This window comes from Streptomyces sp. HUAS TT7, assembly GCF_051550175.1.
In the GTDB taxonomy this organism is placed as follows: Bacteria; Actinomycetota; Actinomycetes; order Streptomycetales; family Streptomycetaceae; genus Streptomyces.
The window spans coordinates 5,149,617-5,206,989 of record NZ_CP196175.1; the positions used below are offsets into that span (position 1 = coordinate 5,149,617).

At 71.2% G+C, this 57,373-nt stretch carries 48 protein-coding genes, 1 tRNA gene and 1 riboswitch (2 of these 50 only partly in view); of the genes, 33 read left to right on the top strand and 16 right to left on the bottom strand.

All coding sequences use genetic code 11. The annotated features are described in order from the left end of the window. From ACSHXC_RS23305 to ACSHXC_RS23340, 8 genes are all read left to right on the top strand, one after another. Positions 1-217: the 3' end of a transglycosylase family protein gene (locus tag ACSHXC_RS23305; RefSeq protein ID WP_438293465.1), read on the top strand. It extends 815 nt beyond the left edge of the window; 217 of the gene's 1,032 nt are visible here — the last part of the coding sequence; its start codon lies beyond the left edge, outside the window; its stop codon occupies positions 215-217. Between the two features lie 257 nt (positions 218-474). Beyond that, positions 475-643, top strand: a riboswitch (cyclic di-AMP (ydaO/yuaA leader). Between the two features lie 3 nt (positions 644-646). After that, on the top strand, positions 647-1,357 hold the full coding sequence (locus ACSHXC_RS23310; RefSeq protein WP_438293466.1) for a transglycosylase family protein: 711 nt from the start codon (positions 647-649) through the stop codon (positions 1,355-1,357). A gap of 258 nt (positions 1,358-1,615) precedes the next feature. Continuing rightward, positions 1,616-2,902 carry a phosphopyruvate hydratase gene (gene eno, locus ACSHXC_RS23315; protein ID WP_189961500.1) on the top strand — a complete coding sequence of 429 codons (1,287 nt, stop codon included), beginning with the start codon at positions 1,616-1,618 and terminating at the stop codon, positions 2,900-2,902. 101 nt (positions 2,903-3,003) lie between these two features. Beyond that, entirely contained in the window at positions 3,004-3,492 is a 489-nt protein-coding gene (locus ACSHXC_RS23320) for an FtsB family cell division protein (RefSeq protein WP_438293467.1), read from the top strand. Positions 3,493-3,523: 31 nt separating this feature from the next. Then, on the top strand, positions 3,524-4,057 hold the full coding sequence (locus tag ACSHXC_RS23325) for a DUF501 domain-containing protein (protein ID WP_438293468.1): 534 nt from the start codon (positions 3,524-3,526) through the stop codon (positions 4,055-4,057). After that, positions 4,054-5,019 carry a Ppx/GppA phosphatase family protein gene (locus tag ACSHXC_RS23330; protein ID WP_438293469.1) on the top strand — a complete coding sequence of 322 codons (966 nt, stop codon included), beginning with the start codon at positions 4,054-4,056 and terminating at the stop codon, positions 5,017-5,019. The genes ACSHXC_RS23325 and ACSHXC_RS23330 overlap by 4 nt, the downstream gene beginning before the upstream one ends. A 369-nt stretch (positions 5,020-5,388) precedes the next feature. Next, a complete protein-coding gene (locus ACSHXC_RS23335) occupies positions 5,389-6,786 on the top strand; it encodes an NAD(P)/FAD-dependent oxidoreductase (protein ID WP_438293470.1) in 1,398 nt (465 codons plus the stop codon). 223 nt (positions 6,787-7,009) lie between these two features. Beyond that, complete coding sequence (locus ACSHXC_RS23340; RefSeq protein ID WP_438293471.1) at positions 7,010-8,302, top strand: class I SAM-dependent methyltransferase; 1,293 nt, start codon at positions 7,010-7,012, stop codon at positions 8,300-8,302. An 87-nt stretch (positions 8,303-8,389) separates the two neighbouring features. Here the strand turns inward: ACSHXC_RS23340 and ACSHXC_RS23345 are convergent, their stop codons facing one another. After that, complete coding sequence (locus ACSHXC_RS23345; RefSeq protein ID WP_438293472.1) at positions 8,390-10,921, bottom strand: ABC transporter permease; 2,532 nt, start codon at positions 10,919-10,921, stop codon at positions 8,390-8,392. 210 nt (positions 10,922-11,131) lie between these two features. Then, on the bottom strand, positions 11,132-11,902 hold the full coding sequence (locus tag ACSHXC_RS23350) for an ABC transporter ATP-binding protein (RefSeq protein WP_189961493.1): 771 nt from the start codon (positions 11,900-11,902) through the stop codon (positions 11,132-11,134). Between the two features lie 443 nt (positions 11,903-12,345). Between ACSHXC_RS23350 and ACSHXC_RS23355 the strand changes: the two genes are divergently transcribed. Both ACSHXC_RS23355 and ACSHXC_RS23360 read left to right on the top strand, forming a co-directional pair. Further along, a tRNA-Leu gene (locus ACSHXC_RS23355) sits at positions 12,346-12,427 on the top strand. A gap of 155 nt (positions 12,428-12,582) precedes the next feature. After that, positions 12,583-13,458, top strand: coding sequence for a Bax inhibitor-1/YccA family protein (locus ACSHXC_RS23360; protein WP_438293474.1), 876 nt, complete (start codon positions 12,583-12,585; stop codon positions 13,456-13,458). A 327-nt stretch (positions 13,459-13,785) separates the two neighbouring features. Here the strand turns inward: ACSHXC_RS23360 and ACSHXC_RS23365 are convergent, their stop codons facing one another. Further along, positions 13,786-15,174 (bottom strand): glycoside hydrolase family 16 protein, encoded by a 1,389-nt coding sequence (locus tag ACSHXC_RS23365; protein WP_438293475.1) that lies wholly within the window; start codon positions 15,172-15,174, stop codon positions 13,786-13,788. Between the two features lie 286 nt (positions 15,175-15,460). Beyond that, positions 15,461-15,691 (bottom strand): DUF4287 domain-containing protein, encoded by a 231-nt coding sequence (locus ACSHXC_RS23370; RefSeq protein WP_053725101.1) that lies wholly within the window; start codon positions 15,689-15,691, stop codon positions 15,461-15,463. A gap of 100 nt (positions 15,692-15,791) precedes the next feature. Here ACSHXC_RS23370 and ACSHXC_RS23375 point away from each other — a divergent pair, with 100 nt between their 5' ends. After that, positions 15,792-16,118, top strand: coding sequence for a hypothetical protein (locus ACSHXC_RS23375; protein ID WP_438293476.1), 327 nt, complete (start codon positions 15,792-15,794; stop codon positions 16,116-16,118). A gap of 20 nt (positions 16,119-16,138) precedes the next feature. Here ACSHXC_RS23375 and ACSHXC_RS23380 read toward each other — a convergent pair whose 3' ends face one another. The 3 genes from ACSHXC_RS23380 to ACSHXC_RS23390 form a co-directional block, all read right to left on the bottom strand. After that, complete coding sequence (locus ACSHXC_RS23380) at positions 16,139-16,957, bottom strand: hypothetical protein (protein ID WP_438296766.1); 819 nt, start codon at positions 16,955-16,957, stop codon at positions 16,139-16,141. A 398-nt stretch (positions 16,958-17,355) separates the two neighbouring features. After that, positions 17,356-18,576, bottom strand: a complete 1,221-nt coding sequence (locus ACSHXC_RS23385; protein WP_438293477.1) for an acetyl-CoA C-acetyltransferase — start codon at positions 18,574-18,576, stop codon at positions 17,356-17,358. A gap of 219 nt (positions 18,577-18,795) precedes the next feature. Then, positions 18,796-19,782 carry an SGNH/GDSL hydrolase family protein gene (locus ACSHXC_RS23390; protein ID WP_438296768.1) on the bottom strand — a complete coding sequence of 329 codons (987 nt, stop codon included), beginning with the start codon at positions 19,780-19,782 and terminating at the stop codon, positions 18,796-18,798. 164 nt (positions 19,783-19,946) lie between these two features. Here ACSHXC_RS23390 and ACSHXC_RS23395 point away from each other — a divergent pair, with 164 nt between their 5' ends. After that, a complete protein-coding gene (locus ACSHXC_RS23395) occupies positions 19,947-21,335 on the top strand; it encodes a cystathionine beta-synthase (protein WP_438293478.1) in 1,389 nt (462 codons plus the stop codon). A 401-nt stretch (positions 21,336-21,736) separates the two neighbouring features. Here ACSHXC_RS23395 and ACSHXC_RS23400 read toward each other — a convergent pair whose 3' ends face one another. Together ACSHXC_RS23400 and ACSHXC_RS23405 are read right to left on the bottom strand one after the other, a co-directional pair. Beyond that, complete coding sequence (locus ACSHXC_RS23400; protein WP_438293479.1) at positions 21,737-22,180, bottom strand: hypothetical protein; 444 nt, start codon at positions 22,178-22,180, stop codon at positions 21,737-21,739. Beyond that, positions 22,167-23,612, bottom strand: a complete 1,446-nt coding sequence (locus ACSHXC_RS23405) for a purine-cytosine permease family protein (RefSeq protein WP_438293480.1) — start codon at positions 23,610-23,612, stop codon at positions 22,167-22,169. The genes ACSHXC_RS23400 and ACSHXC_RS23405 overlap by 14 nt, the downstream gene beginning before the upstream one ends. Before the next feature lie 141 nt (positions 23,613-23,753). On the opposite strand from ACSHXC_RS23405, the gene ACSHXC_RS23410 reads away from it, so the two are divergent. From ACSHXC_RS23410 to ACSHXC_RS23420, 3 genes are all read left to right on the top strand, one after another. Continuing rightward, complete coding sequence (locus tag ACSHXC_RS23410) at positions 23,754-25,250, top strand: aromatic amino acid ammonia-lyase (protein WP_438293481.1); 1,497 nt, start codon at positions 23,754-23,756, stop codon at positions 25,248-25,250. Positions 25,251-25,261: 11 nt separating this feature from the next. Next, positions 25,262-26,101 (top strand): MurR/RpiR family transcriptional regulator, encoded by an 840-nt coding sequence (locus ACSHXC_RS23415; protein ID WP_438293482.1) that lies wholly within the window; start codon positions 25,262-25,264, stop codon positions 26,099-26,101. Positions 26,102-26,177: 76 nt separating this feature from the next. Then, positions 26,178-26,744, top strand: a complete 567-nt coding sequence (locus ACSHXC_RS23420) for a hypothetical protein (protein WP_438293483.1) — start codon at positions 26,178-26,180, stop codon at positions 26,742-26,744. Between the two features lie 18 nt (positions 26,745-26,762). Here ACSHXC_RS23420 and ACSHXC_RS23425 read toward each other — a convergent pair whose 3' ends face one another. Further along, positions 26,763-28,109, bottom strand: coding sequence for a diaminopimelate decarboxylase (locus ACSHXC_RS23425; RefSeq protein WP_438293484.1), 1,347 nt, complete (start codon positions 28,107-28,109; stop codon positions 26,763-26,765). A gap of 115 nt (positions 28,110-28,224) precedes the next feature. Here ACSHXC_RS23425 and hutU point away from each other — a divergent pair, with 115 nt between their 5' ends. From hutU to hutI, 4 genes are all read left to right on the top strand, one after another. Further along, entirely contained in the window at positions 28,225-29,901 is a 1,677-nt protein-coding gene (gene hutU, locus ACSHXC_RS23430) for a urocanate hydratase (protein WP_438293485.1), read from the top strand. A gap of 236 nt (positions 29,902-30,137) precedes the next feature. Then, on the top strand, positions 30,138-31,328 hold the full coding sequence (locus tag ACSHXC_RS23435; RefSeq protein WP_438293486.1) for an allantoate amidohydrolase: 1,191 nt from the start codon (positions 30,138-30,140) through the stop codon (positions 31,326-31,328). After that, positions 31,319-32,656 carry a formimidoylglutamate deiminase gene (locus ACSHXC_RS23440; protein ID WP_438293487.1) on the top strand — a complete coding sequence of 446 codons (1,338 nt, stop codon included), beginning with the start codon at positions 31,319-31,321 and terminating at the stop codon, positions 32,654-32,656. Before ACSHXC_RS23435 ends, ACSHXC_RS23440 begins: the two co-directional genes overlap by 10 nt. Before the next feature lie 451 nt (positions 32,657-33,107). Next, positions 33,108-34,274, top strand: a complete 1,167-nt coding sequence (gene hutI, locus ACSHXC_RS23445; RefSeq protein ID WP_438293488.1) for an imidazolonepropionase — start codon at positions 33,108-33,110, stop codon at positions 34,272-34,274. A 12-nt stretch (positions 34,275-34,286) separates the two neighbouring features. Here the strand turns inward: hutI and ACSHXC_RS23450 are convergent, their stop codons facing one another. Both ACSHXC_RS23450 and ACSHXC_RS23455 read right to left on the bottom strand, forming a co-directional pair. After that, the gene (locus tag ACSHXC_RS23450) at positions 34,287-36,470 is read right to left on the bottom strand and encodes an FGLLP motif-containing membrane protein (protein ID WP_438293489.1); all 2,184 of its coding nucleotides are present in this window, start codon (positions 36,468-36,470) and stop codon (positions 34,287-34,289) included. 178 nt (positions 36,471-36,648) lie between these two features. Beyond that, entirely contained in the window at positions 36,649-36,960 is a 312-nt protein-coding gene (locus ACSHXC_RS23455; protein WP_438293491.1) for a hypothetical protein, read from the bottom strand. 265 nt (positions 36,961-37,225) lie between these two features. Between ACSHXC_RS23455 and ACSHXC_RS23460 the strand changes: the two genes are divergently transcribed. The 6 genes from ACSHXC_RS23460 (at position 37,226) to ACSHXC_RS23485 (ending at position 44,298) form a co-directional block, all read left to right on the top strand. After that, the gene (locus ACSHXC_RS23460; protein WP_438296770.1) at positions 37,226-38,296 is read left to right on the top strand and encodes a GNAT family N-acetyltransferase; all 1,071 of its coding nucleotides are present in this window, start codon (positions 37,226-37,228) and stop codon (positions 38,294-38,296) included. 132 nt (positions 38,297-38,428) lie between these two features. Further along, complete coding sequence (locus ACSHXC_RS23465; RefSeq protein ID WP_438296772.1) at positions 38,429-39,682, top strand: glycosyltransferase; 1,254 nt, start codon at positions 38,429-38,431, stop codon at positions 39,680-39,682. Then, positions 39,679-40,482, top strand: a complete 804-nt coding sequence (locus ACSHXC_RS23470) for a polysaccharide deacetylase family protein (protein ID WP_438293493.1) — start codon at positions 39,679-39,681, stop codon at positions 40,480-40,482. The genes ACSHXC_RS23465 and ACSHXC_RS23470 overlap by 4 nt, the downstream gene beginning before the upstream one ends. Before the next feature lie 138 nt (positions 40,483-40,620). Beyond that, positions 40,621-42,534 carry a hypothetical protein gene (locus ACSHXC_RS23475; protein ID WP_438293495.1) on the top strand — a complete coding sequence of 638 codons (1,914 nt, stop codon included), beginning with the start codon at positions 40,621-40,623 and terminating at the stop codon, positions 42,532-42,534. A gap of 283 nt (positions 42,535-42,817) precedes the next feature. After that, complete coding sequence (locus tag ACSHXC_RS23480; RefSeq protein WP_438293496.1) at positions 42,818-43,219, top strand: hypothetical protein; 402 nt, start codon at positions 42,818-42,820, stop codon at positions 43,217-43,219. Further along, positions 43,216-44,298, top strand: a complete 1,083-nt coding sequence (locus tag ACSHXC_RS23485; RefSeq protein WP_438293497.1) for a glycoside hydrolase family 26 protein — start codon at positions 43,216-43,218, stop codon at positions 44,296-44,298. Before ACSHXC_RS23480 ends, ACSHXC_RS23485 begins: the two co-directional genes overlap by 4 nt. On the opposite strand, the gene ACSHXC_RS23490 is transcribed toward ACSHXC_RS23485, so the two are convergent. The 3 genes from ACSHXC_RS23490 to ACSHXC_RS23500 all read right to left on the bottom strand — a co-directional run bounded on the left by ACSHXC_RS23490 (position 44,273) and on the right by ACSHXC_RS23500 (position 48,663). After that, positions 44,273-46,456 carry a lipopolysaccharide biosynthesis protein gene (locus ACSHXC_RS23490; RefSeq protein ID WP_438293498.1) on the bottom strand — a complete coding sequence of 728 codons (2,184 nt, stop codon included), beginning with the start codon at positions 46,454-46,456 and terminating at the stop codon, positions 44,273-44,275. The genes ACSHXC_RS23485 and ACSHXC_RS23490 overlap by 26 nt on opposite strands. Then, positions 46,449-47,621 carry a DegT/DnrJ/EryC1/StrS family aminotransferase gene (locus tag ACSHXC_RS23495; protein WP_438293499.1) on the bottom strand — a complete coding sequence of 391 codons (1,173 nt, stop codon included), beginning with the start codon at positions 47,619-47,621 and terminating at the stop codon, positions 46,449-46,451. Before ACSHXC_RS23495 ends, ACSHXC_RS23490 begins: the two co-directional genes overlap by 8 nt. Positions 47,622-47,760: 139 nt before the next feature. Continuing rightward, positions 47,761-48,663, bottom strand: a complete 903-nt coding sequence (locus tag ACSHXC_RS23500) for an RNA polymerase sigma factor SigF (protein ID WP_438293501.1) — start codon at positions 48,661-48,663, stop codon at positions 47,761-47,763. 245 nt (positions 48,664-48,908) lie between these two features. Between ACSHXC_RS23500 and ACSHXC_RS23505 the strand changes: the two genes are divergently transcribed. The 6 genes from ACSHXC_RS23505 (at position 48,909) to ACSHXC_RS23530 (ending at position 54,259) form a co-directional block, all read left to right on the top strand. Then, positions 48,909-49,277: an STAS domain-containing protein gene (locus ACSHXC_RS23505; protein ID WP_438296774.1), complete on the top strand. Its 369-nt coding sequence runs from the start codon at positions 48,909-48,911 to the stop codon at positions 49,275-49,277. 64 nt (positions 49,278-49,341) lie between these two features. Beyond that, on the top strand, positions 49,342-49,851 hold the full coding sequence (locus tag ACSHXC_RS23510) for an ATP-binding protein (protein WP_438293502.1): 510 nt from the start codon (positions 49,342-49,344) through the stop codon (positions 49,849-49,851). A gap of 178 nt (positions 49,852-50,029) precedes the next feature. Beyond that, positions 50,030-50,707 carry a peptidase gene (locus ACSHXC_RS23515; protein WP_438293503.1) on the top strand — a complete coding sequence of 226 codons (678 nt, stop codon included), beginning with the start codon at positions 50,030-50,032 and terminating at the stop codon, positions 50,705-50,707. A gap of 56 nt (positions 50,708-50,763) precedes the next feature. Next, entirely contained in the window at positions 50,764-51,702 is a 939-nt protein-coding gene (locus ACSHXC_RS23520) for a COG1470 family protein (protein WP_438293504.1), read from the top strand. Continuing rightward, entirely contained in the window at positions 51,699-52,775 is a 1,077-nt protein-coding gene (locus ACSHXC_RS23525) for a hypothetical protein (RefSeq protein ID WP_438293505.1), read from the top strand. Before ACSHXC_RS23520 ends, ACSHXC_RS23525 begins: the two co-directional genes overlap by 4 nt. Before the next feature lie 41 nt (positions 52,776-52,816). Continuing rightward, positions 52,817-54,259 carry a hypothetical protein gene (locus ACSHXC_RS23530; RefSeq protein ID WP_438296776.1) on the top strand — a complete coding sequence of 481 codons (1,443 nt, stop codon included), beginning with the start codon at positions 52,817-52,819 and terminating at the stop codon, positions 54,257-54,259. Between the two features lie 70 nt (positions 54,260-54,329). Here the strand turns inward: ACSHXC_RS23530 and ACSHXC_RS23535 are convergent, their stop codons facing one another. Further along, on the bottom strand, positions 54,330-55,829 hold the full coding sequence (locus ACSHXC_RS23535) for a peptide MFS transporter (protein WP_438293506.1): 1,500 nt from the start codon (positions 55,827-55,829) through the stop codon (positions 54,330-54,332). A gap of 469 nt (positions 55,830-56,298) precedes the next feature. Here ACSHXC_RS23535 and ACSHXC_RS23540 point away from each other — a divergent pair, with 469 nt between their 5' ends. Then, a complete protein-coding gene (locus tag ACSHXC_RS23540; RefSeq protein WP_053725082.1) occupies positions 56,299-56,976 on the top strand; it encodes a response regulator transcription factor in 678 nt (225 codons plus the stop codon). 13 nt (positions 56,977-56,989) lie between these two features. Further along, positions 56,990-57,373, top strand: partial view of an ATP-binding protein gene (locus tag ACSHXC_RS23545; RefSeq protein WP_438293507.1) — the beginning only. Its footprint extends 888 nt past the window's final position; 384 of the gene's 1,272 nt are visible here — the first part of the coding sequence; its start codon is at positions 56,990-56,992; its stop codon lies beyond the right edge, outside the window.

A 57,373-nucleotide genomic window follows, 5' to 3' on the forward strand; every position in this document is an offset into this window, starting at 1 on the left:
CCCTGCCGCGAACGGCGACTACACCGTCCGCCCCGGCGACAATCTGTCGGCCATCGCCGAGGCGAACAAGATCCAGGGCGGCTGGCCCGCGCTGTACCACGCCAACGAGAAGCTGATCGGCACCGACCCCAACCTCATCCTGCCTGGCCAGAGCCTGGACCTGAAGGATGCGGCAGCGGCTGTGGCGAACCCGAAGTCGGCGCCGAAGCAGGGTTAGTTCGCAGCCCTATGTCCGGTTCGTGCAAGTGAGACATGGGTCTCTTCGCCTCAACTGGCGTGTCCCGTCTGCCCGGTCCGTCCGCCCCGCCCCTCACCTGCGGAAACGCCCCTTCTGTGGCGGCAAGTAGGGGGGATTTCTCCCCGATGTGCGTCTTTGAACATTGGCGGGGCGTGTGTTTTCGTCGGACTCGCTCGTCACCACGAGCCCCGTCGACCGAGCACGCCGAATCCTGCCGTCGGCCGACGGGAACAGCCGACGCTTATGCGCCGTAGGCAGGAGCGGGGGACCCAAGGTAAGTGCCGGGCCCGGCAGTTCACGTAACTGCCGCAACGGCTTGGGGTGAAGACGGGCGCATCGACGCTCGGCCGGGCAGCTCACGCCCGAACCCGACAGCTCACCTCGCAGGCGTCGGTGAGGAGAACCTCCATGCTGCTTTCCGGCAAGGGCAAGCACCGTCGCCCGTCCAAGGCCGTCCGTGTCGCCACGCTGGCCGGTGTCACCGGCGCCGCCGTGGCCGCCCCGCTGATGGCGGCGGGCAACGCCTCCGCCGCATCCGTCCAGACCTGGGACGCCGTCGCCCAGTGCGAGTCCGGCGGCAACTGGTCCATCAACACCGGCAACGGCTACTACGGCGGCCTGCAGTTCTCGCAGTCCTCCTGGGCCGCCGCCGGCGGCACCCAGTACGCCTCGCGCGCCGACCTCGCCACCAAGGGCCAGCAGATAGCCACCGCCGAGAAGCTGCTCGCGATGCAGGGCCCGGGTGCCTGGGGCTGCGCGAGCGCCGGCAACCTGACGTCCGGCGGCAGCAAGGCCGACGTGGACACCTCCGGTTCGTCCTCGAAGCCGAAGTCCTCGAAGTCTTCGGAGTCCTCGAAGCCGAAGCAGCAGGCCCAGCCGCAGCCGAAGGCGAAGAAGTCCGAGCGCACCGAGTCCGCGCCGGCCGCCCGCGACGAGCAGCGCACCGAGCCGGTCAAGCAGGGCAACGGCGAATACACCGTCAAGTCCGGCGACACCCTCGGCGGCATCGCCGCCGCCAACGGAGTCAAGGGCGGCTGGCAGAAGCTGTTCGAGCTGAACAAGGACATCGTCAAGGACGCGAACCTGATCTTCCCGGGCCAGAAGCTGCACCTCGGCTGAGACCGACCCGCCCCCAGATCGCCCCGGCCCGGCGCGCATTCCCCCGTACGCGCCGGGCCGGGGTTTTCGCTGTTACCCGGCAGTAGTGTTGTGGTCCTTTGCCCGGAATCAGGGCCTTTGGGCCCTTTTTCGTCCCAGGAGGCGGGCACTCGGCTGGCCGGAGCTCCAGAGCCGGTTAGGCTCTTGTCGCAAGGCGAACGCGACCCCGCACGACCTTGCACTGCTTGCGTCACATCTAGCGTCACATCCCAGAAGGAGATGCTCGTGCCGTCCATCGACGTCGTCGTAGCCCGGGAAATCCTGGACTCCCGAGGCAACCCCACGGTCGAGGTCGAGGTCGGCCTCGACGACGGCAGCACCGGTCGTGCTGCAGTTCCGTCCGGCGCCTCCACCGGTGCCTTCGAGGCCATCGAGCTTCGTGACGGTGACCCGAACCGCTACGGCGGCAAGGGTGTCGAGAAGGCCGTCCTCGCCGTCATCGAGCAGATCGGCCCGGAGCTCGTCGGCTACGACGCCACCGAGCAGCGCCTGATCGACCAGGCCATGTTCGACCTGGATGCCACGGACAACAAGGGCTCGCTCGGCGCCAACGCCATCCTCGGCGTCTCCCTCGCCGTCGCGCACGCCGCCTCCGAGGCCAGCGACCTGCCGCTGTTCCGCTACCTGGGCGGCCCGAACGCGCACCTGCTGCCCGTCCCGATGATGAACATCCTCAACGGTGGGTCGCACGCCGACTCCAACGTCGACATCCAGGAGTTCATGATCGCCCCGATCGGCGCGGAGTCCTTCTCCGAGGCCCTTCGCTGGGGTGCCGAGGTCTACCACACGCTCAAGGGCGTCCTGAAGCGCAAGGGCCTGTCCACCGGCCTCGGCGACGAGGGCGGCTTCGCGCCGAACCTGGAGTCCAACCGCGCCGCCCTGGACCTCATCCTCGAGGCCATCAAGGAAGCCGGCTACGCCCCGGGCAAGGACATCGCGCTCGCGCTCGACGTCGCCGCGTCCGAGTTCTACAAGGACGGCAAGTACGAGTTCGAGGGCAAGTCCCGCTCGGCCGCCGAGATGACCGAGTACTACGAGGAGCTCGTCTCCGCGTACCCGCTGGTCTCCATCGAGGACCCGCTGTTCGAGGACGACTGGGCCGGCTGGAACACCATCACCTCGCGCCTCGGCTCCAAGGTCCAGATCGTCGGCGACGACCTGTTCGTCACCAACCCCGAGCGTCTCTCGCGCGGCATCGAGGAGGGCTCCGCCAACGCCCTGCTCGTCAAGGTCAACCAGATCGGTTCGCTGACCGAGACCCTGGACGCCGTCGAGATGGCCCAACGCAACGGCTTCAAGTGCATGATGTCCCACCGCTCCGGCGAGACCGAGGACGTCACCATCGCCGACCTCGCCGTCGCGGTGAACTGCGGCCAGATCAAGACCGGCGCCCCGGCCCGCTCGGACCGCGTCGCCAAGTACAACCAGCTGCTGCGCATCGAGGAGATCCTCGACGACGCCGCGGTCTACGCGGGCCGCTCCGCCTTCCCGCGTTTCAAGGGCTGACATTTGATGGGCTAAAGCCCTAGCCAGTCGTACGTACGTCCCCGGCCGCGGTCCCGTACCGTGTCCGGGGACGTACGTGTGTAAGGGGAGGCGGGAGAGCGATGGGCAAGAACGCCAAGACCGCGGACCGTGACCGGTTCTCCACCGCGGCCCGGCTCAAGGTGCTCGGCGAGCAGACCGCTGCCCGCGTCTACCGATCGCAGACCAAACGGCAGGCCCGCCGCTCCCGGCTCACCGGCCGGGCGGCGCTGCTCGCCCTGGTCCTCTGCTCGCTGATCGTGGCGCTCGCCTACCCGATGCGGCAGTACGTCTCGCAGCGCGCCGACATCTCAGACCAGAAGCGCAGGGCCGTCGAGGCCCAGAAGGCGGTCGAGAAGCTGCGCGACGAGAAGGCACGCCTCCAGGACGACGCGTACATCGAGAAACTGGCCCGCGAGCATCTGCACATGCAGTTCCCGGGGGAGACCAGCTTCACCGTCGTCGACCCGGGCGCGGCGAACAAGCACCACGAGGACAAGGCCGCGACCAGCCGCGCCTGGCACTACAACCTCTGGGACGGCGTCGACAACGCCGACCGCCCCGCCAACTGACCACCTGCTAGCGATAGAGACTGACCCAGGCATGGAAACGCCCCCGCCCCAGACCGAACGCACCGAGCCCACCGACGCGGACATCGCCGCCTTCAAGCAGCAGCTGGGCCGCCCGCCGCGCGGGCTGCGCGCGATCGCGCACCGCTGCCCCTGCGGCAACCCGGACGTCGTCGAGACGGCCCCGCGCCTGGAGGACGGCACGCCCTTCCCGACGACGTACTACCTGACGTGCCCGCGCGCGGCCTCCGCGATCGGCACCCTGGAGGCGAACGGCGTCATGAAGGAGATGACGGAGCGCCTCGCGAGCGACCCGGAGCTCGCCGCCGCCTACCGCGCCGCGCACGAGGACTACATCGCGCGCCGCGACGCCATCGAGGTCCTGGAGGGCTTCCCGAGCGCGGGCGGCATGCCGGACCGGGTCAAGTGCCTGCACGTGCTCGTCGGCCACTCGCTGGCCGCGGGCCCGGGTGTGAACCCGCTCGGCGACGAGGCGATCGCCATGCTGCCCGAGTGGTGGGCCAAGGGCCCGTGCGTGACGCCGTGCGGCGGGGAGGACACCAAGTGACGCGCGTCGCCGCGATCGACTGCGGTACGAACTCGATCCGCCTGCTGGTCGCGGACGCCGACCCGGCCACCGGGGAGATCACCGATCTGGACCGGCGCATGACGATCGTCCGGCTCGGCCAGGGCGTCGACCGCACCGGGCGGCTCGCCCCCGAGGCCCTGGAGCGGACGTTCGCGGCGTGCCGCGAGTACGCCGCGGTGATCAAGGAGCTGGGCGCCGAGCGCATCCGGTTCGTCGCGACCTCCGCCTCGCGCGACGCCGAGAACCGGGACGACTTCGTACGCGGCGTCCTCGACATCCTGGGCGTCGAGCCCGAGGTGATCTCCGGCGACCAGGAGGCCGAGTTTTCCTTCACCGGCGCCACCAAGGAACTGCACGCCGATAAAGAGGGGGCGGAGCCCCTTCCTTGGAAGGGTGGTGGCGGGCGACGGACGGGCGACTACCTGGTCGTCGACATCGGCGGCGGCTCCACCGAGTTCGTGGTCGGCTCGCGGACCGTGGAGGCCGCCCGCTCGGTCGACATCGGCTGTGTGCGGATGACCGAGCGCCACCACCCCGGCGACCCGGCCACGCCCGAACAGATCGCCGCGATCCGCGCCGACATCGAGGCCGCCCTCGACCTCGCCGAGCAGACCGTGCCGCTGCGCGAGCCGCGCACCCTGGTCGGCCTCGCGGGCTCGGTCACCACCGTCGCCGCGATCGCGCTCGGCCTCACCGCGTACGACTCGGCAGCCATCCATCATTCACGTATCTCTCACGACGAGGTCGCCGCGGTCACCGAGCGCCTGCTCGCCTCCACCCACGAGGAGCGCACCCGCATCCCCGTGCTGCACCCGGGCCGGATCGACGTCATCGCGGCCGGTGCGCTGGTGCTGCTCGCCGTCATGGAGCGGACCGGGGCCCGTGAGGTCGTGGTCAGCGAGCACGACATTCTGGACGGAATCGCCTGGTCGGTCGCCTGATCGCGGTCCCGGGAGGGCCGTTGGGCCCGGCCGCGCGAGAAAGTTCGTGAAGTTCTTCACAAGGAATTGGGGCTCCCGGGCCGAGGTTTGTGGTGCCAAGACCGCTTTCCGAGGCTCAGGGGCCCCTTCCGCGCGCATTCCAGACGGTGGTTGCCGTGTTACGCCTGCGTTTCCTACGGCAGTGGTCCAGCGGGCCCGGGGCCGTGCAGGCCAGTTCAGGAGGGGTGAACAACGTTCTCCCCTATACGGTGGTTCCCTCATCGCGCCATGACCTCGGTCACGTGGGCCGCGCAGTGTAGCAGAGCCCCTGTCAGACCTTGTGAAGGGGCGCACGAGCGGGGGCCCATCGGCGGGTGGATACTCGATGGCATGAGCACCACGGAGCGTCCCAGGATCCTCGTAGTAGGTGGCGGGTACGTAGGCCTGTACGCAGCGCGACGCATTCTGAAGAAGATGCGTTACGCGGAAGCGACCGTCACGGTCGTCGACCCGCGCTCGTACATGACGTACCAGCCCTTCCTCCCCGAAGCCGCCGCAGGCAGCATCTCGCCGCGTCACGTCGTCGTCCCGCTGCGACGCGTCGTGCGCGGAGCCGAGGTGCTCACCGGCCGGGTCACCAGCATCGACCAGGACCGCAAGGTCGCCACGGTCGCGCCGCTCGTCGGCGAGGCCTACGAGCTGCCCTTCGACTACCTGGTCATCGCGATGGGTGCGGTCTCCCGCACCTTCCCGATCCCCGGTCTCGCCGAGCAGGGCATCGGCATGAAGGGCGTGGAAGAGGCCATCGGCCTGCGCAACCACGTTCTGGAGCAGCTCGACAAGGCCGACTCCACCACCGACGAGGACGTCCGCCGCAAGGCGCTGACCTTCGTCTTCGTGGGCGGCGGCTTCGCCGGCGCGGAGACCATCGGCGAGGTGGAGGACATGGCCCGCGACGCGGCCAAGTACTACACCAACGTCAAGCGCGAGGACATGCGCTTCATCCTGGTCGACGCCGCCGACAAGATCCTTCCCGAGGTCGGCCCGCAGCTCGGCACCTGGGGCAAGGAGCACCTTGAGGGCCGTGGCATCGAGATCTACCTCTCGACCTCCATGGACTCCTGCGTGGACGGCCACGTCGTGCTGAAGAACGGTCTGGAGGTCGACTCCAACACCATCGTGTGGACCGCCGGCGTCAAGCCCAACCCGGCGCTGTCCCGCTTCGGCCTCCCGCTCGGCCCGCGCGGCCACGTGGACGCCCAGCCGACCCTCCAGGTCACCGGCACCGACTACATCTGGGCCGCGGGCGACAACGCCCAGGTCCCGGACCTCGCCGCGATCAAGGCTGGCGTCCCGGCCGAGCGCGCCTGGTGCCCGCCGAACGCCCAGCACGCGCTGCGTCAGGCCAAGGTCCTCGGTGACAACGTGGTCTCCGGCATGCGGGGCTTCCCGCAGAAGGAGTACTCGCACTCCAACAAGGGTGCGGTGGCAGGCCTCGGCCTCCACAAGGGCGTCGCGATGATCGTCATGGGCAAGATGAAGATCAAGCTCAAGGGCCGTCTCGCCTGGTACATGCACCGTGGCTACCACGGTCTGGCCGTGCCGACCTGGAACCGCAAGATCCGTGTCTTCGCCGACTGGACGCTCGCGATGTTCCTCAAGCGCGAGGTCGTCTCCCTCGGTGCGATGGAGACCCCGCGCGAGGAGTTCTACGAGGCGGCCAAGCCCGCCCCGGCCCCCGCGGCCAAGGCCGAGGACAAGGCCGGCGCGAAGGCCAAGGCCTCCTAGCCTCAGCAGCGTTACCCCGAAGGGGCCGTCCGCCATCCGTGGTGCGGACGGCCCCTTCGGCGTACCCGGCCCTGCGCGATCCCGTTCATGATCGGTTTCCGGCCAGGAAGATGGTGTATGCAGACATCCTGTCACTCCCCTGCGTGCTAGCGGGATTGCTCCGTGCCCGGGCACTGTTGACCGGGGTGCTGAGACATTTCTGCGAGGTACGGAGGTGTGCACCATGGCCGACGCGGCGCTGCGGCTGACCGCTCTTGCCGAGGAATTGCTGGGGGAGGCCCTCCCGGTACGAATCCGGGCGTGGGACGGCAGTGAGGCGGGCCCGCCCGGTGCTCCGGTTCTCGTCGTACGCCACCGGCGCGCGCTGCGCCGGCTGCTGTGGAAGCCGGGCGAACTGGGCCTGGCCCGCGCCTGGGTGGCGGGCGAGATCGACGTCGAGGGCGACCTGTACGCGGCGCTCGGCCTGCTGGCGGGGCTGATCTGGGAGCGCGGCGGCGAGCCCAAGGACACCCTCCACCCGGTGCGCGACCCGAGGCTGCGGGCCGCCGCCAAGGCCCTGGTGAAGCTGGGCGGCGCGCTGCCCCCGCCGGCCCCGCCCGCCGAGGAGATGCGCCGCCGTACCGGCCCGCTGCACACCAAGCGCCGCGACAAAGAGGCGATCAGCCACCACTACGACGTCGGCAACGACTTCTACGGGCTGGTGCTCGGCCCGTCGATGGTCTACTCGTGCGCCTACTGGGAGAGCCCCGAGGCCACCCTCGAAGACGCCCAGCGCGACAAACTCGACCTGATCTGCCGCAAGTTGGCCCTGAAGGAGGGTGACCGGCTGCTCGACGTCGGCTGCGGCTGGGGCTCCATGGCCATCCACGCGGCCCGCGAGTACGGGGCCCACGTCGTCGGCATCACGCTGTCGCGCGAACAGGCCGCGTTCGCCCGCAAGCGGATCGCCGAGGAGGGGCTCACCGACCGGATAGAGATCCGCGTCCAGGACTACCGCGACGTCAAGGACGGCCCGTTCGACGCGATCTCCTCCATCGGCATGGCCGAGCACGTCGGCTCGGTGCGGTACGCGGAGTACGCCGACATCCTGTACGCGCTGCTCAAGGACGGCGGGCGGCTGCTCAACCACCAGATCGCCCGGCGCCCCGAGCGGGACGAATCGGCGTACCGGGTGGACGAGTTCATCGACAAGTACGTCTTCCCCGACGGCGAGCTCGCCCCGGTCGGCCGCACCCTGGCCACCCTGGAGGAGGCCGGGTTCGAGGCCCGCGACGTCGAACCGATAAGGGAGCACTACGCCCTGACGCTGCGTCACTGGGTGGCGAACCTGGAGTCCGACTGGGCCCGCGCCGTGCGGTGCACGAGCCCCGGCCGGGCCAGGATCTGGCGGCTCTACATGGCCGCCTCGGCGATCTCCTTCGAGCGCAACCGGATCGGCGTCAACCAGATCCTCGCGGTGAAGACTCCGGTGAGCGGCACCTCGGGAATGCCGCTGAGGGCCCGCACGTGGAACTGAGCGGCCTGTGACATGACGGCGAAGGGGCCCGGGAGCAAAAACTCCCGGGCCCCTTCAACTCCCGTAAATCTACCGGCAGTTGACGATCTACTCGGTCTTGATGGCGGTCAGCATGTTGAGCTTCGCGGCGCTGCGGGCCGGCCACATGGCGGCGAGCACGCCCACCAGGCCGGCGAGCAGCAGGAAGATGCCGATCCGGTCCCACGGGATGACCAGCGCGTAGTTCGGGATGGACTTCTTGATGGTCTGGCCGATGGCCCAGGCGAGGAAGGAGCCGAGGCCGATGCCGATCACCGCGCCGAACATCGAGATGACGATGGCTTCCAGGCGGATCATGCGCTTGACCTTGCGGCGGTCCAGGCCGATCGCCCGCAGCATGCCGATCTCCTGCTGACGCTCGAACACCGACATCGCGAGGGTGTTGACGACACCGAGGACGGCGATGATCAGGGCCATCGCGAGCAGGCCGTACATGATGTTGAGCAGCGTGTTGATCATGCCGCCGAACTCGTTGCGGATGTCCTGCTGGTCCATGATGCTGATCGCCGGGTTGTCACCGAGCGCGCTGACCAGGGCCTTCTCGTTGGCGCTGGTGGCGCCGCCGTCCGTCTTGACGAAGATCTGCGGGATGTAGGGCTTGGTCTCGTGCGGGTCGAGCACGGAGGTCGGGGCGAGCACCGGGTCCAGGAACTCGTTCTCCTTGTACGTCGCCCCGATCGTGAGCTGGCCCTTCTTCTTGTCCGCGAACTCGACGGCGACCTTGGAGCCGGGCTTCCAGTTGTGCTTGGCGGCGGTCTTGTCGTCGACGGCTATCTGGCCCTGGCCGAGGGTGGCCAGCGAGCCGGACACCGGCTCGACGTTGATGACCTTTTCGATGTCGCCGGGGGTGACGCCGGCCACCGACTGGTCGTGGCCGTCGAGCTGGAGGTACGAGGACTCCTTGGGGGAGACCGCCGTGACGCCCGGGGCCTTGCGCAGCGCGGACAGGACGTCCTTGTCGAGGCCGGAGCCGTTGGCCGCCATCTGGACCATGTAGTCGGCCTTGATGTTGTCGGTCGTCATCTTGTCGATGGCGGTGCCGAGCGTGACGCCGAGCACGGACAGGCCGGTGACCAGGGTGAGGCCGATGGCGAGCGCGGAGGCGGTGGCGCCGGTGCGGCGCGGGTTGCGCACCGCGTTCTGGCTGGCGAGCTTGCCGGAGACGCCGAACACCTTGCTGAGCGCGGGGCGTACGAGGGCGATGATCGGGCGGGACAGGAGCGGGATCAGGATGATGATGCCGACCAGGGCGAGGAAGGCGCCGAGGCTGATGAGCATCTTGCCGTCCTTGCCGGCGGCGGCACCGGCCATGACCGCGCCCGCACCGGCGAGGGTGATCACGCCGCCGATGGAGTTCCGTACGACCAGGGACTTGGTGGTGGCCACGCCGTGCACGCTGTTCATGGCGGCGACCGGCGGGATCTTGGCTGCGCGCCAGGCGGGCAGCAGGGCGGCGATCAGGGTGACGAAGACGCCGACGGCGAGGGCGGCGATCACGGGGGTCGCCGAGACGATCAGCGGGCCGTCCGGCAGCTTGGCGCCGAAGGCGCCCATCGCGGACCGCAGCCCGGTCGCGAGGCCGAGACCGAGCGCGAAGCCGATGGCGGAGGCGATGGTGCCGACCACGAGTGCCTCGGCGAGCACCGAGCGGCGGACCTGGCCGCGCGAGGCGCCGACGGCACGCATCAGGGCGAGCTCACGGGTGCGCTGGGCGACCAGCATGGTGAAGGTGTTGGAGATCAGGAAGATGCCGACGAACAGCGCGATCGCGGCGAAGGCGAGGAGTGTCTGGTTGAGGCCGCTGAGGCCCTGCTCGATGTCCTTGGCCTCCTGGTCGGCGAGCTCCTGGCCGGTCTTGGCGTTCGCGTCCTTGGGGAGCAGCGGCTTGACCTCGGTGAGGATCTTCTGGGCGTCGGCGCCGGGGGTGGCGGCCACGCTCACGTTCTGGAAGTAGCCCGGCTTGAGGTAGAGCTGCTGCGCGACGGCGGTGTCGAACAGGACGAGGCTGCCGCCCGCGTTGACCGCGCCGTCCTCGGTGGTGAAGACGCCGGTGAGCTTGTACTGCTTGACCGGCCCGTTGGTGGCGACCCGTACGGTGTCGCCGACCGCGTACTTGCCCTTGTCGGCGGTGTCCTTGTCGAGGGCGATCTGGTCGTCCTTCACCGGGCCCGAGCCCTGCGCGAAGGTGTACGCCGGGTCCTTGCCGTCCTTGCCGGGGGCGAAGTTGCCGCCCTTGTTGGCCCAGCCCTGGCCGATCAGCTTGCCGTCGGTGCCGGCCACACCGGCGAAGCCGTCCACCCGGCCGGTGGCCGAGGCGACCCCGTCGAGCTTCTCGATCTTCTGCAGGGTCTGCTTGCTGACACCGGGCTCCCGCTCGGCGTCGTCACGGCTGCCGTACGAGGTGACGGCGACGGCCACCTTGTCGTAGCTCTTGGACGACTGGTTGCGGAAGGCGTTGCCGAGAGTGTCGGTGAAGACGAGCGTGCCGGAGACGAAGGCGACGCCGAGCATGACGGCAAGCACCGTCATCAACAGCCGGGCCTTGTGCGCGAGCACGTTGCGCAGGGCGGTACGGAACATGGGTTTCTTCTCAGTCCTGGGTGATCGAGGGCCGGTCGGCAAGCATCGGGCGGCCAGCCCCTCCAACTCCGGACGCCGGAAAACTAGCCCCTCCGGCGTTTGAGGAGCGGGGGTCTGGGGGCGGAGCCCCCAGCGGTGCCGGGCGAGGGCGCAGGGGCCCGGCGACAAGGGGCTGGGGGGCCTGGGGGCAAAGCCCCCAGCGGCTCGGGGTCAGCTGGTGCGGCCCTTCGCATCGAAGGCCTTCATCCGGTCGAGCACCCCGTCCGCGCTGGGCCGGAGCATCTCGTCGACGATCCGCCCGTCGGCGAGGAATATGACCCGGTCCGCGTAGGACGCGGCGACGGGGTCGTGGGTCACCATGACGACGGTCTGCCCGAGCTCGCGCACCGAGTTGCGCAGGAAGCCGAGGACCTCGGCGCCGGAGCGCGAGTCCAGGTTTCCGGTCGGCTCGTCACCGAAGATGATCTCCGGCTGGGAGGCGAGCGCGCGGGCGACGGCGACGCGCTGCTGCTGGCCGCCGGAGAGCTGGGTGGGGCGGTGGCCGAGCCGGTCGGAGAGGCCGACCATGGCGATGACCTGGTCGAGCCACTGCTTGTTGGGCTTGCGGCCCGCGATGTCCATGGGGAGCGTGATGTTCTCCAGGGCGGTCAGCGTGGGCAGCAGGTTGAACGCCTGGAAGATGAAGCCGATCTTGTCGCGGCGCAGCTGCGTGAGCTGCTTGTCCTTGAGCGAGCCGAGCTCGGTCTCGCCGATGCGGACGGAGCCGGAGCTGAAGGAGTCGAGGCCGGCGACGCAGTGCATCAGGGTGGACTTGCCGGAGCCCGACGGGCCCATGATCGCGGTGAACTCGCCCTGCCGGAAGTCGACCGTGACCTGGTCCAGGGCGACCACCTGGGTCTCGCCCGTGCCGTAGACCTTCGACAGCTCGATGGCGCGGGCAGCCACCGCGGTCGCGCGGTGTGCGGTGGGGATGGTGGTCACGGAGGTACTCCTGTCGAACGGCTTTCGGGGACTTCTCCATCCTCGCGGCCGTGCGGCGCCGGATCGTCAGTCCCTGTGCCCGTTCACTGGCCCTCTTGAGTCGGACGGAAGAACCCCCTCCGTCCTCCTGAGGTATGACGGCACCCCTGAGAAGCGCGCGGGGCCGAGGCGGGCTCCGCCACCGCTCCAGCCGCGCTCCGGCGAGCTGTGCCAGCGTCGGGTGAGAGGCCGAACCGGGCATCGACTTTCCGTCATTCCGGACCCGTATTTCGGGCACCCCGGACGCCCCTGCCAACCGCCTCCGGCATGTGCCAACACCGCCCGAGCTGTGCTGACACACCCTCAGGCGTCAATAAAATAAGACAACATCGGGTGGTTGTTCCGCTGTTCGGGGGATGCGTCGGGCTAGGCTCGTCCCGCGAAACGCGGAGCCGCGCGCCCTTGCCCGGATGGTGGAACGCAGACACGGCGAGCTTAAACCTCGCTGGCCTTCGGGCCGTGCCGGTTCGAGTCCGGCTCCGGGCACTCATGCAGGTTCCGGCTTCCCGCGCGTCGGGTCGTCGGACCCTTGCACCCCTCTCCTTCACGCGTGAAGATCCTCCCTAGGCATTACGTCGGTTTCTTTGCGAGCCCATTACTCTTGACGACAAGGCCGCGCACGGTGGCCATGGAGGAGTGAGATGAGGAGCAGCAACCCGGTCTTCTCGCGACGGGGCTTCAGCCGCGACAACGGCTACGCCGGTTTCAACACCGCGCAGCAGCCGCAGGCCGGGGGCAACCCGTACGCGCAGGCGCCCACGAACCCGTACGCGACGAATCCGTACGCCCAGCAGGACACGCAGTACGGCGCCCCGCAGGCGCCGGCCCGCTCCGGTGTGATGACGATCGACGATGTGGTCACGCGTACCGCGATGACGCTCGGCACGGTCGTCGCCGGTGCGGTCGTGGCGTGGCTGGCGCTGCCGGTCGACGCGGCGAACATCGGCAAGTCGTACGGCATCGCGTTCGGCGCCGCGCTGATCGCGTTCGTCCTCGCCATGGTGCAGTCCTTCAAGCGCAGGCCGACGCCGGCGCTGATCCTCGGGTACGCGGCCTTCGAGGGCGTCTTCCTCGGCGTGATCAGCTCGGCCGTCACGACGCACGTGTCGGCGGGCGCGGTCCCGCAGGCGGTGCTCGGCACGATGGCGGTTTTCGCCGGTGTGCTCATCGCGTACAAGACCCGGCTGATCCGGGTCAACCGCCGCTTCACCGGCTTCGTCATGGCCGCGGCCATCGGCTTCATGCTGTTGATGCTGGTCAACCTGCTGTTCTCGGCGATCGGCGGGGGTGACGGTCTCGGCTTCCGCAGCGGTGGCCTCGGCATCCTCTTCGGGATCATCGGGATCGTGCTCGGCGCGTGCTTCCTGGCCATCGACTTCAAGCAGGTCGAGGACGGGATCACGTACGGCGCTCCGCGCGAGGAGTCCTGGCTGGCGGCCTTCGGTCTCACCATGACGCTGGTGTGGATCTACCTGGAGGCGCTGCGGCTGATCTCCATCCTGCAGGGCAACGACTGACGCCTGCGCCGCGGAACACCACGAGGGGCCCCGCCCCGGGCATCGCCCCGGGACGGGGCCCCTCGCCTTTTGCTTTCCCCACCCCGCCCCTTCCCGAGACCCTCCGGGGGTGGGTGGGTTCGGCTGCGGGCCGTGGGTGGCTGGTCGCGCCCGCGCGGCGGAGCCGCAAATGTCACAGCCCCGCGCCCCTGGCAGCACCGGGTACAGGCATACCCAGCCCGTTATGGGGCCCTTGGCCCTTAAGGCCTTGGGGGAGTTTGAGGACGAGCGCCCTTCAGGCGCGAACGGGGTCTGGGGCGGAGCCCCAGCGCATCCTGCTGGGCCTCTTCAGTGGCCGAAGGTGAACCAGTTCACGTTGACGAAGTCCGCGGGCTGACCGCTGCTGAAGGTCACATACACGTCATGCGTGCCCGTCACCCCGCTGATATTCGCCGGCACCGTACGCCAGCTCTGCCAGCCCCCCGTGTTGGCCACGGCGAAGCTGCCCACGGGTGTGGCGGCCGGGCTGTCGAGGCGTACCTCCACCAGGCCGCTGACCCCGCCCGCCGCCCCGCTGGCCACCCTCGCGGAGAACTGTCTGGCCGCCGTCGTACCGAAGTTCACACCCTTGTAGAGCGCCCAGTCGCCGTTCGCGGCCGAGCCGAGGTCCTGGCCGCCGCCGCTGTCGGTGGTGGTCTCCTTCGTCAGGCCGGACTGCTGGTCGTACGACTCGGCCTGGACGGTGCCGTACGCGTCCCGGCCTCCGGCGGGCGGCGTGGTGGAGCCGGAGCCCGCCGACTGCTGCACGGTGACGTAGTCGACGACCAGGGAGTGGCCCGGCTGGGTGCCCGCGTCGGGGCCGCCGCCGAACGCGTCGGGGAAGCCGCCGCCCATGGCGACGTTCAGGATGACGAAATAGCCGTGGTTCGTGGCATTCGCCCAGGTTGTCGCGTCCACCTGGTTCTGGTTCACGGTGTGGAAGTTGACGCCGTCCAGGGAGAAGCGCATCTGCTCGATGGGGCCCGAGCGGTCCCATTCGACGGCGTACGTGTGGAAGCCGCCCTGGCAGGTCGTGCCGTCGCAGGCCTTCTGGCCGCCGATGCCGGTGGTCTCGTTGCAGGGGCCGCCGGGGCTGGTGCCGCAGTGCATGGTGGACCAGTTGTTGTTGAGGCCCTGGACGTTCTCCATGACGTCGAGCTCACCGATGCCGGGCCAGTTCCACCAGTTGCCGCGGAAGGGTGCGCCCAGGGCCCAGAAGGCCGGCCAGTAGCCCTTGGCGGCGGGGCCGGTCACGTCCGGCATTTGCAGGCGCGCCTCGACGCGGAGCCTGCCGCCGGCCGGGGGCTGGAAGTCGGAGCGTCTGGTCTCGATGCGGCCGGACGTCCAATGGCCCGCGGCGTCGCGCTGCGGGGTGATGCGCAGGTTCCCGGCGCCGTCGAGCGAGACGTTGCTGGTGGACGAGGTCATGGTCTCTACCTCGCCGGTGCCGAAGTTGGCGGGGCCGCCGGGGTAGCCGGTGCCGGTCGTGTACTGCCAGTTCGCGGTGTTCACGCCGGACCCGGCCGGGCCGTCGAAGTCGTCGGTGAACACGGTGGACCAGCCCGCCGGGGGCGGCGGGGCGGAGGCGTCGGCGGGCAGGGCGGCCAGCGCGGCGGATGCCGCGGCGAGGCCGAGGGTGGAGAGCACGGCGATCACGGCTCGCCTGGCAGGGCTGCGTCTGTGGGACGTCGGGCGCATGTGGGGGGTGCCTCTCTCGGAAAGAGAGCGCTCTGAGAGCGCTCTCAGCGACGGGCTGCGCGGTCACTGTGCTCCCCGTCGTCCGGAGCGTCAAGAGGTAAAGCGGTGAAAGCCCTTGCAGGGATGGGGAGTTCACCTACTGAAGGCGCGCGTGGTGCCGTGCGCGTCCGGGCAGCACTTCGCCCCGTCGACCGGTCGTCGGCGGGGCGAAGGAGCGGTGCGCTTCCCCTCGGGAAGCCTGGAAGCCGAGTGGATCGTCTCGGCGGCGGAACATATCCTCCCGGAGCTAGAGCAGGCGGCGCGCGGCCCGCCTCAGGTCGTACTCATGGATGATCGCCTTGGCGTGCCCATAGGCGAGATCGTGCTCGCTCCGGAGCCAGCTGACCTTCTCCTCGAAACGGAAGAGGGAGGGGCCTTCCTCGACGGTGCGGAGCCAGTCGGACACTTCACGACCGGTGCAATGGGGGATGCGGGAGAGCAGGTTGCGATGGGTCTCTTCGGAGAAGACTTGGGACATCGGCGCCTCCGGAGGCATTGCGCTTACTGGTCCTTCACTGCACCGTGCCTGAGGGTTCGCGTATTGGCAACAGTGCGGGAGAGGCGCGTAGGGTCGCGGCGTGCTCGATGTGAACCCGTTGATCTTGGCCGTGGACCGCTTCGCCGACCGGCTGCGTGCCGCTCCCGAGAGCCGGCTGCGGCGCGGGGCGGCGGCCGAAGGGCTCGCGCTCGCCCGGGAGTTGGCCGTCCGCGCCCAGCGCGTCGAGGATCCCGGGCGCGAGCCGCGGATCATGCCGGACGCCGGCGTGTTCGCCGTCGCGGACCAAGTCACGGTCGCCGGAAGGGATTTGGCGCAGGCGCTCCAGACGGCGAAGACCCCGCCCGGCGGGGAGCCGGACGGGGCCGTGAAGCTGGTGGAAGCCGCCAGGGAGCGGGCCCTCGGTTAGGCCCCGCCTCCTGGGGAGGGTCAGTGCGAGGCGATGACCCGGTCCGCGAGGATGTAGATGCTCTCCTCGCCGCACGAGAAGGTCAGCGCGTACGCGCCGGACACTCCGGAGCCGCCGAGCAGCACCGGCGCGTCGCCGTCACGCAGGGCGCCCGCGAGGCGCTCCGCGGTCTCGCGGTGGCCCGGGGTCATGCAGAGCGTGGTGCCGTCGGCGAAGACGTACACGTCGAGCGTGCCGAGCGGTCCGGGGCGTACGTCCGCGAGCGCGGTACGGGACTCGGCGAGCTCCTCCAGGCGGGAGACCGTGGCCTCGTGGTCGGCGACGACGGGCGTCTGGACCGGTACGAAGTCGGGGTGCGAGGGGTGGCGGCGGCGGGCGGCGGCCAGCTCGGGGGAGTCATCGGGGAACTCCTCCGCGGTCTCCAGCGCCTCGGCCATCTCCAGGGCCTCGGCCTCCAGGCCCACGAAGTCCGCCTGGCGGGGCAGGAAGAACGCGGCGTCCTCACCGAGGCCCGCGAGCCCGCCCGGCATCGGCGAGGGCGCGTCGGCCGCGTCCCTGGCCTCCTGGGCGGCCCAGAAGGCACGCGCCTCGGCCAGCTCGCGCTCCCGCTCCTCGGCGAGGGCCTCGGCGACGGCGGCACGTATTTCGGCGGCCGGGGTCGCGTCGGCGCGGGCCTGCTGGGGCAGGGAGACGCTGCGGTCGGCGCGGTGTTCGGCACGGGCGGCTGCCAGGTCTTCGCGCAGCGCCACGACCTGCTTGCGCAGCCCGTGGGCGGCGTGCAGGGCAGCGGCGCCCACGGCCGTGGCAGCGGCCGTGGTCAGCAGCAGGGCAAGAGGCATGGCGCTCACTGACTTACTCCCGGATTCAAACGATTCCCCGACTTCCTACATCAGCTTGTCGTGAGCCCGCGCCCGGTGTCAGTGCATTACGTCACGAAATGGACAGGTCTTTGGGCCTGGGGTTTACGGCCGCACCCTCACTGACCTGGGGAAATGCTCTTCCCGCGGGAGATACGTCACATCCTGGGGGAGATTCGGTCACGGTTAGGACGCGGAACGATTGGCTGTGAGTGTCCTGTGGGACGCGGGAGCCCAGGTCAGGGGGCCGAGGGTCGCCCTGTGCGTTCAATCTGTGGCGGCCGGAGCGTCAACACTGCGTCGACCATGCGTCAACGCAGTGCTCCGGCCGCCCGGGACCTCTTTCGGCCGAGACCTCGGCCGAGGTTTTGGCCGAGGCCTTAGCTGAGGCGCTCGATGACCATGGCCATGCCCTGGCCGCCGCCGACGCACATGGTCTCCAGACCGAACTGCTTGTCGTGGAACTGGAGGCTGTTGATCAGCGTGCCGGTGATGCGGGCACCCGTCATGCCGAAGGGGTGGCCGACCGCGATGGCGCCGCCGTTGACGTTCAGCTTGTCCAGCGGGATGCCGAGGTCCTGGTAGGACGGGATCACCTGGGCGGCGAAGGCCTCGTTGATCTCGAAGAGGTCGATGTCGTCGACGGTGAGCCCGGCGCGCTTCAGCGCCTGGCGGGACGCCTCGACCGGGCCCAGGCCCATGATCTCGGGCGACAGGCCGGTGACGCCGGTGGAGACGATGCGGGCCAGCGGGGTCAGGCCGAGCTCGCGCGCCTTGGTGTCGCTCATGATCACGAGGGCCGCGGCGCCGTCGTTCAGCGGGCAGCAGTTGCCGGCGGTGACGAGTCCGTCCGGACGGAAGACGGGCTTGAGGCCCTGCACGCCCTCGACGGTGACGCCCGCGCGCGGGCCGTCGTCCTTGCTGACCACGGTGCCGTCCGGCGTCGTGACCGGGGTGATCTCGCGCTCCCAGAAGCCGTTCTTGATGGCTTCCTCGGCGAGGTTCTGCGAGCGCACGCCGAACTCGTCCATCTCCTGGCGCGAGATGCCCTTGAGGCGGGCGAGGTTCTCGGCGGTCTGGCCCATCGCGATGTACGCGTCCGGGACGAGGCCGTCCTCGCGCGGGTCGTGCCAGGCCGCGCCCTCCGACTGCGCGACGGCGGCGGTGCGCGCCTCGGCGTCGGCGAAGAACGGGTTGTGGGTGTCGGGCAGGCCGTCGCTGCTGCCCTTGACCGAGCGGGACACCATCTCGACACCGGCCGAGATGAACACGTCGCCCTCGCCCGCCTTGATGGCGTGCAGCGCCATCCGGGAGGTCTGGAGCGAGGACGAGCAGTACCGGGTGATGGTGCAGCCCGGCAGGTGGTCCATGCCCATCTGCACGGACACGATGCGGCCCAGGTTGTGGCCCTGCTCGCCGCCGGGGAGGCCGCAGCCGAGCATCAGGTCGTCGATGTCGCGCGGGTCCAGCCCGGGGACCTTGGCGAGGGCGGCCTGGATGATCGTGGCCGTGAGGTCGTCGGGGCGGAGGTCCTTGAGCGACCCCTTGAAGGCGCGGCCGATGGGGGAGCGGGCGGTCGAGACGATCACGGCTTCGGGCATCACGGCTCCAGGGGATGGGAAGGCAGGACTCCCTGGGAAGTTACCCGCACGTACTGGATTGGTCATCCGGGGCGGCGTGTGATGCGGGACTCTTTTCTAAGCGGTTGCTCAGTGGCTGCCCGGAGGCCTGCTCGGTGACGGCCAGGAGGCTTGCCCGGTGACGGGCTGACGCGTTGCCCAGGGCCCCAGGGCCCCAGGGCACCCCGGGGCCTCCCTTCGTCACCGACTCGTGTGCGAGCCGTTGCGGGTCGGCTCCACCGGGGCCGGAAGCCGCCGCCGACGCCGGTGCTTGAGCAGGGCCCAGGGCGCGCGGGCCGCCGTGACCTCCGTACCCGCCTGGGCCGCCGCGGCCGAGGCCGCCTTCGCCACCGGCAGGATGTCCTCGTCGCGCGAGGCGTCGGGGTGGTCGGACTCGGGCCACAGGCCGAGCGCGGCGCACAGCGTGGGCAGCACCGCCATCGCGGCGGTCGCGTACCCCTCGGCCGAGGGGTGGTAGTTGTCGGGCCCGAACAGCTCCCGGGGGTTCGCCGCGAACTCCGGGCCGAGCAGATGGCCGAGCGACACCGTGCGGCCGCCCTGCTCCACTACCACGATCGTCTGCGCGGCGGCGAGCTGGCGCGAGACACGGCGGGCCAGCCAGCGCAGCGGCTGGTAGACGGGCTCGATGGTGCCGAGGTCGGGGCAGGTCCCGACGACCACTTCGGCCCCGGCGGTACGCAGCCGGCGTACGGCGGTGGAGAGATAGCGGACCGAGGTCGTGGGCGCCATCCGGGTGGTGACGTCGTTCGCGCCGATCATGATCACGCAGACGTCGGGGACGCGGGCGGGGTCGTCGAGCAGCAGGGACACCTGGCGTTCGAGGTCGTCCGAGCGGGCCCCGGGCAGTGCCACGTTCCGCAGCGTCACCATGCGCTCGGCGACCGCCGCGAGCCCCGAGGCGAGCAGCGCGGCCGGGGTCTGGCCCGCTCTTCGCACGCCCTGGCCGGCCGCCGTGGAGTCGCCCAGCATGCCGAGCCTGAGCGGCTGCGTACCGTCGGCGAAGGCCGTTCCGTACAGCCCGTCCGCGTTCGGGGCCTGCGGGGAGCCGCCGCCCACGGAGCGTTTCGCGAGCGCCACCTCGGCCAGGACGACGCCGACCGCGGCCCCGGCGAGCAGCCCGATGCCGCCGCCGCCGAACGCCGCGCCCGTCGCGATCCGCCGTGCCACCCTGGCCCTCGACAGAGTCCCGGCCACCGCCACCTCCCTGGAGCTTGCCGTCGTACAACAGCTAACTGCCCGGTAGCGGGTGTGGCTCAATCCAGCGCAAAGGTGAACACCCCGTCGTGGTCCGCATACGCTGGCGGTACCTAATCGGAGACCCGGAGACAACGGTGCGATTCCACGACTCGATGATCAGCCTCGTAGGCAACACCCCGCTGGTGAGGCTCAACAGTGTGACCCAGGGCATTCAGGCGACAGTCCTGGCCAAGGTCGAGTACTTCAACCCGGGCGGCTCGGTGAAGGACCGGATCGCCGTCCGCATGATCGAGGCGGCCGAGCAGTCCGGCGCGCTCAAGCCCGGCGGCACGATCGTGGAGCCGACCAGCGGCAACACGGGCGTGGGCCTGGCCATCGTGGCCCAGCAGAAGGGCTACAAGTGCATCTTCGTCTGCCCTGACAAGGTCTCCACGGACAAGATCAACGTGCTGCGGGCGTACGGCGCCGAGGTCGTGGTCTGCCCGACGGCGGTCGACCCGGAGCACCCGGACTCGTACTACAACGTCTCGGACCGCCTGGTGCGCGAGACGCCGGGAGCCTGGAAGCCGGACCAGTACAGCAACCCGAACAACCCCCGTTCGCACTACGAGACCACCGGTCCCGAGCTGTGGGAGCAGACGGAGGGGAAGATCACCCACTTCGTCGCGGGCGTCGGCACCGGCGGCACCATCTCCGGCACCGGCCGCTACCTCAAGGAGGCCAGCGACGGCAGGGTGCGGATCGTCGGCGCGGACCCGGAGGGCTCCGTCTACAGCGGCGGCTCCGGGCGTCCGTACCTGGTGGAGGGCGTCGGCGAGGACTTCTGGCCGACCGCTTACGACCAGACGGTCACCGACGAGATCGTCGCGGTGTCCGACAAGGACTCCTTCCAGATGACCCGGCGCCTGGCCAAGGAGGAGGGCCTCCTGGTCGGCGGCTCCTGCGGCATGGCCGTCGTGGCCGCGCTCAAGGTCGCCGAGGGCCTCGGCCCCGACGACGTGGTGGTCGTGCTCCTGCCGGACTCCGGCCGCGGCTATCTGTCGAAGATCTTCAACGACGAGTGGATGGCGGACTACGGCTTCCTGGAGGAGGCCGGTCCCTCGGCGCGCGTCTCCGACGTGCTCGGCTTCAAGGAGGCCGGCCACCTGCCCTCGCTGGTGCACATGCACCCCGAGGAGACGGTCGGCGAGGCCATCGAGGTGCTCCGCGAGTACGGCGTCTCGCAGATGCCCATCGTGAAGCCGGGCGCGGGTCACCCCGATGTGATGGCCGCCGAGGTCATCGGCTCGGTCGTCGAACGCGAGCTGCTCGACGCCCTGTTCACCCAGCGCGCCTCGCTCGACGACGCGCTGGAGAAGCACATGAGCGCGCCGCTCCCGCAGGTCGGCTCGGGCGAGCCGGTCGGCGACCTGATGTCCGTGCTCGGCAAGGCCGACGCGGCGATCGTGATCGTCGAGGGCAAGCCGACCGGTGTGGTCAGCCGCCAGGACCTGCTGGCCTTCCTGGCCCGCACCCCGCAGTAGTCAGGGGGCTGCCCCGACTTCCGCGCGGGAGGCGGGAGTCGGCGAAGCAGCCGAAGTCGCGCAACCGGTACGAGCGCGACATGTGCGCGCAGCACCCGCTTAACACGGCTCGTGCACAGTGGTGGATGTCGGCAGGGGAACCCGGGCAGGGGCCCCGGCCGACGCCACCAGCGGCGTCGAGGAACCTCCGGAGCGGCTCCCGGACTTTCCCCCGTACGCCCAGGACGCGGAGACCGGCCCTGACCCGGGACCGTGTCCCTCGCGGGGACCGCCGTCGTCCCGCCCCCCGGGCGACCGGGGGTGCGGCGGTCCCCGCGATCACCTTTTCCGGGGCCGGCGATCACCCTGGTTTCCGATGCCGACGAGGACCCGACTCGCCATTCCTGTACGGCAGTTGTGGCTCAGTCGTCCTCGCGGGACCGGCGGATGTGCTGCCACGGCCAGCGGTGCGCCGCGTGCACGGCGTTCACGGCGACGATGCCGAGCCAGGTCACCACCAGGCCCTTGAAGCCGGCGTTGACCGCGCCGATCGCGGAGAGCGGTATCGCGAGGATCAGCGAGATCATGGCGAAGCCGAAGCGCTCGCCGAAGTTGTTCTCAGGACCGCCCCGGTCCGGGCGGCCGCCGCGGGCCACGACCATCTGCTGCTCCGCCAGCTGCCGCCGCACCCGCCGGTCCACCGAGCCGTCGACCCGCTGCTCGACCTTCTCCAGGAAGGCGTCGACGAGCGCGGACTCGTACTCGGGGCCGAGGTCCCTGCGGGCGTGCAGGGTGGCGTCGAGTTCCTTCTTGAGCTCGGCGTCCTTCAGGAGACTGGGCCTGGGCTCGGTGTCACGGGCATCCATGCACTTCACGGTACGGAGCCGAGGCCGTTTCCACACGGGGGGTACCCCCCGTATTTCTTCCTCGTGCCAGCACGAAGAAGAGCGCCGCCGGGACGGCGAGCCCCACGATCCACGAGACGTCGGCGCCGCCGAGCCGCTCGACCAGCGGGCCCGTGCAGAAGCTCGTGGCCAGGAACGGGAGCTGGGCGAGCACCCCGATCACGTACACCGACAGTGCGTCCCAGCGCCAGGCGCCGTAGCGGCCGCGGGGGTCGAAGAGGGCCGGGATGTCGTAGCGCTCGCGGGAGATCAGGTAGTAGTCGACCAGGTTGATCGCCGACCACGGGGTGAAGAAGGTCAGCAGGAAGAGCAGGAAGTCCTTGAACGAGGTCAGGAACGAGTCCTTGCCCGCGAGCGCCACCGCCGTGCCGGCCAGCATGATGCCGCCGATGTAGAGGGCGCGGGCGCGCGGCCCGATGGTCTTCTGGGCGCGGAAGCCGCTGACGCCGGTCACCATCGACATGAACCCGCCGTAGGTGTTCAGCACGTTGATCGTGAGCTTGCCCAGCGCGATCGTGAAGTACAGGAACGAGGCGATCAGGCCGGTGCCGCCGAGCCCGACGACGTAGCCGACCTGGTTGGCGAGGAAGGCGTCGCCCGCGGTGGCGGCCACCAGGACGCCGAACGTCATCGAACACTGGGACCCGAGCGCCGAGCCCGCGAGCGTCCACCAGAACGTGGCGCGGGTGCTGGTCGTGCGGGGCAGATAGCGCGAGTAGTCGGCGACGTACGGGCCGAAGGCGAGCTGCCAGGACGCGGAGAGCGAGACCGCGAGCAGGAACATCGGGAGGTGGAAGGCGCGGTCGTGCAGGACCGCCGTCAGGTCGATCCTGTCGAGCAGCCGTATGCCCAGGTAGACGAACACCAGCGCGCAGATCACGCTCGCCACCCGGCCCAGCGCGTGGATCACCCGGTAGCCGATCGTCGCCGTCGCGGCGGTGACCAGGGCGAAGACGACGATGCCGGGGGTCTCGCCGAGGTGGGTGAGCTCGCCGGTCGCCTGGCCCGCGAGCACGCTGCCGCTGGCGAAGAAGCCGACGTACATCACGATCACCAGGAGCAGCGGCACCGCCGCCCCGCGCACGCCGAACTGGGCCCGCGAGGAGATCATCTGCGGCAGCCCCAGGCGCGGGCCCTGCGCCGAGTGCAGGGCCATCACGGCGCCGCCGAGCAGGTTGCCGGCGGCGAGACCGATCAGCGACCAGAACGCGCCGCCGCCGAAGACCACCGCGAGGGCGCCGGTCACGACGGCGGTGATCTGGAGGTTGGCGCCGAGCCACAGGGTGAACTGACTGAAGGCGCTGCCGTGGCGCTCGTCGTCCGGGACGACGTCGATGGAGCGGCGCTCGACGAGGGAGGCGCCCGGTCCAGGGGGTTCGGGGGATGCGGTCATGCGGTGCTCCTTCGCGACGAGGAGGCGGTGAAGGCTTGCCCGGCTGTATATCGTCATGCAGAGTTCTGGGTGTCTGAATAACTTGTCAATGGCCCGGGTCCGGGTCCTTGACGCCGCGTCCGGAAATGGTGGTGTTCGCGCATGTTGTCGTCCCACGTCGTGGACGCCTCGCAGGATTCGCCGACGGGGATCGTCGTGCTCGACGGCGAGACGCTGCCCGTCGCCGACGTCGTCCGGCTCGCCGACGGAGCCGCGCGCCCCGTGCCCGGCGCCGAGGCGATGCGGCGCGTCGAGCACGCCTGGCACACCGCGCGCGAACTCGCCGCGTCCGGGCGGGTGTACGGCCGCTCCACCGGCGTCGGCGCCAACCGCAGCGAGCCCGTGCCCACCGCCGCCGCAGGCCACGGGCTTCGCCTGCTGCGCAGCCACGCCGGGGCGATCGGCGCCCCGCTGCCCGCCCGCGAGGTCCGCGCGATGCTCGCGGTGCGGGCCAACCAGCTGCTCGCGGGCGGCGCCGGTCTTCGCCCCGCCGTCGTCACCGCGCTGTGCGAGGCACTGGAGGCCGGGGCGCAGCCGGTGGTCAACGAGTTCGGCTCGGTCGGCACCGGCGACATCGCCGCCCTGGCCCAGGTCGGCCTCGCGCTCGCCGGGGAACACCCCTGGCAGGGCGGCCCCGAGCCCGGGGCGCAGCCCCTCGACAACAACGACGCGCTCGCCCTGATCAGTTCCAACGCCCTGACGCTGGGCCAGTCCGCACTGGCCCTCGACGAGCTGCGCCGCCTGGTCGCGGCCACCGAAATCGTGGGCGCCTTCTCGCTGCTCGCCGTCGACGGCTCCTACAAGGCGTACGCGGAGCCCGTGCACGCGGCCCGCCCGCACCCCGGCTCGTACGCCACCGCCGCCCGCATGCGCCGGCTGCTCGGCGCCCCCGAGCGGCCCACCCCGCCGCTCGGCCGCATCCAGGACCCGTACGGATTCCGCTGTCTGCCGCAGATCCACGGGCCCGCGCACGACGCCGCCGACGCCCTTGAGCGGGTCCTCGCGATCGAGATCAACGCGGCCGCGGAGAACCCGCTGATCTCGCCCGACGACCTCGCGGCCTACCATCACGGCGGCTTCTACCTGGCTCAACTCGCCCTGGCGCTCGACCACTTCAGGCTCGCCGTCACCCAGGTCGCCCGCCTGTCCACCTCGCGCCTGTCCGCCCTCAACGAGCCCGCCTACACCCGTCTGAAGCCGTTCCTGGCGGACGCCGAGCCCGCCTCGTCGGGCGTGATGATCCTGGAGTACGCGGCCGGCGCCGCCCTCGGCGATCTGCGGGCCTTCGCCGCCCCGGCCTCCCTCGGCCACGCTGTACTCTCTCGGGGCGTCGAGGAGCAGGCCGGCTTCGCCTCGCTCGCGGCCCGCCAGACGCTGCGGCTGGGCGGGGCGCTGCGGCTGGTGGTGGGGTGCGAACTCGTCGCGGCGGTACGGGCGTTGCGCCAGCGCGACCTGCGCCCGGACCCGGAACTTCCGGTCGGGCGGGCGTTCGCGCTCGCCGGGTCCGCGCTCGACGAGGATGTCACCGATCGGCCGCTGACCACGGACGTCGACCGGGCGGCCGCACTGCTCGACCGGTTCAAGGACCTGTACGCATGAAGGGGGACGGCATGAGCGAGGGCCCTGCCGCACGGCTGCAACAGCTCTTCGAGGGGCGCAGGCTGACCCCGACCCAGCGGCGCATCGCACACTGCATGGTGCGCCGCGCCCCCGACGTGCCCTTCCTGTCCAGCGTCGAGCTCGCCGAACTCGCAGGGGTCAGCCAGCCGTCGGTGACCCGGTTCGCGGTCGCCCTCGGCTTCGACGGCTACCCGGCGCTCCGCCGCCACCTGCGCGAGGTCGCCCCTGCCGTGACCGGCGAGGAGGCCGAGACCTCGTACAACGAGTACCAGCAGGCCGTCCTCGCCGAGATCGAGAACCTCCAGCACCTGGCCGGCCTGCTCGCCGATCCGCGCCCGGTCGAGGACGCCGGCCGGCTGCTCGCCGCCTCCCGGCCGCTGCCGGTGCTCGGTCTGCGCGCGGCCTCCTCGCAGGCCCGCGGTTTCGCCTACTTCGCGGCCAAGGTCCACCCCGACGTCCGCCTGCTCGACGAGGGCGGCACCATGCTGGCCGACCGGATCGACGCGGCGCTGCGGGCCGGGGCCTCGGCACTGCTGTGCTTCGCGCTGCCGCGCCACCCCAAGGAGGTCGTGGAGGCGCTGGCCTACGCGCAGTCCGTCGGGCTCACCGTGGTCACGGTCGCCGACTCGGCGTTCGCGCCGGTCGCCAAGTACAGCGACCTGCTGATCCCGGCGGCCGTGGGCACCGGCCTCGCCTTCGACACGGCGTGCGCGCCGATGCTGCTCGGCCGGGTCCTCCTGGAAGCCATGTGCGACGACCTGCCGGACGCACAGGCCCGCCTGGAGGAGTTCGACGCGAAGGCGGCCGCGCGGGGGCTGTTCGTGGAGTGACGCCCGGTCCCTTAAGGAACCGCTCAGAATGCCCGGCTAACCTCCGCGCCAGTAATGCGAGGCATGGAGGTGGGACGTGGGGCGCGGAGGGCAGGCGCTGGCGCGCGTGGCGGTGATCGTACGGGCCGGGGCGGCCCCGCTGTGGTGGTTCGGCCTGCTGGCCGCGGGCCTCGGGGCCGTGCTCCCGGTGAGCCTGACGGGCCGCCGGATCGGGCTGCTCGCGGGCGCCGCGCTGTTCATCGTCACGGCGGCCGTCGTGTTCCTGGCCCGGCGCCGCCGCTACACCCACTTCGCGAAGGCCGCGTCCCGCGCCGCCAAGGCGGACTTCCTCCAGGACCGTTCGGTGACCGTACGCACCTGGCGGCGGGCCTGGCGCTGGTGGCTGCTGCTCGGCTTCCTGGTGGCGTCCTGCTCGGCCTTCGCGCTGCCCGGCGCGGGCGGCCTGCTGATGGCCGGCGCGGGTGCGGGGCTGTGGCTGAAGGCGGGCTGGCTGGGCCGTCTGGAGCGTACGGGCGACGCGCTGATCTGGGTCCGCACGGACTGGGTGCCCAAGGGTGCGCCGGTGGGCAAGAAGGTGCGGGGCTTCCGGGCGACCGGGCCCGGTGCGGGGGACGCGGCGCCCGGCGGGGCCCGGCGCCGCTGAGAGGCGGCGCCCGGACGCTCAGAGCAGCGCGTCCGCGTGGGCGCCGCCCGCCTCCTCGACCAGGTCCGCGATGGACTGCGGGCTGCGCACCGTCGCGAATCTCACCCCGTCCGCCGTGGCTGTGAAGCCGTAGATCCCGGGCCTGGCCAGGGAGTTGTACGAGTAGTGGTGGGCGAAGTAGTACGCGCCCGTGTCCAGGACTCCGGTGAAGTCGCCCTGGTCGAGCAGGGGCAGCGGGCGGTTCTCGGCGAGCAGGTCCCCGGCGAAGCAGGCGGGCCCCGCGATGTCCTGGGCGACCGGCGGGCCCGGCTTGGGGCGGCCCTTCGCGTCGTACGCCTCGATCCGCAGCGGCCAGGAGGCGGGCGCGTACACGGTGCGGGCGGCGATCTGCACCCCGGCGTGGGTGACCGCGATGGGGCGGCCCCCGGAGCTCTTCGCGTACTCGACCCGGGCGAGGACGAGGCCGTGCTTGGCGAGCAGTGAGCGGCCGAACTCGGTCACCAGGCCGTACCGCCCGTCGAACAGTCCGGGCACCTCCTCCTTGAGGAGGCTCGCGTAGGCGGCGTACGTAGGCGTCTCTTCGTCGGAGCCGAAGTTGACGGGGAGGCCGCCGCCGATGTCGATCGTGTCGACCTGCTGCCGCCCCACCGCCGCGTTGATCTCCTCGGCGAGCTCGTAGACGGCCCGCACGCCCCGCGCCATGAGGGAGAGCGCCACGCCCTGCGACCCGGAGTGCGTGTGCAGCCGGGTCAGCCAGGGGCGCTCCGCGTACGCCCGGACGACCCAGTCCCGGGCACCCTCGTCGAGCAGCGCCACGCCGAACTTGGACGTGGCCGTCGCCGTGGACAGCGCGTCGATGGACCCCGCGCCGAGCTGTGCGTTGACGCGGATGCCCAGGGGTGACGTGCTCGGCGCCGAGGAGATCAGAGCGTCCAGGCGGGCCAGCTCCTGGGGGTTGTCCGCGTTGACGGCGATACCGAGTGCCAGCGCTTCGCGCAGCTCGGCCGGGGTCTTGGCGGGGGAGTCGAGCACGGTGGCGGCGGGGCGGATACCGGCGGCCCTGGCCAGCGCGAGCTCGCCCGGGCTCGCGACCTCGGCGCCCAGGCCCTCGGCGAGCAGCAGCCGCAGTACGGGGACGAGGGGGCAGGCCTTCACGGCGAAGGCGTGCAGCACCGGGGCGCTGGTGACGGTGGCGAAGGCGGCCCGCAGGGCGGCGGCGCCCGCGCGGATGCCTGTGGTGTCGAGGAGGGCGACGATGGGGGCGTCGGGCCCGGCCAGGCCCTGCTCCACCGCGGCCCGCACGGCCTGTTCGCGGCGCTCCGCCGCGGCGGTCCCGGCGGTGCGGGACGTTGCCTGGGAAGTCATGCGATCAAGCCAATCACCGGGTGGCCCCGAGCGCAGAGGGTACGCATCTATTGACTAGTTCTATTCAGTGACACAGGATGTGAATATCCGGATCAGGTCACGAGGAGGCACCGCCATGTCAGGACCCCGCCCCGTACGGGCACCGCGCGGCACGGAACTGAGCGCCCTGGGATGGCAGCAGGAAGCCGCGCTGCGCATGCTCCAGAACAACCTCGACCCCGAGGTCGCGGAGCACCCCGACAAGCTCGTCGTCTACGGCGGCACCGGCAAGGCCGCCCGTGACTGGCGCTCCTTCGATGCCATGGTGCGTACGCTGCGCACGCTCAAGCAGGACGAGACGATGCTGGTCCAGTCCGGCCGTCCCGTCGGTGTCATGCAGACCCACGAGTGGGCGCCGCGCGTCCTGATCGCCAACTCCAACCTGGTCGGCGACTGGGCCAACTGGGAGGAGTTCCGCCGTCTGGAGGCCCTCGGCCTCACCATGTACGGCCAGATGACGGCCGGCTCCTGGATCTACATCGGCACGCAGGGCATCCTCCAGGGCACGTACGAGACGTTCGCCGCCGTGGCCGCCAAGCTGCATTCAATTGGTAAAGGGGTCAACGGCACGCTGGCGGGGACGATCACCCTCACCGCCGGGCTCGGCGGCATGGGCGGTGCCCAGCCGCTGGCCGTGACGATGAACGACGGCGTCGCGATCTGTATCGACGTCGACCCGCGCGCCATCGAGCGCCGCATCGAGCACCGCTACCTGGACGTGAAGGCGGACTCCCTGGAGCACGCCCTCCAGCTGGCCGTAGAGGCCCGCGACGCCCGCCGCCCGCTCTCCATCGGCCTGCTGGGCAACGCGGCGGAACTGCTCCCGCGGATGCTGGCGGAAGGCGCCCCGATCGACATCGTCACCGACCAGACCTCGGCCCACGACCCCCTCTCCTACCTCCCCGTCGGGGTGGACTTCGACGACATGGCGTCGTACGCGGCGAAGGACCCGGCGGGCTTCACGACCCGGGCCCGCGAGTCGATGGCCCAGCACGTCGAGGCGATGGTCGGCTTCATGGACGCAGGCGCCGAGGTCTTCGACTACGGCAACTCCATCCGCGGCGAGGCCCAACTGGCGGGCTACGAGCGGGCGTTCGCGTTCCCCGGCTTCGTGCCGGCGTACATCCGCCCGCTGTTCTGCGAGGGCAAGGGACCGTTCCGCTGGGCGGCCCTTTCCGGCGAGGCGAGCGACATCGCGAAGACGGACAAGGCGCTCCTGGACCTGTTCCCGGAGAATGAATCCCTGCACCGCTGGATCAAGATGGCCGGCGAGCGGGTCCACTTCCAGGGCCTCCCGGCGCGTATCTGCTGGCTCGGCCAGGGGGAGCGCGACAAGGCGGGCGACATGTTCAACGACATGGTCGGCAACGGCACCCTCGCCGCGCCCCTCGCGATCGGCCGCGACCACCTGGACTGCGGCTCGGTGGCCTCCCCGTACCGCGAGACCGAGGCGATGCTCGACGGCTCCGACGCGATCGCCGACTGGCCGCTCCTGAACGCGATGGTGAACGTCGCCTCCGGCGCGTCCTGGGTGTCCATCCACCACGGCGGCGGCGTCGGCATGGGCCGCTCCATCCACGCGGGCCAGGTGTCCGTGGCGGACGGCACGAAGCTGGCGGGCGAGAAGATCCGGCGCGTCCTGACGAACGACCCCGGCATGGGTGTCATCCGGCATGTCGATGCCGGGTACGACATCGCGGAGCGGGTGGCGGACGAGCGCGGGGTCCGCATCCCGATGCGGGAGGGCGAGTGACCCCGCCGAACCCCACCCCGGGGGCGCTGCCCCCGGACCCCTCCGACGCTGCCAGGGGCGCGGGGAACTGCGCGACCGGCCACGTGCGGTCCGCGGCCGACCGAACCGCAGAATCAGCCCCTCCGGCGTTTGAGGAGCGGGGTCCGGGGCGGAGCCCCGTGGCCGCCGGGTCGCACTCGGACTTCTCACCCCCGGAGAGTCACGGGAGGGGGCGGGGTGGGGCCTCCTTTCAGGAGATGTGGCGCGAGCTTGCGCCCATCGGCCGCAACCCCGACACCCGCGGCTACCGCCGCTTCGCCTGGACCGCCGCGGACGCGGACTGCCGGGACTGGTTCCGCGCGCAGGCCGAGTCCCGTGGCCTGACGTACGAGCTCGACCGCAACGGCAACCAGTGGGCCTGGGCCGGAGACCCGGCGGCCGGGGACGCCGTCGTCACGGGGTCGCACCTCGACTCCGTCCCCGACGGCGGTGCCTTCGACGGCCCCCTCGGCGTCGTGTCGTCCTTCGCCGCGCTCGATGAACTCCGGCGCAGAGGGGCCCGGTTCAACAGGCCCCTCGCCATCACCAACTTCGGTGATGAAGAGGGCGCGAGGTTCGGGCTCGCCTGCGTCGGGTCACGGCTTGCCGCAGGACAGCTCACCGTCGACGCCGCGCACCGCCTGCGCGACGCGGACGGCGTCAGCCTCCCGCAGGCCATGGAGCGCGCCGGGTACGACCCGGACGCCATCGGCCCCGACCCCGAACGCCTCGCCCGCATCGGCGCGTTCGTGGAGCTGCACGTGGAGCAGGGGCGGGCGCTCGACCTCAGCGGCGACGCCGTCGGCATCGCCTCCGCGATCTGGCCGCACGGCCGCTGGCGGTTCGACTTCGCGGGGGAGGCCAACCATGCCGGCACCACCCGCCTGGTCGACCGCCGCGACCCGATGCTGACGTACGCCGAGACCGTCCTCGCCGCCCGCCGCGAGGCGGAACTCGCGGGCGCCGTCGCCACGTTCGGCAAGATCTCCTGCGAGCCCAACGGGGTCAACGCCATCCCCTCCCTGGTGCGCGGCTGGCTGGACTCGCGGGCCGCCGACCAGTCCACCCTGGACACGGTCGTCGCCGCGATCGAGCAGGCCGCCAAGGAGCGCGCCGAGCGCGACGGCGTGGACCTCAGCGTCGTACGCGAGTCCTTCACGCCCGTCGTGGAGTTCGAGCACGCCCTGCGCGACGAGATCGCCAAGATCCTCGGCGGCCACACCCCGGTCCTGGGGACCGGCGCGGGACACGACGCCGGAATCCTGTCCGGCTCGATCCCGACCGCCATGCTGTTCGTACGCAACCCCACCGGCGTCTCGCACTCCCCGGCCGAGTTCGCCGGCGAGGACGACTGCGTCGCCGGGGTGCTCGCACTCGCCGACGTACTGGAGGGCCTGGCGTGCAGGTGACGTACTGGCTGGAACACGCCTGGCTCGACCCCGAGGCCGAGCCGGGCGTGGTCGTGGAGGTCGCCGACGACGGCCGAATCGCCGCTGTCCGCAAGGGAGTTGAGACACCGCCGCCCGGTGCCGTGGCGCTGCGCGGGTTCACGGTCCCCGGGCTCGCCAACGCCCACTCGCACGCCTTCCACCGCGCCCTGCGCTCCACCGTGCAGGTCGGCTCCGGGACCTTCTGGACCTGGCGCGAGGTCATGTACCAGGTCGCGTCCCGGCTCACCCCGGACACGTACCACGCCCTCGCCCGCGCCGTGTACGCGGAGATGGCGCTCGCGGGGATCACCGCGGTCGGCGAGTTCCACTACGTCCACCACGCGCCGGGCGGCACCCCCTACGCCGACCCCAACGCGATGGGCGAGGCGCTCATCGCGGCGGCCGCCGAGGCGGGCATCCGCATCACCCTGCTCGACACGGCCTACCTCTCCTCCGGTTTCGGCGCCGCCCCCAACCGGCACCAGCTCCGCTTCTCGGACGGTACGGCCGAGGCCTGGGCGGAACGCTGCTCGGCCCTCAAGGACCGCGAGCACGCCAGGATCGGCGCGGCCATCCACTCCGTACGAGCCGTCCCCGCAGGGGAGTTGGGCACGGTCGCGGGGTGGGCCGAGGCGCGGCAGGCCCCGCTGCACGTGCACCTGTCCGAGCAGACGGCGGAGAACGACGCGTGTCTCGACGCGTACGGTCTGACGCCCACTCAGCTGCTCTCCGAGCACGGGGTGCTGGGGCCGCGCACGACGGGCGTCCACAACACGCACGTGACCGACGGGGACATCTCGCTGCTCGGCTCCACCGGTACGGGCACCTGCATGTGCCCCACCACCGAGCGTGACCTCGCGGACGGCATCGGCCCCGCGCTCGCCCTCCAGCGGGCCGGGTCCCCCCTGTCGCTCGGCAGCGACAGCCATGCGGTGATCGACATCCTGGAGGAGGCGCGGGCGATGGAGCTCGACGAGCGCCTCCGTACGCGGACGCGGGGGCACTGGACCGCGGCGGCGCTGCTGCGGGCCGCGACGGCGGATGGCCAGGCGGCCCTCGGCTGGGCCGAGGCGGGCCGGATCGAGCCGGGTGCCCTGGCCGACCTCACGACGATCGCCCTCGACTCGGTCCGGACGGCGGGGGCGGTTCCTCGGCTTGCCGCGGAGACGGCGGTGTTCGCGGCGGCGGCGTCCGACGTCCGGCACGTCGTGGTGGGCGGCCGCCAGGTGGTGCGGGACGGGTCCCATGCCCTGATACCCGACGTGCCGTCGGAACTGGCCGCGGCGATCGCAGCGCTGAGATCGTAGAAGCCCCCCACCCCGCCCCTTCCCGAGACCCTCCGGGGGATTGATGCCCGGCTGTGGCCCGGTGGTCGTCCCCTGGGGCTCCGCCCCAGACCCCGTTCGCGCCTGAAGGGCGCTCGTCCTCAATCGCCGGACGGGCTGGGAATGCCTGTACAGGCGCCTCGCGAAGTGCCGGACGGGCTGGAGATGCACCCCGCCAGGATCAACCCTGTTAGGGGCGCGGGGCTGTGACATGTGCGGCTCCGCCGCGTGGGCGCGAGCGGCCACCTACGGCCCGCAGGCGAACGAGACAACCAGCTCACCCACACCCCCCGGAGGGTCTCGGGAAGGGGTGGGGTGGGGGCCTGACTGGGTCTGGGGCGGAGCCCCAGGAGACGACCACCGGGCCGCAGCCCAAACACTCGCCCCCGGAGGGTCTAGGGGAGGGGCGGGGTGGGGAAAAGGAAAGGACACCATGAGCAGCACCCTCGTACACAACATCACCACCCTCGTCACCAACGACCCCGACAGGGGAACCGGCCCCCTCGGCCTCATCCAGGACGCCGCCCTCGTCATCGAGGGCCAAAACATCGCCTGGGTCGGGCGAAGCCAGGACGCCCCGCCCACCGACACCGCCCACGACGCCCACGGCCGAGCCGTGATCCCCGGCTTCGTCGACTCCCACTCCCACCTGGTCTTCGCGGGCGACCGCACCCAGGAGTTCAACGCCCGCATGTCCGGCCAGGCATACGCAGCCGGCGGCATCCGTACCACCGTCGCCGCCACCCGCGCCGCGAGCGACGAGGAGCTGGGGGACAACGTCGCCCGGTACCTCGCCGAGGCGCTGCGGCAGGGCACCACCACCCTGGAGACCAAGTCCGGGTACGGGCTCACCGTCCAGGACGAGGCCCGCGCGCTGCGGATCGCGGCCGAGCACACCGACGAGGTCACCTACCTGGGCGCGCACATCGTGGCCCCGGAGTACGCCGACGACCCGGCCGGATATGTCGACCTGGTCACCGGCGAGATGCTCGACGCCTGCGCCCCGTACGCCCGTTGGGTCGATGTCTTCTGCGAGAAGGGGGCCTTCGACGGGGATCAGGCGCGTGCCGTCCTCACCGCCGGCAAGGCCAAGGGGCTCATGCCCCGCGTCCACGCCAACCAGCTGACGTACGGGCCCGGCGTGCAGCTCGCCGTCGAGCTGGAGGCCGCGTCCGCCGACCACTGCACCCACCTCACCGACGCGGACGTCGACGCCCTCGCCAACAGCGGGACCGTCGCCACCCTGCTGCCCGGCGCCGAGTTCTCCACCCGGGCCCAATGGCCGGACGCCAGGCGGCTGTTGGACGCGGGCGCGACCGTCGCCCTGTCCACCGACTGCAACCCCGGGTCGTCTTTCACGTCCTCGATGCCGTTCTGCATCGCGCTCGCCGTACGGGACATGAAGATGACCCCGGACGAGGCGGTCTGGTCCGCCACCGCGGGCGGCGCCGCCGCGCTGCGCCGCACCGACATCGGCCGTCTCACCCCGGGCGCCCGCGCCGACCTGGCGTTCCTGGACGCGCCCTCGCACGTCCACCTCGCCTACCGGCCCGGCGTCCCGCTGGTGAGCGAGGTCTGGCGGGCGGGCCGCAGGGCCTGACCGGCCGGCCGTTCACGCTGCCGCGGCCCGCCGCTCCAGGCGGGCCACCCAGCGGCGAAGCCCCAGCGAGAGCGCCCAGGCGAGCACGAAGAGACCGGTCGCGATGGCGACTGTCAGCCAGCGCAGGTCCTTCGACACCAGGAGATGCGCGCCCGCGCCCGGGTGCACCTGGCTGAGCAGCACGTGGAAGAAGAAGGTCAGCGCCACCAGATACAGCGCGTACCAGGCGGGCCTGTTCCACTCCTTGAGCACCCGCCCGTCCATGCCGGACAGCGGCAGCATCCCGAACACCACCACCTCGACCCCGCCCACCACCGCCAGGCCGACCGTGTACGCGAGCACGTACGACAGGTCCCCGGGATCGGCGTCGCGCCCCGCCTCGACCAGGGGCGCGCCCAGCGTCCACACAAGGAGCGAGGCCGCCAGCGTGCAGATCCCGCCGACCAGCACGGCCTGCCCCTTCGGCACGCCCCCGGTGACGCGTGGCGGAGCGCCGAGCACCAGATACACCGCGACGAGCCCGTAGACGTACGGCACGGGGGACTCCAGCCACCTCGACAGCGCCGCCATCACCACGGCGAGCGCCAACCCGGCCGGAACCACGCGGAGTTCGGCCGGAACACCGCCCCGGCCCGGCCGCAGCAGGGAGTCCTTCGTCTTCTCGTACGTCACGAGAATGAGCAGCATCCCGGCCGCCGCCCCGGTCACCTTGATGGCGGTCTGTGCGCTCCAGTGCGTGGTGGCGTCCGCCCACACGACGAGAGCCCCGCCACCGACCGCGTAGCAGCCCATCCGCAGCCAGCTGGGCATCCTGGCGGGGCCGGTGTGCTGCCGCCGCCTGCGCCACCAGCGGGTCAGCGCGTTCTCGGCGAGCTGCGAGGGGAACGCCTTCTCCAGAAGCAGCACCATCAGCAGGAACCAGACGGCAAGCCCGGCCGAACCGGCCAGGTCCTTGAGCGCCCACGACACTTCGGCGGGCGTACGCAGACTTCCGACGAGGTCGGTTCCGTGACCGTGATGGCTTCCGCCGCTTCCGCTTCCGCCTCCGCTTCCGCTTCCGCCTCCGCCACCTCCGGCCGGGGGCGGCGGCGCCGTGCCGGAGAGGCCGGGCGTGAGGGTGGGGTCCGGGCTGTTCCCGTCGCTGGGGGTGGGGTCGGAGCGCGTCCCCGGCCGCGTGGTCGGCCCGTCCGACGAGCCGCTCGGGGTCGGCCCCGGCGATGTGGGGGTGCCGGGGTGGTGGTCCGTGGCCTGGCCGGGGGACGTCGGGGAGCCCTTGTCGTCCGGCGTGGGCGTGGGCGTGGACGGTGTCGGCGACACCGGCGGGGTGACCGCCGTCGCGGGCACCGTGAACGGTGCCGAGGCCGTGAGCTGCTCCCCGGGCGTGGTGTGGCCCCCCAGAACGGCGACGGACAGCCCCTGGCAGGTCACGGTCACCTTGTGCGGCCCCGCCCCGGCCCCCGCCGGCACCGCGAAGGAAGTCCTGAGCTTCCAGTCCGCCTTCGACACGGTCCCGGAGGCGACGTCCGTTCCGTCCCACAGGACGCGGGCCGCCGTACCGCACTGGAACGACGTACCGAGGACATTCACGGTGCTGCGGGGTGCACCGGATCCCGGGTCGAGCGAGACCGCGGGCGGCGGCAGAACCGGTGGCTGAGGCGGCTCCGGCGGGAGGACCCGGAAGGTTCCGCTCCGGCGCACCGAGGGGCGGGAGGCGCAGGTCGCGACGACCGTGTACGTCCCGGGTGCGGCGTTCGCAGGCACCACGTACCTGTACGTGAAGGCGCCCGACGCGTCGGTCCACCCCTTGACCGGCGGGAAGAGGTCGCCGGTCAGGGTGATCGGCCCGGCGAACCCGTCGCCGCTTCCCGCACAGTCGAAGCCGCTCCCGTTCACATGGAGGGGCCCGCCGCGCTTGGCCGTCGGGTACACCGTGAACACGGGGTTCGCGGACGGCCGCGGGACGGGCTTCGGCGCCGCGGCGTGCGTCGGCTCAGGAGATGTGGGCCCGGCCAGTGGCGTGGAAGGGCCGGGCCCCGGCGTGGACACGGAGGAGGCGGAGCCGACCGCGGCGGCCGTCGCCGCCGTGGTCACCATGCGCTCGGGTGCCGCCGGATCCGGCACCCCGGTGATGGCCGGCAGCACTGCCGCCGTGCCCACCGCCACGCATAGACTCCGCTGCCACAGCCTCTTCTCCATCGGCTGTGCCCCCCTCGTCCGCGCGGCCCTCCCCGGACCGCTGCGCCTCCGGTTACATGTCCTAGGACGCCACGGCCCCGAGGAGAAGGTTCCAGCGCGTAGGCGGCGCTCAGGAGCGCGATTGCCCGATGGATATGCGCCGTGCGCCCCTCAAGCAGTGCCTCTCAAGCAGTGCCCCTCAAGAAGTGGCCAGGCGCTCGATCTCCGCGGTGTCGCCCGTCGCGAGCAGCCCGAAGAGCCGCAGCACCTCGTCCTTGGACACGCCGGTCAGCTGGCGCGGGGGCGCGTCCGGGTCGTCCAGGTTCTCCCACAGGAGCCAGAGCAGCTCGCCGCTCGGGAAGGCGCTGAGGGACCAGCCGTTCTCGTGGGTCAGGGAGACGTCGGGGTGCTCGTCGTCGGCATCGGCCAGGCCGTCGAGGATCGTGCGCATCATCGCCTCGTCGGGCTCCTCGACGGAGGTGCCCGACAGGTCGGTCATGAAGTAGCTCATACCGTGCATTACCTCACGCCGAGCGCCCCGCCCGTACGTCCGGGCCCGTCCGCCCCACCCGCCCTCCATCCCAAGACGGGGCCAAAACGACGACGGCGTACCAACCTTCACCGTACGGTCACAAACTGAGGGAGGGTACCTACCGTCGGGTGAAATCGACCGGTACCGTCCAGGTTCAGCGTGGCTCAGGGGGAGACCGGGGGGTCGAAAGTTGAGCAGTCTGCGCGGGAGCGGCGCCGCCGACGGTGCACGGGGTCGCATACGAGTGGTCAGGCCCGGCGATCTGAGTGCCGGGGAACTGGAAGTCTGGCGCGAGCTGCGGGCCAAGTCGCAGGCGCCGGAGAATCCTTTCATGGAGCCGGAGTTCACTCTGGCTGTGGGGCGCGTGCGGTCTTCGGCGCGGGTGGCCGTGGTGTACGAGGGTGGCGAGCCCGTGGCCTTCTTCCCGTACGAGAAAGGGAAGTTGGGGCAGGGGCGTGCCATCGGGTTCGGGGTCTCGGACTGTCAGGGGATGATCGCCCGCCCCCAACTCGGCCTTGAGTGCGATGAGTTGATGCGGGCCTGTGGTCTGTCCTCCTGGGAGTTCGACAATCTGGAGGCCGGGCAGTCGCTGTTCGTGCCGGACGCCGCCGCCGAGTACGCCTCCTTCGTCATCGACGTGGGGGCCGGGTACGCGTCGTACGAAACGATCCTGCGGCAGCAGTCGCCGAAGTTCTTCAAGACGACCGCCGCCAAGGAGCGCCGCCTTGGCCGGCAGGCCGGGGAGGTCCGGTTCGTCTTCGACGAGCGGGACCCGGCGGCGCTGGCCCGGCTCATGGAGTGGAAGTCCGCGCAGTACCGCCGCACCGGACGGCGCGACCGGTTCGCGCAGGACTGGATCAACACCCTGGTGCAGCAGCTCGCCCACACCCGCGCGCCCGGCTGCTCGGGGGTGCTCTCCGTGCTGTACGCGGGGGAGCGGCCGGTAGCGGCCCACTTCGGGCTGCGTTCGCGCACCGTCCTGGCCTGCTGGTTCCCGGCGTACGACCCGGAGTTCGCCAAGTTCTCGCCGGGGCTTGTGCTCCATCTGCGGATGGCGGAGGCCGCCGCGGCCGAGGGCATCGGGATGCTCGACCTCGGGCGGGGGGCCGCCGAGTACAAGGACGCGCTGAAGACCGGCGAGATACCGGTGTACGAGGGGGCGTCCACCAGGCCCGGCGCGGGCGCGGTGCTGCACTGGATCGGCCGCGAGCCGTCCCGCCGGGCGCACGGATTCGTACGGAAGCGGCCGAGGCTCGCCGAGTTCGCACAGCGCAGCCTCAAGCGGGCCGGGCGGTTGCGCGGTGCCGGAAAGTAGCCCCGCGGGGGGCATTGAGCACATCAGGAGACCCGGAGCACGGGGGGAAGCACAGTGTCGGACAGGTCGTCGCAGTCATCGCAAGGCCCGGAGGCCCAGAGCCTTGTGAGACCGCAGGGCATCAGGCAGGGGATCAGCGTGGGGGAGCTGGATCTCGACGGCCTGGACGGGGACGTTTTGTCGCTCACGCCCGCGCCGGGCGGGCCGCCGGTCGGGCCCGGCGAGGTGTACGTCCTGGTCAGGCTGCGGGGGCGGCCGGTCGGGACGGTGCTCGGGCAGGTCAGGGAGGGTGACGACGCGGCCGAGGTGCTCGCCACGGCGGCCCGCAAGCAGCTCACCGGGTTCGTGCCCGAGGAGCGGCCCGCGCCCTCGCTCAGCCTGCCGCGCGCCAGCATCGTCGTCGCCACGAGGGAGCGGGCCAGCCAACTCGCCCGCGCGCTCGACTCGTTGCTCGACCAGGACCACCCCGACTACGAGATCCTCGTCGTCGACAACAACCCCGCAACCGACCAGACCCGCGAACTCGTCGAGCAGCGCTACGCGGCCCTCGGGGTGCGCTACGCCGTCGAGCCCGTGCCGGGTCTCGCCGCGGCCCACAACCGGGGTGTCGCGTCGGCGCACGGCGAGATCCTCGCGTTCACCGACGACGACGTGATCGCCGACCGGCGCTGGCTGTCCTCGCTGGCCGCGCCCTTCGTCGACGATCCGCGGCTCGGCTGCGTCACCGGGCTCATCCTGCCCGCCCGCCTCACCACCCCGGCGCAGATCCTGCTCGAAAGCCACGGCGGCTTCACCAAGGGCTTCGCGCCGCGCCACTTCGACCCGCGCCGGCCACCGGCCGACGAGCCGCTGTTCCCGTTCACGGCGGGGCGGTTCGGATCCGGCGCCAACATGGCCTTCCGGGCGCGCGCCATCCGCGCGGTCGGCGGTTTCGACCCGGCCACCGGCACCGGAACCCCGGCCAGGGGCGGCGACGACCTGTACGCGTTCGCCCGGGTCGTCGTCGCGGGCCACCGGCTCAGCTACACGCCGGAGGCGCTGGTGTGGCACCACCACCGCGAGACCTGGCAGGACCTGGAGAACCAGGCGTACGGATACGGTGCCGGGCTCACCGCCTACCTCACCGCGATCATCGTGCGCCGCCCGGCGCTGCTGCCCGCGCTGCTCGCCCGGGCGCCGCGCGGCCTCGCGCACGCGCTGGCCATCAGCGCCCACCGCGACGCGGGCGAGCAGTCCGTGCCGGGCGAGCACGGCTCGCAGAGCTACCCGTGGCCGCGCTCGCTGTCCCGCCTGGAGCGCCGGGGCATGCTGTACGGGCCGCTCGGCTACCTCCGCGCCCGGCGCCGGGTGCGCGGCCACCGGCTGCCCTGGGAGGCGGCCCGATGAGCACCGACGCGCCCCGCATCCCGGTGCTCCTGTACCACGCGGTGATGGACGACCCGCCCGACTGGATCGCCGAATTCACCGTCGCGCCAAGGGAGTTCGGGGCCCAGCTAGACGCGATCCGCGACAGCGGACGTACGCCGGTGACCATGAGCACGCTCGCCGCGCACTTCGCCGGACGGGCCCCGCTGCCGCCCCGGCCGGTCGCGCTCACCTTCGACGACGGCTTCGCCGACCTGCCGGGCCGCACCGCCGAGGCGCTCGCCGAACGCGGCATGCCCGCCACCGCCTACCTCACCACCGGCGCGATCACGCCCGGCAGGCAGAGCCTGCTGCCGCCCGCGCCGATGATGACCCTCGACCAGGCGAAGCTCCTTGAGGAGTACGGGATGGAGGTCGGCGGCCACACCGTCTCGCACCCCCAGCTCGACACGCTCACCGTGCGCGCGCTCAGACGTGAACTCATCGAATCCAAAGCCGAGTTGGAGGATGCCCTCGGTCATCGGGTCGACCATCTCGCCTACCCGCACGGCTACAACAGCCGCGCCGTGCGCCGGGCCGCGCGTGCGGCGGGGTACGAGAGCGCCGTAGCGGTGCGGCACGCGCTCAGCTCGGAGCGCGACGAGGCGTACCGGATCGCCCGGCTCATCCTGCGCCGCACGCACACCGTCGCCGACATCGAGGCATGGATGCGCGGGGAGGGGGCACGGGTCGCCCCGTACAACGACTCGCCGCAGACGGTCGGTTGGCGGCTCTACCGGCGGACCAGAGCCCTCGTGAAGGGGCCGGTTTTCGCGGGGTGAGGAGAGTGGGGGCGGTCTGCGGTGTAGCCGTGCAAACGCGAAGAGTGTTCCTATACTTCGCTCAAGGGGACAGCCAGCAGAACAGCCAGGGGACAGCGGCGTGACGGCCGTGACCACATCTGTGGGGGGAGTCGCACTGTGCAGCAACGTGTGCCCACGCCGGTCCAGGGGAGCAAGCAGCACCCCGGCGGCACGGCCAAGGAGCAGACGGCGGACGCGCCGACGAAGGGCGCGCGGCGCTGGTCGAGACCGGATCTGATACAGCCTCAAATCCTGTTCACCTGGCTGCCGTTGGTGATCGCGACCGCCTTATGGGTGTACTCGCTGCCGCACATCGACTACCGGCACATGGACGACTGGGGCCTGATCGACCAGCTGCCCGCCGCGTTCTACCTCTCCCTCGCCGTCCTGACCGGCGGCTTCGTCGTCAGCCTGCGGCGGGCGGGCACCGCGCCCTGGTGGCCGGGCCTCTACAGCGTCGCCCTGCTCTTCGCCCTCAAGGCGCCGACCGCGATCCTGTACAACTCGGTGCGCTACCCCTGGTCCTCCAAGCACGACGCGGTGGTCAACCACCTCCTCGCCAACCAGGAGCTGCGGCCGGGCGTGCCGCTGTCCGGCAACATGGCGGCGTACGACCAGTGGCCCGGCTTCTTCACGCTCAACGCGGGCCTGGTGCGCGCCTTCGGCGTGGACGCCGCGGCCTCGTACCTCAACTGGGCCTCGCTCTTCTACGGCGTCGTCCTCATCCCCGTGCTGGTCCTGATCTACCGCACCTTCGCCGAGGACTGGCGCCTCGTGTGGACCGGCGTGTGGATCTTCGAGGTCGCCAACTGGGTCGGCCAGGACTACTTCTCGCCCCAGGGCATGGCGCTCATCCTGGACCTGGCCGTACTGGCCGTGGTCTTCCGGCACTTCGTACGGCCCGGGGCCGCGGGCGAGCTGCGCTCGCGGGCCAACCTCGACCCGGCCGCCGCCAGCGTCCCGCCGCCCACCACGGGCCGCCAGCGGGCGGTCTGCATCGCGATCCTGGCCCCGCTGATCGCCGCCATCAACTTCACCCACCAGCTCACACCGGTGATGCTGTGCGTCGCCCTGTTCGCGCTCAACCTGACCCGGCGCTACCGCAACCCCGGGCTGCTCGTCGTCACGGCCGTGATCATGCTGATCTGGGACGTCACGATGGGCCGGCCCCTGTTCGTGGAGACGCTGGCCTCGCTGAAGGAGTCGGTGGGCAACCTCCTCAACAACTCGCGAGCGGGGTACGCGGGTGAACTCACCGGTCCTGGGCCGGTGTTGCAGGGCCGGGCCGATGTCGTCATGGTCCTGGTGATCGCCGGGTTGGCGGCGGTCGCGGTCGTCCTGCGCCGAAAACTGGTGAAGAGCGCACTGCCGCTGCTGTTGGTCTCGATCGCGCCGGTGCCGCTGTTCGCCGTCAACGACTACGGCGGCGAAATGCTCTTCCGGGTCTACCTGTTCGGGCTGCCGGGCGCCGCGTTCTTCGCGGCGGCGGCGCTCGTGCCCGCGGCGGCGGGGCAGGGGAAGGGGCGGATCAGACCCGTGGTGCGACAGCGGGTCGCGGCCGTCGCGCTGCCGCTGGTGCTCGTCCTGCTGGTGGCCGGGTTCATCCCCGCGTACTACGGCAAGGAGCGCATGTACTACACGCCGCCGGCCGAGACGGCGATGGTGACGAAGGTGCTCGACAACGCGCCCAAGGGGTCGATGATCCTGGCCGTCACCGGGTCCTTCCCGCAGGCGCTGCACCGGTACGACCAGCTGGAGCACTGGTATGTCGCGGAGCAGGAGGAGCCGCAGAACGCGATCATGCTGCGGGATCCTGTGGGGTATCTGGAGCCGCAGCTGCCCAAGGACGGGCGGCCCGTGTACTTCATCCTCACGCGGACGCAGGACTTCTATACGGCGGGGGAGGGGCTGCTCCCCGCGGGGGGCTTCGCGGAGCTGAAGTCGAAGCTTGTGGCTTCGCCGAGGTTCCGGGTGATCGACGGGAACGCGTACGGAACGGTGCTGCAGTATGTGGCCCCGCGCCCTGGTTGATCCCCCACCCCGCCCCTTTCCTAGACCCTCCGGGGGTTGAAGGACTCCTGGGGCTCCGCCCCAGACCCCGTTCGCGCCTTAAGGGCGCTCGTCCTCAATCGCCGGACGGGCTGGAGTGGGCTGACGTCCGTCGTCGCCTGAGGGGCTGCGGATGCCCGCATGGGCACCCCGCCAAGGTCAACCCTGCCAGGGGCGCGGGGAACTGCGCGAAAGGCGACGGCCCGCGGTCTGGCAGCAACGCACGTTCAGGATCACCACCCTCACCGACCCGGAGGTCGCCGCAATGACCCTCACTCAGACGCACATCAGAGTCACCGTCGCCCTGTCCGGCTGGCTGGCCCTCGCGGCAACCGCGCTCCCCGCGGCGAGCCCGGCCCGATGGATCCCCGTACTGCTCTTCGTCGCCCTCGGCCCCGGCTTCGCGCTGCTCTACCCGCAGCGCGGCACCCTGCGACCCGGGGCCCGCCTGGAGGCGCTCGCCCTCGTCGCGCCGCTCAGCCTCTCGTTCGGGGCGCTGGTGTCCACCTGCCTCTTTCTCGTGCACGGGTTCTCCGCCACCGCCTTCCTGATCTCGCTCGCCGCGTTCTCGACCGTGGCCTGCGCCTTCCCGGGGCTGCCCCTGCCGGCCGCGACCCGGGGCGCCGTGGAGCGTACGAAACGGGCCAAACCCGGGGCCGGGCGGTGACCCGGCGTGCGGTCACCGCGGCCACCCTGCTGGTCGTGGCCGGGCTGGTCGCCGGGTTCGCGGTCTGGCTCGACAAGCCCGAGAAGCGCAACGCGCTGCCCGCCAACGCCGCCTCCGGCCCCGCGCCGAGCGGACGCTGCGCCCCCGACGCCAAGCTCGCCCCGCCGTGCGGAGCCTGGTGGGGCGCGTACGTCCCGTACGCCGAGAACGGCTCCCTGAAGGACCCCGTACGCGACTTCGAGGGCAAGATCGGGCGCAGGCTCGACCTGCTGTACACGTACCACGACATGTCGAACAAGCCGCTCGACGGCGAGCTGCTCACCCCCGACGAGCAGGAGCTCGGCCGGGACCGGCTGCTCATGCTGGCCTGGGAGTCCACGGTCTGGCGCAAGCCGCACCACGAGGGCTACACGGAAGACCAGTTGGGGTGGGCGAAGGTCGCCTCGGGGGCGTACGACGAATCGATCATCGATCCGCAGGCCCGGCGCATCAAGGCCTACGGGAAGCGGGTCTTCCTCTCCTTCGACCAGGAGGTCGACGCCCGCACCCCGGACGCCGGCACGCCCGAGGAGTACGTCGCCGCCTACCGCCACCTCCACGACCGGTTCGAGGAGCTCGGTGTGGACAACGTGGTGTGGGTGTGGACCGTCTCCGGCTACCTCGCCAACGGTGACCTCTTCAAGCGGCTCTATCCGGGCGATAGTTACGTCGACTGGATCGGCATGGACCAGTACAACTACTTCCTCTGTCACAGCACGACCGACTGGAAGGACTTCTCGCGCAGCCAGAAGCCCACCTACGACTGGCTGCGGGCGAACATCTCCGACCGCAAGCCGATCATGCTCTCCGAGTTCGCCACCGCCCCTGATCCACAGCAGCCCGAGCGGGCCCGGCAGTGGTACGAGCAGGTGCCGGACGTCGCCAAGTCCGCTCTGCCCGACGCCAAAGCCCTGGTCATGTGGAATCGGTCCGTGCCGGGGAAGGGGTGTGACCTCACCGTCAACTCCGGTCCCCCGCTTGCTGGTTACAAGGAGGCCGGCTCGGACGGCTACTTCAAGCAGCCCGTTCCCGGTCGGTGAACCAGCGGTTCACCAGGGCCGCCGCCGTCGCCGCGGACAGCCCCGCGAAGACCGGCAGGGCCACCTCGGCGAACGCGTGCTGTGCCGCCCAGCCCGCCACCGCCAGCACCCACACCACGACCGCGGTGACCCGCCAGTGCACCCGCAGCGCCCGCAGGGCCACCGTCGCCAGGGCCAGGCAGAGCAGTTGCAGCGCGATGGGCAGCCAGCGCTCCACTCCGTTGCGCGAGGCGAGCCCGGCGGTCTCGGTGAGGAAGCGGACGAGCGGGGTGTGCCAGGGGCCCGACACCGGGTCTGGCGGTACGCCGAGGATGACCGGCGCGGTGTGCAGGCCCGCCACCGTCACCCAGAGCCCGGCCACGAGCAGCCCCGGGCGCGGCCGGTACAGCGAGACCGCCGCGCTGCACACGACGATGAGCAGCACCCCCGCGGTGAGGCTCACCGGCGGCAGGTAGTGCAGGAGGCCGGTGCCGTTGAGGTTGCCGCCGGGGACGTCCGCGGCGCGCGACAGCGGCACCCAGAACAGGCCCGCGGCCAGCCCGAGCAGCAGCCACAGGGCGGTCGTCAGGAGCGACTCGTCGCTCTCGCGGGCCTCCGGGTCGGGCAGGATGCGCAGGCGCAGGGTGGTCGCGGAGCCCTGTTCGGGGTGGTGGGCGCCGGGGACGTACACGGGGATGCCGAGCGCAGGGGTCGCGGTGTCCATGCCGCCGCGCAGATACGCGGTCTGGGTGGCCCAGCGGGTGCCGTACTCCTGGGCCTCCTCGGTCCGGGCGGCCTGCGCCAGCATGGCCCAACTGGTGCCGAACTCGGCCGCCTTGGAGGGGCGCGGGGGCCGGACGGTGGCGCGGCCCGCGAGGGCTGCGCGCAGGCCGGGCACGCAGCACAGCGCCATCACGGTCATCGCGCACAGCTGGGCCCAGCCGGCGCCGGAGATGCCGAACACGCCGAGCAGCACGGCGGCGCTGCCGAGGACCAGGGTGCACATCGCGCCCTGGAGGATCGCCAGCATGCCGGTGCGGCCCTGGACGCGCAGGACGCCGATGTACAGCTCGACGGCGACCCGCGGGATCGCGGCCGCGGCCAGCAACTGGAGCACCAGCGTGCCGTGCTGGGCGTAGTCGCCGCCGAACGGGCCGAGGATCTGCTGCGCGAACAGGACCAGGAACAGCACGACCGGGATCAGCAGGAGCGCCATCCGGCGCAGCGCCCCGCGCACCCCGTCGGCGAGCTTGTCGGGACTGTGCGAGGAGTGCGCGGTGAGCGAGGAGGCCATGTTGATGGCCATGAACTCCATGGTCCCGCCGACCGTGTACGCGATGAAGAAGAAGCCGTTCTGGGCGGCCGGGAAGCGCACCGCGACCATCACCGGAAGCAGGTTGATCATGGCGAGCGAGAACAGCGCGCCGACCGAGTCCCCGGCCAGGAATCGGCCGATCTCGCGCAGCTCCGGGACCGGCCGGTCGCGGTCGGCGGCGGCCTGCGCGGGGATCAGCCGGCGGAAGATCAGCCAGCCGAGCGGCAGTATGGAGAGCGCCATCGCCGCGGCCCAGGAGATGAAGACGCCGAGCGCGAGCGCGGAGAACACGGCGAGCAGGAGCAGCTTGCCGAGCGAGAACACCGCGTTGCCGACCGGCACCCAGATCGCCTTGCGCAGGCCGGTCAGGACGCCGTCCTGGAGGGTCAGGATCGCCCAGGCCACCGACGACACCGTGAAGACCACCCCGGCGGTGAGCCCGGACAGCGGCGCGTACGAGGGCCCCCACAGCGGCAGCGTGAACAGGAAGACGACGCAGGCCACCGCCACCACGACGGTGCTGGCGACGTAGGCGCGCCGCACGAGCGGGCCGGTCGAGCGGCCGGCCCGGGGTACGTAGCGCACCACCGCGCCGATCATGGTGGTGGCGGTGATCGAGGCGAGCAGCTTCATCGCGGCGATGGCCGCCGAGCCCTGCCCGACCGCCTCCTCGCTGTAGTAGCGGGCCGCGACCAGCCAGAAGCCGAGGCCGAGGGCGGCCGAGACGGCCGTGGACAGCATGAGGGCGTAGGCGTTGCGGAACATCGAGTCGCCGCCGCCCGTGGGCGGGGGGCCGTCCGTGACGGCCTGGTCGGACGGCACGGCGGCGATGTCCTCGATCTCGGATCTGGCCGTGTCAGACACCGGCGGGGCCGCCCCTCGCGGGCCGGGTGCCCGCCGCGCGCAGCACCTCGATGGTGCGCGCGGCCTTCAACGGGTCGACGGGCAGGGCATGTCGGGCGAACCAGCGGCCCGCCTCGGGCGCGGGGGAGGGGTCGGTGAAGGCCTCGCCCGCGTAGTCGTCGAGCGGCGGGTCGTACAGATAGCCCACCGTGATCCGCTCCCGGGCAAGCGCCGCGCGGGCCGCGTCCCGGTCCTCGACGAGCAGCGGCACCCGGAACAGCGGCTGGACGGGGCCCGGCTTCGGCCGTGCCCACTCGGTGGCGAGCAACTGCCCGGTGCCCCGGCGGTGCGCGTCGAGTACGGCGTCGAGCTTCCCCAACTTCCGCTGGATCCGGGCGAGTCGGCCCCTGCCCGGGGTGGCCCGGTAGTCGTGCATGTCGACCCGGGCCCAGGAGTGGAAGGGGGTGAGGCCCGGCGCGGACTCGATCGCACGGCGCAGCTCACCGGGGCGCAGCGGCATCCGGATGTCCTCGCGCTCCTGCTGCCCGAGCATGCGGAGCACCGCCCAGGCGGCGGGCGCCAGACGCAGGCCGCGTACGGTCGCCTCCGCGTACGGCCGTGCCCGGTAGGCGAGTTCGGCGCCGGGGCGCCGGGGGGCGAGGAGGGCGTCGCGGGTCTTGGCGAGGGCCTCGCGCAGGCCCTCGTCGGCGATGGCGAGGAAGCCGCCCGCCTTGGCCGCGGTGTGCTTGGAGAGGCTGAACACGGAGGCCTGGCCGAAGGTGCCGACCTTGCGCCCGGCGGCCTCGCTGCCGATGGCGTGGGCCGCGTCCTCGATGAGCGGGATCCCCAACTTCCCGCATTTGGCGGCCAGTTCGGGTGCCGGGTCGGGGTTGCCGTAGAGGTTGGTGGTGAGGACGGCGGACAGCTGTGGCCAGAGTTCGTCCGGTACGGCGGCCGGGTCGATGGATCCGTCGTGCGGATCGAGCGGCGCCTGGACCGGGCGCAGGCCGGCCGCGAGTACCACGAAGAAGATGACGTCGTCGTTGACCGGCGACATCAGCACCCGGCCGCCCGGCGGGCACCAGTGCCTGAGCGCCACGTACAGGCCGAGCCGGCAGGACGGCACATAGAGGCACTCGCGCCCCAGCCGTTCGCGCATCGACGCTTCGAGCTCTTCGTACGCCATGAAGTCCCCCCAGACCCCCCGCATCCCCAGCGCTCAATGTGACCCAGTCCGCACCGCTCCGTCAACAATGCGGAAGGGCCCGCACCTTGACGGAACGGGCCCTTCGGACAGCTGTGCGGCACTCATGGACCGGTCGGTCTTATTCTTCGAGTGTCAGCCCCTTGCGGAGCTTGCGCAGGGTGCGGGAGAGCAGCCGGGAGACGTGCATCTGGGAGATGCCGAGTTCCTCGCCGATCTCGGACTGCGTCATGTTGGCGACGAAGCGCAGCGAGAGGATCTTCCGGTCCCTGGAGGGGAGTTCGGCGATCAGCGGCTTCAGCGACTCGACGTACTCCACGCCTTCGAGGTCGTGGTCCTCGTAGCCGATGCGGTCGGTGAGCGCGCCTTCGGAGTCGTCCTCCTCGGGCTGCGCGTCCAGCGAGCTCGCGGTGTACGCGTTGCTCGCCGCCATGCCTTCGACGACTTCTTCCTTGGTGATGCCCAGGCGTTCGGCGAGCTCGCCCACCGTGGCCGAGCGGTCCAGCTGCTGGGCGAGTTCGTCGCCCGCCTTGGCGAGGTCCAGACGGAGTTCCTGAAGCCTGCGCGGGACCCGCACGGACCAGGAGGTGTCGCGGAAGAAGCGCTTGATCTCGCCGACGATGGTCGGCATCGCGAAAGTGGGGAACTCCACGCCGCGGTCGAACTCGAAGCGGTCGATCGCCTTGATCAGGCCGATGGTGCCGACCTGGATGATGTCCTCCATCGGCTCGCTGCGGGAGCGGAAGCGCGATGCGGCGAACTTGACCAGGGCCAGGTTCAGTTCGACGAGGGTGTTGCGCACGTAGGAGTACTCGTGCGTGCCCTCTTCGAGGGTGTCGAGACGGGCGAAGAGCGTCTTCGACAGCGCCCGTGCGTCGACGGGGCCGACCTCGGTGAAGGGCGGAATCTCGGGAAGGTTCTCAAGGCCTTCCGATTCGTGCGATCGTGCATGTGGGGGGCGGATGTCCTGCGGGTCCTGCTTGATCGACGTATCCGCTTGCGATTCGTCGAGCCGGGGTGACATGGGTCTCCTCCATCGTTCTCGGCATATGGCTGCCGATGCCCATACGTGTTGTCCGCGGTCTGCGGCGCCTCCGTGGCCGGTCGTGTTGAATAGCTGTCCCTACTACCCCTACCCGCTTCGAGCACGCTCCCGCAAGGCTTCTTTGTCCCGCTATGTCCGCTTTGATGGGATGTTTGGGTTCCGGAAGGCGTAGGGAAGGCGTAGTGTTCTTGGGAAGTTACGACGAATCGGCGAAGAGGGGCGGCATGGACCGCGGCACGGTCGGCAGCACGAATCGGGGCCGGCTCCGGGTCGGAGTCCGCACAGTGGGTCGCAGCGAGGTCCTGACGCCGGCGGGTGAGCTCGATCACCACACCGCGGATCTGCTCAGGGAACCCCTGGAAGAAGCCATCGCCCAAGGGCGCACCCGGCTCGTCGTCGACTGCTCGCAGCTCGACTTCTGTGACTCCACCGGACTGAACGTGCTGCTCGGCGCCCGCCTCAAGGCGGAGGAGCTCGGCGGCGGGGTCCACCTGGTGGCGATGCAGCCCGTCGTGGCGCGAGTGTTCGAGATCACGGGGGCGGAGGCGGTCTTCACCGTGCATGATTCGCTCGATACCGCCTTGTGCGACTGACCCCGATTCGTCCGGGCAGGAGAGCAGACTGAAGACGTTGGCGAATCGGTGAGGTGAAGCGCTGATGAGCACCACCCGGGAGCAGGCTCCGGGCGACCGCGGGCCCGAGCCTCACGGCGCCCGGCCCGGTGCCGTGCCGTCGGAATCCGACGGCACGGGCCCCGCCGCGTCCGCACGCGTCCTCGCGCTGAACGGGGCGAGCGGCATCGTCCCGATGGCCCGCGACTTCACCCGGCAGGCCCTCTACGACTGGGGCTGGCTCCCGGCGGCGACGGCCGAGGGCCGCGCCGCCTGCGAGGACGTGCTGCTCGTCGTCTCCGAGCTGGTCACCAATGCCTGTCTGCACGCCGAGGGCCCCGAGGGCCTGCGGGTCTCGCGCACCTCGAAGGTGCTGCGCCTGGAGGTCAGCGACCTCGGTACGGGCCAGCCCGCGCCGCGCACCCCGCACCGCGCGGGGCGGCCCGGCGGGCACGGGATGTTCATCGTGCAGCGGCTGTGCCTCGACTGGGGCGTGGTGCGCACGCCGGGGGTGGCCGGCAAGACGGTCTGGGCGGAACTCGCGGCACCCGCGTAACTCCTGTTCACGGTTACCGGCGGTTCGGACCGTCGGTCCACAGGCATGCCCGCACCTCGATCCCACCCTGTTCTTTGTCTTCCCTCGACAAGGTCCCCGGCGTACCTTGAGCGCCCAATCTGATGTGCCGTCAGTAACTTGGCGGCCTCCGGCAGAACCGGTATGAGGGGAACCAGAGGTGTCGTACCAGAAGAGGACAGCTCTCGCGCTGGCGGCGGCGGTCGCGGGCTCGGTGGTGCTGATCACCGCACCGGCGGCCCAGGCCTCCGTCGTGGACGTCAACTACAACTGCCAGACGCCGATCGGCGCCAAGAGCGCGGTGTCGCCCATCGACATCAAGGCGGTCAAGAGCGGCAGTTCCTACAACGTGACCATGACCTTCCAGAAGGGCGTCTCCTCCAGCCCGGTCGCACTCGGCGCGGGCGCGATGAACCCGAGCGCGGTGATCAACCTCGGCGGCGCCGACAAGGGCACCGTCGCGGTCAAGGGTCCCGCCAACTCCGCGGAGATACCGGCCAATACGCCCATCAAGATCAGTGACTTGTCGGGTACCTACGTCCCCAAGGCCAACGGCAAGGTCACCTTCACCGCGGGCGTCCTCACCATCAAGGCGCTCGGCACCACCACGACCTGCACCGCGAGCAACAGCCCCGGCCCCTCCCTGGAACTCGACGTCGCCGGAGCCGCCGGCTCGGGCGGCACCGGCGGCGATTCGGGCGGCACCCCGGCCCCCGCCGCCCTGCCCAAGACCGGCCCCCTCGACTCGGCCGTGGCGCTCGGCACCCTCGGCGGCACCGTGGTCCTGGTCGGCGCGGCCGGAGTGCTGTGGCTGACCCGTCGGGGCCGGCGGGCCTGATCTCCGCTCCCGTACGCCCCGACCAGGGGAACTCCCTCGCACCCGAGGAGCCGCCGATGCGTCCGATCCGCCTGGCCCTGTCGGCCGCGGCCCTGCTGCTGTGCGCGCTCTCGGCGCCCGCCGCGCACGGCGCACCGGCAGCGAGCGAGGACTGGACCGCCGCGCCCGCATCCGGCGGCGGGACCCGCCCGAGCGCCGACGGGAGGCCCTACTTCTATCTGGAGGGCGCACCCGGCACGGTCCTGGAGGACAAGGTCTCGCTGAGCAACCCGACCGGTGCCCCCCTGACGCTGAAGCTGCGCGGAGCCGCCGCGTACAACACCGCGAACGGGGCCTTCGCCGTGCGCCCGGCGCCCGACCCCTGGATCGCCCTTGCCGCGCCCGAGGTGAGGATCCCGCCGCACACCCGCGCCGACGTGCCCTTCGCGGTCACCGTCCCGGCGGGTGCGCAGCCCGGCGACCACCCCGCGGCACTGGTCGCCACCGAGGGCGGCCGCGAGGTCGGAGTACGCCTCCAACTCCGGGTGGCGGGGCCGACGTTGAGTGCCCTGACCGTGGAGTCCGTACGCGTCGACAAGGCCCATGGCCTCATCCGCTACGTCCTGGTCAACCGGGGCAACACCGCCCTGGCCCCGCGCCTCGCGCTGCGCGCCGACGGGGTGTTCGGGCGCGCCCTCGACCGCCCGGCGCGGACCCTGCCGGTCGAGCTCCTGCCCGGTCAGCGCGTCGAGCTGACCGAACCCTGGGCGCACCCGCCCGCCCTCGACCGGGTCACCGTCCGCCTCGACGTCACCGCGGACGACGGCGCGCACTCCACCGCCGAGGCGAGCGCCGCCTTCGTGCCGTGGGCCGCGGCCGGCGGGGCGGGCCTGGTGCTGATCGGGGGCGCGGCGGGAGTCCTCCGGTTCGTACGGCGGCGCGGGCGAGGTGCCGCCGAGATCGATGAACTACCCGTACTGGAAGCCGAGTTGGTGCAGACAGGAGCTCGTCAGTGAAGCCACGCCTGAGGGGCCCGGCCCTCGTCCTGCTGCTGCTCGGCCTCTTCGCGCTGCCGACGGCCGGGTCCTCGTACGCCGATGACGGCAAGCCCAGCGTCGCGCTCTCCGGGGCCGAGGCCGCCAAGGGGGCCGATGTCACCGTCACCGGCCAGGGCTGGCGATCCAATGCGCTGCTCATGCTGCTCGTCTGCGGGCAGTCCGATCCCGACAACGGCGTCATCGGCGGCACCAACTCCTGCTCCAACGCCGACGGGCAGGCCGTCACCACCGACGCCAAGGGCTCCTTCAGCAAAGTGCTCCCCGCCGCGCCGCCGCCCAAGCCGTGCCCGTGCGTCGTGCACGTGGCGACCGTGCAGGGTGAACAGGCCGTCGTGGACACCGAGTTGAAGATCACCGGGCATCCGGTGGCGCCGCTGCCGACCGCGACCGGCGACGGGAAGCTCGCCGTCCTCGCCGAGCCACGCCTCGACGGCAGCAGCTCCCTGCTGACCTGGTTCGGCGCGCCGCCGAGCCGCACCCTGGTCTTCACCGTCGGCAACCTGGGCTCGGCCCCCGTCAAGGACCCCGTCTTCCAGCTCGGCACCTCCCACGGCGTGTTCGCGCCGCAGTGGGAGGACCGGCAGTGGAAGGGCACCATCCAGCCCGGCCAGAAGGCCGAGGTCAAGCTCGACTTCGAGCTGTCGGCCGGCGCCCACGGCGACTACCAGGTCTCGCTCCAGTACGCGAAGAAGCTGCTCGCCACCGAGCCCTGGGGAGTGGACCGCCCCTGGGGCGTGACCTTCTTCTGGGTGCTGCTCTGCCTGGTGGTGCCCGCCGCGGTTTTCCGCATCGGCATGGCCGTGGTCGACCGGCTGCGCCCGCGCGAGCCGAAGCGGGCGGGCCCGGCCCGGCACCGCGGCGTACGGCTGCCCGACGTGACGGTACGGCTCCCGAAGCCGGGCCCGCAGCCGGGCGAGCGGAAGAAGCCGCCCGCCGAGCCGGGCCAGGGCCCTGCGAACAGGACCACGGCCGCGCTGCCGTGGTTCACCCCCGACTCCGCACCGACCGAGAACCACCCCAACCGTTCATGACGTCCCACGACGAAGGGAAATCCGTGACCACGCAACGGAGGATGAGCGCGGCCGGTCTCGCGCTGATGCTCGGCGGCGCGGGGATCATGCTGGCCGCAGGTCCCGCACAAGCAGCCGAAGTCTCGTACGCCACCGAGTGCATACCGCCGTCCGTCTCCGGTCTGCCGCCGGTCGAGGGGACGACGAAGGTGCAGATCACCGCGCCCGCCACGGCCAAGGTGGGCGATGTGGTGGACGTCGTCTGGAAGTTCACCCAGGCCGCGTCCAACAACCCCAACGTCCTCGACCTCAACAAGGACGTCGTCCTGCCGACCGGCACCCTCAAGGCGGGCGGCGCGCAGAGCGCCGACATCCCCATGAAGGGCCCCCGGCAGAACCCGCCGATCCCCAAGAACAGCCCGATGATCCTGTCGGACATGACGGCCAAGCTGAAGCTGACCAAGGCGGGCGACGTCACCCTGACGCCGGACGCGTACAACATCAACGTCAACCAGATCATGTCGACGGACACCAAGTGCACGCCGAAGGCGGCGGTCGGGGTCGGCGCGACGATCAAGGTGACGGACGCGGGAGGCACGACCGGCGGTACGTCAGGGGGGACCTCTGGCGGCACCACGTCCGGAGGCGCCACCGGCGGCTCCACGTCGGGCGGCACGACGGCCTCCGGGGGCACGACCGGCGGGTCCACCACCGGCGGCACGACGACCTCGGGCGGCACCACTGGCGGCACGACCAGCGGCGGCACCGCGACCGGCGGCTCGGCCTCCGGCGGCTCGACGGCCGCCGGAACCACCGGCGGCAGCGGTGGCCAGACCGACTTCCCCGGCAAGGAAGTCGCCGTCAACTTCGCCTGCACGTCGCCGGGCCCTGCCGGCATCCAGTCCAAGGTGACCGTCAACGCCAAGAAGAACGGCGGGAGTTACGACCTCACCGTCAAGACCGCCAAGGGCGTCATGAACAGCCCGGCGGACCTTCCGGCGGGCGCGCTCAAGCCGTCCATGCAGGTCGCCGTCGGCGGCGCCGACAAGGGCTCGGTGGCCGTCACCGGCCCCGCCAACCCCGACCCGATCAAGTCGGGCGCCCCGGTGAGCCTCACCGACATGACGGGCACCTACAAGCCGGGCGCCTCCGGCAAGTCCACGCTCAGCCCGGGCGACCTGTCCATCGACGTCACCCTGGGCGGCTCGCCGATCCACATCCCGTGCAAGGTCTCCGGCTCGGCGCCGGTCTCCTTGGAGCTCGACACGGCGGCCCAGCCCGGCGGCGCGGCCGGCGGCAGCGGCTCCGCGGGCACGTCGGGCACCGCGGGTACGGCGGGTACGACGGGGGCCACCGGCTCCTCGACGTCCGGCGGCCTGGCCCAGACCGGCGCGAGCGACACGGGCGCCCTGCGCGCGCTCGGCCTGGTCGCGGGCACGGTCCTGCTGCTCGGCGGCGCGATCTTCACCTTCACCCCGTGGCGGCGCCTGCGCGGCACGCGCTGACGTACCCCGGGAACGCGAAGAGCCGCCGCACCTTCGTGGTGCGGCGGCTCTCCGTCTGCGTAGGCGGTGCTTAGTGCACGCCACCCATGAGCGGCTTGACCTTCTTGCGGAACATGAAGATCGCGACACCCGCGAGGACGGCGAGCCCGCCCTGGCTGGCGAACCAGTACGTCGAGTCGGTCGGGGCACCGACCAGCTGGAGCAGCGCGATGACCGAGTCGCCGGCCGTGACGGCCAGGAACCAGACACCCATCATCTGGGAGGCGTACTTCTGCGGCGCCAGCTTGGTGGTCAGCGAGAGCCCGACCGGGGAGAGCGTCAGCTCACCGATGGTCTGGATCAGGTAGACGCTGCACAGCCACAGCGGGGTGACCTTGACGTCGCCGGACGCGGCGGCCTGGGCCAGCATCATCACGAAGAACGAGGCGCCGATGAGCGTGAGGCCGAAGGCGAACTTCGACAGCGTGCTCGGCTCCTTGCTGCGCTTGCTCAGGTACACCCAGAGCCAGGCGAAGACCGGGGCCAGGGCCATCACGTACAGCGGGTTCAGGGACTGGAACCAGCTGGACGGGAAGTTCAGGCCGAACAGGTTGTTCGCGGTCTTGTCCTGCGCGAACACGCTCAGCGTCGAGCCGGTCTGGTCGTAGATGCCCCAGAAGACGGCCGCGGCGACGAAGAACCAGACGTACGCCGACATCCGGGACTGCGAGACCTCGTCGAGGTCCTTGTCACGCTTGATGCGCAGCAGGTACCAGGCCGGGATGACGAGGCCGGCGATGGTCAGCGGCCAGATGGCCCAGTCGACGGTGAAGTGACCCGAGAGGGCGAGGGCGCCGTAGGCGACGACCGCGACGGCCAGCCACAGCAGGACCTTCTTGATGATCGAGGCGCGCTCGGTCTCGGACATCGGCGTCGGGACGACGTCGCTCTCCGCCGACAAGTGGCGCGTACCGAGGAAGAAGAACAGCAGACCAAGCGCCATACCCACACCGGCGAAGGCGAAGCCCAAGTGCCAGTTGACGTTCTGGCCGACGGTGCCGATGGTCAGCGGGGCGGCGAAGGCACCGAGGTTGATGCCCATGTAGAAGACCGTGAAGCCACCGTCGCGACGCGGGTCGTTCTTGTCCGGGTACAGGTGGCCGACCATCGTGGAGATGTTGGCCTTGAGGAGACCCGAGCCGATCGCGATGGCCGCGAGCCCGATGAAGAACGAGATCTCGACCGGCACGGCCAGGAGGAAGTGGCCGATCATGATGATCGTGCCGCCGACGGCGACCGTCTTGCGGGCACCCCAGGCGCGGTCGGCGAGCCAGCCGCCCGGCAGGGCGAGCAGGTACACCATCGCGTTGTACACGGAGTAGATCGCGGTGGCCGTGGCCATGTTGAACCCGAGCCCGCCGTTGGACGCCGGGGCGACCAGGTAGAGCACGAGCAGAGCCCGCATGCCGTAGAAGCTGTAGCGCTCCCACATCTCCGTCATGAAGAGGTTGGCCAGGCCGCGGGGGTGGCCGAGGAAGGTCTTCTCGGTGCCAGTGGTGCTGGCGGAGTCCTTCGTCAGGCTGGACGCCATGGTCGATCCTTGCTTGCTCGGGACGCGCGCTTCGTGAGCGTTGAGTCGCGCCCGGTGGGGGAGGGCCGGCACCGGCATGGAGACTGTCCCCCCAACGCCTTTGGGGTCCGGCTCCGTGGGGGAGCGCGGGAAGGACAGGCCACACCGGGATCCACACCCCTTGCGCTTCTTCGCGCTGGGGCCCGGCCCGTAGGTCATTCACTGATCTCAAGACTGGCGAAGCCGGTCCTGTGCAGAAAAGAGACCCTTGGCGCGCCAAGCAAGCCAAAGGTCCCCGTGTAGTGCTATAGGCGTTGGCACACCATACGTCACCCAACTGCGGCATATGGAAGGACTTGAGAGATGGATCACAGGCATCCCTGGAACCACTGACCGTGATTCGAAGGTGTTAAACAAGATCGCTTCGTAGACCCGCAGGGTGGGTGGATCACCTGACGCATTGTCGCCGCCGCGGACTACCATCACCTCCATGACCCGTGTACTGCTCGCCGAGGACGACGCGTCCATCTCGGAGCCACTGGCCCGCGCCCTGCGCAGGGAGGGTTACGAGGTCGAGGTGCGCGAGGACGGCCCGACCGCCCTCGACGCCGGACTGCAGGGGGGCGCCGACCTGGTCGTGCTCGACCTGGGGCTTCCCGGCATGGACGGCCTCGAAGTCGCCCGGAGGCTGCGCTCCGAGGGACACACCGTCCCCATCCTCGTGCTCACCGCCCGCGCCGACGAGGTGGACACCGTGGTCGGCCTCGACGCCGGCGCCGATGACTACGTGACCAAGCCCTTCCGCCTGGCCGAACTGCTCGCGAGGGTCCGGGCGCTGCTGCGCCGCGGCGCCACCGAGCCGGTGCCCCAGCCCGCCACCCACGGGGTGCGGATCGACGTCGAGTCGCACCGCGCCTGGATGGGCGACGAGGAGCTCCAGCTCACCGCCAAGGAGTTCGACCTGCTCAGGGTCCTGGTGCGGGACGCCGGCCGGGTCGTGACCCGCGACCAGCTCATGCGCGAGGTCTGGGACACCACGTGGTGGTCCTCGACCAAGACGCTCGACATGCACATCTCGTGGCTGCGCAAGAAGCTCGGCGACGACGCGGCCAACCCGCGCTACATCGCCACCGTCCGCGGAGTCGGCTTCCGCTTCGAGAAGAGCTAGAGCACCTCCGCACATGCGCCGTCGACTGATCAACTCCACACTCGCGGTCGTTCTCGTGGTGATCGCGGTCTTCGGCGTCTCCCTCGTCATCGTCGAGACACGGACCATCAGCAGCAGCGCCCAGGAGAGCGTCAATTCCGAGGCGCTGAGGCTGGTCTCCGTCGTCGACAGCCGCACCCTGGCGAACGAGACGATCAACGCGCAGGTCCTGGACGAACAGATCGACCCCAAGCGCTACGCCCGCATCGAGATCCCGGGCCGCCCGGTGATGGAGATCGGCCAGAAGCCCGAGGGCACCGTCATCAAGGGCACCGCCGTGGGCGAGCGCGGCGAGTCCGTCCTGGTCGAGGAGTCCCGCTCCACGGTCACGAAGGAGGTCGGGCGCACGCTGCTGATC

Coding starts and splice junctions, on each gene's coding strand:
- ACSHXC_RS23310 (WP_438293466.1), top strand. CDS start 647: ATGCTGCTTTCCGGCAAGGGCAAGCACCGTCGCCCGTCCAAGGCCGTC.
- eno (WP_189961500.1), top strand. CDS start 1,616: ATGCTCGTGCCGTCCATCGACGTCGTCGTAGCCCGGGAAATCCTGGAC.
- ACSHXC_RS23320 (WP_438293467.1), top strand. CDS start 3,004: ATGGGCAAGAACGCCAAGACCGCGGACCGTGACCGGTTCTCCACCGCG.
- ACSHXC_RS23325 (WP_438293468.1), top strand. CDS start 3,524: ATGGAAACGCCCCCGCCCCAGACCGAACGCACCGAGCCCACCGACGCG.
- ACSHXC_RS23335 (WP_438293470.1), top strand. CDS start 5,389: ATGAGCACCACGGAGCGTCCCAGGATCCTCGTAGTAGGTGGCGGGTAC.
- ACSHXC_RS23340 (WP_438293471.1), top strand. CDS start 7,010: ATGGCCGACGCGGCGCTGCGGCTGACCGCTCTTGCCGAGGAATTGCTG.
- ACSHXC_RS23345 (WP_438293472.1), bottom strand. CDS start 10,921: ATGTTCCGTACCGCCCTGCGCAACGTGCTCGCGCACAAGGCCCGGCTG.
- ACSHXC_RS23360 (WP_438293474.1), top strand. CDS start 12,583: ATGAGGAGCAGCAACCCGGTCTTCTCGCGACGGGGCTTCAGCCGCGAC.
- ACSHXC_RS23365 (WP_438293475.1), bottom strand. CDS start 15,174: ATGCGCCCGACGTCCCACAGACGCAGCCCTGCCAGGCGAGCCGTGATC.
- ACSHXC_RS23370 (WP_053725101.1), bottom strand. CDS start 15,691: ATGTCCCAAGTCTTCTCCGAAGAGACCCATCGCAACCTGCTCTCCCGC.
- ACSHXC_RS23380 (WP_438296766.1), bottom strand. CDS start 16,957: ATGCCTCTTGCCCTGCTGCTGACCACGGCCGCTGCCACGGCCGTGGGC.
- ACSHXC_RS23385 (WP_438293477.1), bottom strand. CDS start 18,576: ATGCCCGAAGCCGTGATCGTCTCGACCGCCCGCTCCCCCATCGGCCGC.
- ACSHXC_RS23400 (WP_438293479.1), bottom strand. CDS start 22,180: ATGGATGCCCGTGACACCGAGCCCAGGCCCAGTCTCCTGAAGGACGCC.
- ACSHXC_RS23405 (WP_438293480.1), bottom strand. CDS start 23,612: ATGACCGCATCCCCCGAACCCCCTGGACCGGGCGCCTCCCTCGTCGAG.
- ACSHXC_RS23410 (WP_438293481.1), top strand. CDS start 23,754: ATGTTGTCGTCCCACGTCGTGGACGCCTCGCAGGATTCGCCGACGGGG.
- ACSHXC_RS23415 (WP_438293482.1), top strand. CDS start 25,262: ATGAGCGAGGGCCCTGCCGCACGGCTGCAACAGCTCTTCGAGGGGCGC.
- ACSHXC_RS23425 (WP_438293484.1), bottom strand. CDS start 28,109: ATGACTTCCCAGGCAACGTCCCGCACCGCCGGGACCGCCGCGGCGGAG.
- hutU (WP_438293485.1), top strand. CDS start 28,225: ATGTCAGGACCCCGCCCCGTACGGGCACCGCGCGGCACGGAACTGAGC.
- ACSHXC_RS23435 (WP_438293486.1), top strand. CDS start 30,138: ATGTGGCGCGAGCTTGCGCCCATCGGCCGCAACCCCGACACCCGCGGC.
- hutI (WP_438293488.1), top strand. CDS start 33,108: ATGAGCAGCACCCTCGTACACAACATCACCACCCTCGTCACCAACGAC.
- ACSHXC_RS23450 (WP_438293489.1), bottom strand. CDS start 36,470: ATGGAGAAGAGGCTGTGGCAGCGGAGTCTATGCGTGGCGGTGGGCACG.
- ACSHXC_RS23455 (WP_438293491.1), bottom strand. CDS start 36,960: ATGAGCTACTTCATGACCGACCTGTCGGGCACCTCCGTCGAGGAGCCC.
- ACSHXC_RS23470 (WP_438293493.1), top strand. CDS start 39,679: ATGAGCACCGACGCGCCCCGCATCCCGGTGCTCCTGTACCACGCGGTG.
- ACSHXC_RS23480 (WP_438293496.1), top strand. CDS start 42,818: ATGACCCTCACTCAGACGCACATCAGAGTCACCGTCGCCCTGTCCGGC.
- ACSHXC_RS23495 (WP_438293499.1), bottom strand. CDS start 47,621: ATGGCGTACGAAGAGCTCGAAGCGTCGATGCGCGAACGGCTGGGGCGC.
- ACSHXC_RS23500 (WP_438293501.1), bottom strand. CDS start 48,663: ATGTCACCCCGGCTCGACGAATCGCAAGCGGATACGTCGATCAAGCAG.
- ACSHXC_RS23505 (WP_438296774.1), top strand. CDS start 48,909: ATGGACCGCGGCACGGTCGGCAGCACGAATCGGGGCCGGCTCCGGGTC.
- ACSHXC_RS23510 (WP_438293502.1), top strand. CDS start 49,342: ATGAGCACCACCCGGGAGCAGGCTCCGGGCGACCGCGGGCCCGAGCCT.
- ACSHXC_RS23520 (WP_438293504.1), top strand. CDS start 50,764: ATGCGTCCGATCCGCCTGGCCCTGTCGGCCGCGGCCCTGCTGCTGTGC.
- ACSHXC_RS23530 (WP_438296776.1), top strand. CDS start 52,817: ATGAGCGCGGCCGGTCTCGCGCTGATGCTCGGCGGCGCGGGGATCATG.
- ACSHXC_RS23535 (WP_438293506.1), bottom strand. CDS start 55,829: ATGGCGTCCAGCCTGACGAAGGACTCCGCCAGCACCACTGGCACCGAG.
- ACSHXC_RS23540 (WP_053725082.1), top strand. CDS start 56,299: ATGACCCGTGTACTGCTCGCCGAGGACGACGCGTCCATCTCGGAGCCA.